The organism is Enterobacter cloacae complex sp. P38RS (assembly GCF_014930775.1).
GTDB classification, from domain to species: Bacteria; Pseudomonadota; Gammaproteobacteria; order Enterobacterales; family Enterobacteriaceae; genus Enterobacter; species Enterobacter bugandensis.
Genome location: NZ_JADBRS010000022.1, coordinates 1 through 57671 on the forward strand (window position 1 = coordinate 1; position 57671 = coordinate 57671).

The following is a 57671-nucleotide window of genomic DNA, read 5'->3' on the forward strand; positions in this document are numbered from 1 at the left end:
GACGTTAAGAATCCATGTCACTTTGAGTGCCCACACAGATTGTCTGATAAATTGTTAAAGAGCAGTGCCGCTTCGTTTTCGCTGCGGCGCGGGGTGTGCATATTACGCTTTCCCGCTTCAGAGTCAAGCATTTATTTCGCTTTTCTCTGCTGACCCGGCGGCGTGTGTGCCGTTGTTCCGTGTCAGTGGAGGCGCATTATAGGGAGTTATTCTGAAGTGACAAGCACAAAATACAAAAAACTTTTCGTTCGCTCACTTTTCAAACTTAACGCTTATTTAAGTCGCGAATCGCCCGCTAAATGGGCAATTTCCCGCGCAAAACTGGCCACCTGCGACCAGTCGGTATAAACCACTTCTTTACGCGTATCGGTTTCGCCACCCGTCATCTTCATTATCAGGCGGATCATGAAGCGGTCATACCAGCGGTAGCGAGGATAGCGCAGCGCACCGGCAAAGACGGCGCACAGGTCTGGCTGCCACGGCGAGCCGAGCAAAAATTTGCGCGTGTAGCTGTTGGTCTGCGGCGTACGCTTCTCAGCTTTACGGGCAACCAGATTGACCGAGTAAAACGCGCCCGGCAATGTGTTGAGTACCGCCGTATGCTTTTTCACAAAGCGATCCAGCGCCGGATGGAAGTGTCCGTAACGAATGGAGGCGCCAATCACCACGCGATCGTACTCCTGCCAGGCAATCTCCTCCGCGCGATTCAGGTTCACCACATCCGAGTAAATGCCCAGCTCTTTTAATTCCGACGCCAGATACGCGGCAATCTCACGCGTTTGTCCGTCTCGCGTAGAGAAAAGAATCAGTGTTTTCATCAACGGCTCCTTATTCGCGCCAGAATGTTGGGGTGAACAGCACCAGCAGCGTAAAGACCTCAAGACGACCAAACAGCATATTGGCAATAAGGATCCATTTCGCAACCGGGTTCATGCTGGCAAAGTTATCCGCCACAACCCCCAGGCCAGGCCCGAGGTTGTTTAGTGTTGCGACGACGGACGCAAAAGCGGAGAAATCATCCACTCCCGTCGCGATGATCGCCAGCATGCTGACGATAAAGACCAGCGCATACGCCGAGAAGAACCCCCACACCGCTTCGAGGATACGTTCCGGCAGCGCGCGGTTCCCCAGCTTAATGCTGTAGACCGCATTCGGGTGGACCAGGCGCTTCAGCTCACGGTTCCCCTGCTTGAACAGCAGCAGAATACGAATCACCTTCAGACCACCGCCCGTCGACCCGGCGCAGCCGCCGATAAACGCGGAGCACAGCAGCAGTACCGGCAGGAACAGCGGCCAGCGCGCGATGCTGTCCGTGGTAAACCCGGCGGTCGTCGCCATCGACACCACCTGGAAAAACGCCTGATTGAGCGTGGTCAGCGCCGAGTTGTAAACATCATGGAACCACAGCACCAGGGTGCAGATGACGACCAGGGTAAGCTGGACGCCAATGAACATGCGAAACTCAGGATCGCGCCAGTACACCTTCAGACTACGTCCGCTCAGTAAAGAGAAGTGCAGGCCGTAGTTACAGCCGGAGATCAGCAGGAAAATCGCAATGATGGTGTTAATCGTTGGGCTGTCGAAGTACCCCACGCTGGCATCGTGAGTGGAGAACCCGCCAATGGCAATCGTCGCGAAGCTGTGCCCGATAGCATCAAACGCAGGCATCCCGGCAAACCACAGCGCCAGCGCGCAGGCTACCGTCAGCAGAACATAAATCAGCCACAGGGTTTTCGCCGTCTCGGCAATACGCGGGCGCATCTTATTATCTTTCAGCGGCCCCGGCATTTCAGCCCTGTACAGCTGCATCCCCCCGACGCCCAGAATCGGCAGGATGGCCACCGCCAGGACGATGATCCCCATCCCCCCGAACCACTGCAGCATCTGACGATAAAAGAGAATAGCGTGGGGTAACGAATCCAGCCCCACCAGCGTCGTCGCACCGGTGGTCGTTAAACCAGAAAACGATTCAAAAAAGGCATCCGTGATGCTGAGGTTAGGCTGCTCAGAGAAGATAAAGGGCAGCGAACCGACGCTTCCCAGCACCGTCCAGAACAGGACCACAATCAGAAAGCCTTCGCGAGATTTCAGCTCACCTTTCTGACGACGGTTCGGCCACCACAGCAGCGAGCCGATCGCCAGCGCGACAAAGAAGGTCTGGGTAAAAGCCCGCCCCGCGCCGTCCCGGTAGATAAGCGCCACCAGTCCAGGGAGAATCATCGTCCCCGAAAAGAGTATGACCAGCAATCCAACGATTCGGGTTATGGCACGAAAATGCATCTCTGCCGCTTCCTTTGGTATTCAAAAAGTGAGGTGGGGATTATTCTTCAATCGGCAGCAATTGCAACGAACCGCGACTGAAATCAGCCAGTTTTGCTGAAAAAGCAGCCAGTTCTGCCTGAGGAAGCGCCACGCGTAATTGCACCATTGCCTGGTAATCACTGTGCGCAATCACGCCGTTAAATTGTTTGAGCAGTGTTTCAATGCCCGATAGCTGAGCGTAATCGCACAATAAAGTATATTCGGTGAGCGGCGTTTTGCGGGTGGTCGTCAGGATATTCAGTGCCTGCTGAACGCCGCCGCCATACGCTTTTACCAGCCCACCCGTACCTAACAGGATGCCGCCGTAGTAGCGCACCACCACGGCGGTAATTTCACCCACGCCGCTGCCCATCAGCTGGGAGAGCATGGGTTTACCGGCTGTGCCCGCCGGTTCACCGTCGTCTGAAAAACCGAGCTGTTGCGAATCGTCCGGCGGCCCTGCCACCCACGCCACGCAGTGGTGACGTGCGTCAGGGTGCTCCGCGCGAACGGACTCGACAAACGCTTTCGCCGCCTCTACGCCGTCGGTGTGCGCAAGCAGCGTAATAAAGCGGCTTTTCTTGATTTCCTCAACAAAGGTGACCGGTTCAGCCGGTATCAGCCAGCTTTCCATCAGGCCAGCTTCAGGTCTCGCGTCATATTCTCGATACCGTTCTCGTGAACCACCACGTTATCTTCGATACGAATGCCGCCAAACGGTTTCAGCGCGTCGATTTTTTCCCAGTTGAAGTGCTTGCTGAACTGCCCTTCACGCCACGGCGCCAGCAGGGATTCAATAAAGTAGATCCCCGGCTCGATGGTCAATACCATGCGCGGCTCAAGAATACGGGTGCAGCGCAGGTAAGGATATTTAGACGGTGCCGCCAGGTGCGTGCCGGTATCATCCTGCATGAAGCCCGCAACGTCGTGAACCTGCAGGCCCAGCGGGTGGCCGATACCGTGCGGCATGAATGGTCCAGTCAGGTCGTTTTCGACCATCGCCTCTTCGCTAATGTCTTTCACAATCTGATGCTTACGCAGCAGTTTGGCAATGCGCTGATGGAACTGGATGTGGTAATCCACGTAGCTGGTTCCGGCCTTCATGGTGCCAATCAGCGCCAGCTGTTCGTCGTTTACGTCCTTAATAAGCTGCGCAAAATCGGTATCCGCATTCGCCGCCCAGGTGCGGGTCAGATCGGCCGCATAGCCGTTGTACTCTGCGCCTGCGTCCAGCAGGAAGCTGCGCATCTCAGACGGAACCTGATGATCCAGTTTGGTGTAGTGGAGAACAGACGCATGCTCATTCAGCGCGACGATGTTGCTGTACGGTACGTCGGTGTCACGATGACCGGTTGCGGTCAGGTAGGCCAGGTTGATGTCGAACTCGCTCATGCCTGACTGGAACGCTTCGTGCGCGGCGCGGTGGCCATTCACCGCCGTTTTTTGCGCTTCACGCATGCAGTAGAGTTCATAGTCGGTTTTATACGCGCGGTAATAGTGCAGGTAATCCAGCACGCCTTTCGGATTGAGTTTGTCTGCCGGAATATCCAGACCGAGCGCACGTTCAGGTACAGGGCCAATGTAGCCGATGTTGCCGCGCGCCGCTGGCAGCTGGTTGCCAATGCCGTCCGCTTTTGGCAGGGCGATCACCTCAATTTCTTCGGTCCAGAAAGAGGTCGGCAGCGGTTCGACGTTGTGCCAGTAATCAACCGGCAGGTAGAACCACAGTTTCGGCTTGTTCACGCCGTCCACCAGCAGCCAGCAATTCGGAACCTGTGTCACCGGCACCCAGGCTTTAAACTGCGGGTTAACCTTAAACGGATAGGCGTGGTCATCAAGAAAAGTATTCATCAGCTCGCCGGAGTGGATCAGAAGGGCATCCAGCTTGAAGCGGGCCAGTACATCGCGGGTACGTTCCTGTAGGGTAACGATATGATTTTTATAAAGCGAAGCCAGTGAGTCCATCATTCTTCCTTTCGTTTTTTTGACCTCAAGTCATCGCATCTTAGCACACCTCACTCCGGCTGCGTGATTTCCACCGACCGTGATCAACGCAGCAATTTCTTAATGAGTAATTTGCATTTTATTAACATAAATTCCACACTCCGTCTCATCTGGTATGACCAGATCCACTTGCTGGATTCAGGAGACTGACATGCTTTACAAAGGCGACACCCTGTACCTCAACTGGCTGGAAGATGGCATTGCCGAACTGGTGTTCGATGCCCCCGGCTCAGTGAATAAGCTTGATACCGCGACGGTGGCCAGTCTTGGCCAGGCGCTGGAAGTACTTGAAAAGCAATCTGAATTAAAAGGGCTGCTGCTGCGTTCGAACAAAGCGGCCTTTATCGTCGGTGCCGATATCACCGAATTCCTTTCGCTGTTCCAGGTTCCGGAAGAACAGCTGAGCCAGTGGCTGCACTTTGCCAACAGCGTCTTTAATCGTCTGGAAGATCTGCCTGTTCCAACGATCTCTGCCGTGAACGGCTACGCGCTGGGCGGCGGCTGCGAGTGCGTGCTGGCGACCGACTACCGTCTGGCGACGCCGGACCTGCGTATCGGCCTGCCGGAAACCAAGCTGGGCATCATGCCGGGCTTTGGCGGTTCCGTGCGTATGCCCCGCATGCTGGGCGCCGACAGCGCCCTGGAAATCATTGCCACTGGTAAAGACGTGGGTGCAGAACAGGCGCAGAAAATCGGTCTGGTCGACGGCGTCGTGAAACCAGAGAAGCTGGTTGAAGGTGCACTCGCCATTCTGCGTCAGGCGATTAACGGCGACCTCGACTGGAAGGCCAAACGTCAGCCGAAGCTGGAGCCGTTAAAGCTCAGCAAGATTGAAGCCACCATGAGCTTCACCATCGCCAAAGGCATGGTGATGCAGACGGCGGGTAAACACTACCCGGCGCCAATCACGGCGGTGAAAACCATTGAAGCGGCAGCCCGCTTTGGCCGCGACGAAGCCCTGAAGCTGGAAAACCAGAGCTTTGTTCCACTGGCGCACACCAATGAAGCCCGCGCGCTGGTTGGCATCTTCCTCAACGATCAGTTCGTGAAGGGCAAAGCCAAACAGCTGACTAAAAACGTTGAGACGCCAAAACACGCGGCGGTACTCGGCGCCGGTATTATGGGCGGCGGCATCGCTTACCAGTCGGCCTGGAAAGGCGTGCCGGTAGTGATGAAAGACATCAACGAGAAATCTCTGACGCTGGGCATGACCGAAGCCGCCAAGCTGCTGAATAAACAGCTTGAGCGCGGAAAAATTGACGGGCTGAAGCTCGCAGGCGTGATCTCAACCATCCAGCCTGTGCTGGAATACAGCGGTTTCGACCGTGTGGACGTGGTGGTTGAAGCGGTCGTTGAGAACCCGAAAGTCAAAAAAGCGGTGCTGGCGGAAACGGAAGACAAGGTTCGCCCAGACGCCGTCCTGGCCTCAAACACCTCCACCATCCCCATCAGCGAACTGGCGAGCGTGCTGAAGCGTCCGGAAAACTTCTGCGGAATGCACTTCTTCAACCCGGTACACCGTATGCCACTGGTCGAAGTGATCCGTGGAGAAAAAACCTCTGACGAAACCATCGCTAAAGTCGTGGCGTGGGCAAGCAAGATGGGTAAAACGCCGATCGTCGTTAATGACTGCCCTGGCTTCTTCGTCAACCGCGTGCTGTTCCCGTACTTCGCCGGCTTCAGCCAGCTGCTGCGCGACGGCGCGGACTTCCGCAAAATCGACAAAGTAATGGAAAAACAGTTCGGCTGGCCGATGGGCCCGGCGTATCTGCTGGACGTCGTCGGCATTGATACCGCCCACCACGCGCAGGCCGTCATGGCGGCGGGCTTCCCGCAGCGCATGCAGAAAGATTATCGCGATGCCATTGACGCCCTCTTTGACGCCAACCGCTTCGGACAGAAAAACGGCCTGGGCTTCTGGCGTTATAAAGAAGACAGCAAAGGCAAACCGAAGAAAGAAGAAGATGCGGCGGTGGATGGCCTGCTGGCCGACGTATGCCAGCCGAAACGCGACTTCACCGACGACGAAATTATTGCCCGCATGATGATTCCGATGATCAACGAAGTGGTCCGTTGCCTGGAAGAAGGCATTATCGCCAGCCCGGCAGAAGCGGATATGGCGTTGGTATATGGCCTGGGCTTCCCTCCGTTCCACGGCGGCGCGTTCCGCTGGCTGGATACGCTCGGCAGCGCCCGCTATCTCGATATGGCGCAGCAGTATCAGCACCTCGGTCCGCTTTATGAAGTGCCGGAAGGGCTACGTAACAAAGCGCGCCATAACGAACCCTACTATCCAGCAGTTGAGCCAGCCCGTCCGGTTGGCGCGCTGAAAACGGCTTAAGGAGTCACAATGGAAAAGGTTGTCATTGTTGATGCGATTCGCACCCCGATGGGCCGTTCAAAAGGCGGTGCGTTCCGTAACGTGCGCGCGGAAGATCTCTCCGCGCACCTGATGCGTAGCCTGCTGGCGCGTAACCCCGCGCTGGACCCAGCAGCGCTCGACGATATCTACTGGGGCTGCGTGCAGCAAACGCTGGAGCAGGGCTTCAACATCGCCCGCAACGCGTCGCTGCTGGCGGAGATCCCGCATTCGGTTCCGGCGGTCACCGTCAACCGCCTGTGCGGTTCGTCGATGCAGGCCCTGCACGACGCGGCGCGCATGATCATGACCGGCGATGCGCAGGCCTGTCTGGTCGGCGGCGTTGAACACATGGGACACGTGCCGATGAGCCACGGGGTCGATTTCCATCCGGGCATGAGCCGCAACGTGGCGAAAGCCGCAGGCATGATGGGCCTGACCGCCGAGATGCTCTCCCGCCTGCACGGCATCAGTCGTGAAATGCAGGATGCTTTTGCCGCGCGCTCTCACGCCCGCGCCTGGGCCGCCACGCAGTCCGGTGCCTTCAAGAATGAGATCATCCCGACCGGGGGCCACGATGCAGACGGCGTACTGAAGCAGTTCAGCCACGACGAAGTCATTCGCCCGGAAACGACGGTCGAAGCGCTTTCTACCCTGCGTCCGGCATTTGATCCGGTCACCGGTACGGTAACGGCAGGGACGTCGTCGGCGCTGTCCGACGGTGCCGCCGCGATGCTGGTAATGAGCGAAAGCCGCGCCCGCGAATTGGGCCTGACGCCACGCGCTCGCGTGCGTTCGATGGCGGTGGTGGGCTGCGATCCTTCAATCATGGGTTACGGCCCGGTTCCGGCCTCGAAGCTGGCGCTGAAAAAAGCGGGCTTAACTGCCAGCGATATCGATCTGTTCGAGATGAACGAAGCGTTTGCCGCGCAGATCCTGCCGTGCATTAAAGATCTGGGGCTGATGGAGCAGATCGACGAGAAGATTAACCTCAACGGCGGCGCGATCGCCCTCGGTCACCCGCTGGGCTGTTCCGGGGCGCGTATCAGCACGACGCTGATTAACCTGATGGAACGCAAAGATGCCCAGTTTGGTCTGGCAACGATGTGTATCGGCCTGGGTCAGGGTATCGCGACGGTGTTTGAGAGAGTGTAAGTAAGGAAAAGTATCTCAAAGCCAATGACGTCAGAACAAGGCGGCAAGCGAGCGAATCCCGATGAGCTTACATTAGTAAGTGATTCGGGTGACCGAGCGCAGCCAACGCAGTTATGGCGTCATTGGCGAAGAGAGACAGTTTAGTTGCCGTTCTTCCCGCCTGTCAGGGGCGGGTTTTTTATTTAAATGAAGGCAAACGCATCGCCAAACAGGCGATCTTCACGCGCATCGCGTTCGTTACAGAACAGGTCGCGGGCAATTTTCGCCATCTCGAAACGGCCTGCAATGTAGATATCATGTCCCGCCAGCGTGCCGTGATCCTGCAGTACCGCCGTCAGCACCGTCCCGCTACGTCCACGCCAGCCCTCTTCCGGCTGCTCGACCACTGGCTCAATGCGCAGGTTAGGATGGTTAACGCTCAGCGCTTCCAGTTCAGACAGGTCGTACAGGTGCTTCTCTTCACGGCCGCCCCAGTAAATGGTGATGTCACGGTCTGGATTACGCGCCAGCGCGGTCAACAGAATAGAGCGCACATAGGAGAAGCCCGTACCGCCCGCGATCAGAATCAGCGGACGGTCTTCGTCATCACGCAACCACGCGTCGCCGTGAGGAATGTCGACCACAATCTCACGCTCTTTCAGGATGCGGTCCATCACGGCCATCGCGTACAGGTTAAGCTCAGACGCACCAATATGCAGCTCAATAAATTCCTGCTCTGCTGGCGTAGAGGCCATAGAGAAAGGACGCTTATCACGCTCATCCATCACCACCATCAGGTACTGGCCGGCACGGAATGAGAATGCCGCTTCAGGAACCAAACGGACGCGATATACGGTGTCGGTAATAGCATCTACCGACGTCACTTTACAGCTTAAGGTTGTCATTCGCTCTCTCTGTCGGGAAGTCTATAGGGCTTAACGGTCAGCTCAGGGTTTACCGTTATTCATTATGGCCAGTTCGTCCCAGATCGCGTCAATTCGCGCGGTCACAGCAGGATCTTTTTTGATCGGGCGACCCCATTCACGGTCGGTTTCGCCAGGCCATTTATTTGTGGCATCCAGTCCCATCTTTGAGCCAAGACCGGAAACCGGCGAGGCAAAATCCAGATAATCTATCGGCGTATTTTCGACTAACACCGTATCACGCGCAGGATCCATTCGCGTGGTTATCGCCCAGATAACGTCGTTCCAGTCACGGGCGTTAACGTCATCATCGCAGACAATAACAAATTTGGTATACATAAACTGGCGCAGGAAAGACCATACGCCCATCATCACGCGTTTAGCATGTCCGGGATACTGCTTCTTCATCGTGACCACCGCCATGCGATACGAGCATCCTTCAGGCGGCAGATAAAAATCAACGATTTCCGGGAACTGCTTTTGCAGGATCGGCACAAATACTTCGTTCAGCGCCACGCCGAGCACCGCCGGTTCATCCGGTGGGCGGCCAGTATAGGTGGAGTGATAAATCGCATCTTCACGTTGAGTAACATGCGTAACGGTAAACACCGGGAAGTTATCCACTTCGTTGTAATAGCCGGTATGGTCGCCGTATGGGCCTTCTGGCGCCATTTCACCCTGCTCAATGTAACCTTCCAGCACAATTTCGGCGCTGGCCGGCACTTCGAGATCGTTGGAGATACACTTCACGACCTCGGTTTTAGTCCCGCGCAGCAGGCCAGCAAACGCATATTCAGAGAGCGTATCCGGTACGGGCGTGACCGCCCCCAGAATGGTGGCCGGATCGGCACCTAACGCGACAGACACCGGGAACCGTTCACCCGGATGTGCAGCACACCACTCCTGGAAATCCAGCGCGCCGCCGCGGTGCGACAGCCAGCGCATGATGAGCTTATTCTTGCCAATCAGCTGCTGGCGATAAATACCGAGGTTTTGCCGCTCTTTATGCGGTCCGCGCGTCACGGTGAGGCCCCAGGTTATCAGCGGCGCAGCATCTTCAGGCCAGCACTGCATGATAGGGATTTTGGTGAGATCCACCGCATCGCCTTCCAGCACTTTCTGCTGACACGGCGCGCCGCGCAGGCGTTTGGTGGGCATGTTCAGCACCTGCTTAAACTGCGGCAGCTTATCGAACAGATCGCGGAAACCTTTCGGTGGCTCAGGCTCTTTCAGAAATGCCAGCAGTTTACCCACTTCACGCAGCGCGGTAACGTCTTCCTGCCCCATTCCCAGCGCGACACGACGCGGGGTGCCAAACAGGTTGCACAGCACCGGCATTGAGTAACCTTTTGGATTTTCAAACAGTAATGCAGGGCCACCGGCACGCAGGGTGCGGTCAGCAATTTCTGTCATTTCCAGATAAGGATCAACAGGAAGTGTAATGCGTTTCAGTTCACCCTGCTTTTCCAGCAGCGTCAGGAAGTCGCGGAGATCGTGGTATTTCATGCAGTTAGTCATGGCCTCTCTGTAAGCGCTTCATTATACGGCGTAAGCCTGCTTGATGCTGTAATTTTGTTAAATTAGCGTGAACTTATCCGCTGTGTTCGAATTTCCCCCATTATAATCAACTTAGCGATCCCTCCAGGGTTTTGATATGCTTGCGCCCCGAACTAAGGGAAAGAGTGATTATGCAGGCCTGGTATTTACTGTATTGCAAACGCGGGCAACTTCAGCGCGCGCAGGAACATCTTGAACGTCAGTCTGTAAATTGTCTGACACCCGTGATCACGCTTGAAAAAATGCAGCGCGGGAAGCGCACAACCGTCAGTGAGCCTTTATTCCCGAACTATCTGTTCGTGGAGTTCGACCCTGAGGTGATCCACACCACTACCATCAGCGCAACGCGCGGCGTCAGCCACTTCGTTCGTTTTGGTGCCCACCCGGCAACCGTTCCGTCGACCGTCATTCATCAGCTGTCTGTTTATCAACAGCCTGAAGGGATCACCGACCCGGAAACCCCTTACGCGGGCGATAGCGTCGTCATTACCGAAGGCGCATTCGAAGGCCTGCAGGCGATTTTCGCCGAGCCGGACGGTGAAGCGCGCTCCATGCTGTTGCTCAATCTGCTGAACAAGCAGGTGCTGCAGAGCGTGAAAAACACCGACTTCCGCAAAGTTTAAACGTTTATCCCGAACAGGCGACGCACGTTGTCATCCGTCTGCGCGGAAAGCCAGTGCGGATCCTCTCCGCGCCAGTGCGCTACGCGCTCAACAATGTGCCCCAGCAAGGCGGGCTCGTTTCGCCGCGATGCCGGTTTGGGCTTCATATCTCGCGGCAGCAGGTATGGCGCATCGGTTTCAAGAAGCAAACGGTCTGCCGGGATTATCGGCAGCAGCTCGCGAAGCTCAAGCCCGCGGCGCTCATCACACACCCAACCGGTGATCCCCAGATACAAACCGCGGTTCAGGCAATCCAGCGCTTCCTGGCGAGACCCGGTGAAGCAGTGGAGCACTGCGCCGGGCAGTTTATCCAGCCACGGGTCCAGCAGTGCGAGAAAACGTTCATGCGCGTCGCGACAGTGCATAAAGACGGGCATTTCAAGCTCTGCCGCCAGCGCAAGCTGGGCAGTGAACGCCTTTTCCTGTTCTTCAGGCGTGGAGAAGTTGCGGTTAAAATCGAGCCCGCACTCGCCAATAGCCACCACCTCTGCCTTTTTTGCCAGCGTGCGCAGGGTTTCTGCGCTCTCCGCCGTCCACTGGCTGCTGTTATGAGGGTGGACGCCGGCGGTTGACCAGCAGTGTTGATAGCGTTGCGCCAGCAGCAGCGCCTGCTCGCTCTCATGCAGGTTGGTCCCGGTCAGGAGCAGCCCTTTTACGCCAGCCTCAAAAGCCCGCGCAACCACCTCGTCACGATCTTTCGCAAACTGCGAGCTGGTCAGGTTGAGTCCGATATCAAACATGCGATTCCCCATAGAACAACCGCCCTGACGGGCGGCTGGTTTTACTCTTCAGTGGTCTTTTCGGACGCATCGTCTTCATCGTCCGACCGGCGTCCTTTTCCCACGTAGAAACGCGAGAAGAATACGCCAACCTCAAACAGGCAGTACATCGGTATTGCCAGCAGCGTTTGTGAGAAGACGTCCGGCGGCGTCAGCAGCATGCCGACTACGAAGGCGCCCACCAGAATATAGGGACGCTTCTTACGCAGGTCATCAGGGGTGGTTACCCCAACCCAGCAGAGCAGCACAATGGCCACCGGCACTTCAAACGCCACACCGAACGCCATAAACAGCGCCATCACAAAGCTGAGGTAGCTGGCGATATCCGTCGATACCTGAACCCCTTCCGGCGCGGTATGCGTCAGGAAGCCAAAGGCCAGCGGGAAGACAACGAAGTAGGCAAACGCCATGCCGATATAGAACAGCAGCGAACTGGAGACCAGCAGCGGGATCACCAGTTTACGTTCGTGCCTGTACAGTGCTGGCGCCACAAATGCCCATACCTGATAAAGGATGACGGGTGCAGACGCAATCAACGACACCCAGAAGGTGAGCTTAATAGGGGTGAAAAACGGTGATGCAACGTCTGTTGCAATCATCGTTGCCCCCAGCGGCATCTGCTTGATCAGCGGCGCAGAAACCACCTGATAAATATCGTTGGCGAAATAGACCAGGCACAGGAATATGAGGAATACCGCAATAATGCAGTTTAACAGGCGCTTACGCAGCTCAATCAGGTGCGCAATAAGCGGTTGAGTATCATCTACTGCCATAGTTACGCTTTATCACTCGACGAGGGGGATGATTCGGAAACGGGCGCGGCGGGTTTCGCTTCAGCCGCTTTTACCACCGGCTCTTCCGGCTGCGCCTGTTTTTTCAGTTCAGTTTCCTGCGGTGTTTGTTCAGGCGCTGCGGCCTGGTGCTCCGCACTCGCTGGCGTCACGCCCTCACGCTGCGCTTCGCTGTCCTTCACCACCGGGTTATGAATAGTGTTCGCTTCATCGCTCGCTTTTTCAGGATCGTTAACGCTGTAAGAGCGCTTCATGGATTCCGCCGCTTCGCGCAGCTCATCCATTGAGGCTTTCAGTTCCGGCGTCAGGTTATCCATGCTCGCCTTCTCAACCTTTTTCAGGCTTTCCTGAAACTCCTGCAGCTTAAGTTCCTGCGCCAGCTCGTTCTGAACGGTCGAAGCCAGCGATCTTAGCGCTCGAACCCAGCCCACGACGGTTTTCACCGCTACCGGCAGACGCTGCGGCCCCAGCACGATCAGACCAATCACAAAGACCAGCAGCAGCTCACTAAAACCAATGTCGAACACGACTTACACCTGCTCTTTATCGTGGCGTTTAGCGTCTTCCTTTTTGGCATCTTCTTGCTTATCGGAGATGGATTTAGCAGTAAAGTCAGCGTCCTGGCTGGTTTTATCCTGCTTGCTCTCATCATCGCTCATCGCTTTCTTGAAGCCTTTGATAGACGCGCCCAGATCGGAACCAATAGAACCGAGCTTTTTGGTGCCAAACAGCAGCACAACGATGACGGCAATAATGACTAATTGCCAGATACTGATACCACCCATACATATTCCTCAGGGATAGATGATTAATTGGTCAGGTCGCATTATACGTATGCGACCTGTCGATGGCGATGCAAACTCAGCGCGTTTTTCTCCATCCTGCAAGCCAGACAACAACCCCGCCAGCCATCAGCCAGGCGGGCATCATCTGCCAGTCAGGACGGTTGATCAGCAGCAACGTACCGCTCAACAGCAGCGTTGCGCCAATGCCAAAGAGGTAGCGTGACTGTCCCTGGCGCACACGGCTGGACTGAAGCTCGCGGGCGATTTTATCCATGCTGTGCTGAAGATTCTTGCTCTGACGCAAACTGTCGTAAACCAGTTCAGGAATTTCAGGCATTTTTTCGATCCAGAACGGGCCTTTCTCTTTCAGCGAACGCACCAGCGCTGGAAGGCCAACCTGATCCTTAATCCAGGATTCCAGGAAAGGTTTAGCCGTCTTCCACAAGTCTAACTGAGGATAGAGTTGTCGACCTACACCCTCAACGTAAAGTAATGTTTTCTGAAGTAAAACTAACTGTGGCTGAACTTCCATATTAAAGCGGCGGGCCGTATTGAACAGGTTTAACAGCACGTGTCCAAAAGAGATCTCTGCCAGCGGTTTTTCAAAAATCGGTTCGCAAACGGTACGGATAGCAAACTCGAACTCTTCGACGTTGGTGTCTGGCGGAACCCAGCCGGAATCCACATGCAGCTCGGCCACCTTACGGTAGTCGCGGTTGAAGAAGGCGATGAAGTTCTCAGCCAGATAACGTTTATCTTCTTTATTCAGCGAGCCCACAATTCCGCAGTCGATACCGATGTATTTCGGATCCTCAGGATGCTCATAGCTCACGAAGATATTACCCGGATGCATGTCCGCATGGAAAAAACTGTCGCGGAATACCTGGGTAAAGAAGACCTGCACGCCACGTTCGGCCAGCAGCTTCATGTTCGTTCCCTGCTTCTCCAGGGCCACCACATCCGAAACCGGAATACCGTAGATGCGCTCCATGACCATCATGTTCTGGCTGCAATAGTCAGAATAGACTTCAGGCACGTAGAGCATCGGGCTGTTTTCAAAATTGCGGCGCAGCTGAATGGCGTTTGCCGATTCACGCAGCAGATTAAGCTCATCAATCAGCGTTTTTTCATATTCCCGCACCACTTCCATCGGGCGCAGTCGACGGCCGTCCGGCAGCAGACGCGGAACCCAGCGCGCCAGACGATAAATTAGCTTCATGTCGGCTTTGATAATCGGCAGGATATCCGGGCGGATCACCTTGATCACCACTTCTTTGCCGTTCTCTTTCAGACGCGCAGTGTGCACCTGAGCGATAGAAGCCGACGCCAGCGGTTCTATTTCGAAATCGTCAAACCAGGTTTCAACGGGAAGGTTACCCATCGCCTCCTCGATCTGTTTCTTCGCTCTCACCCCGTCAAACGGGGCGACACGGTCCTGCAGCATCGCCAGTTCATCGGCAATGTGCGGCGGGAAGAGATCGCGGCGAGTTGAGAGCATCTGTCCGAACTTAATCCATACCGGGCCGAGCTCCTGCAGCGCCAGACGCAGGCGTTCACCCAGCGGCTGACCTTTATGGCGATTTGGCATCCAGAACAGCGTCCGCCGCCAGATCCTGAGCGGCAGCGTGATACGCATTTTGGGGATGAGCTCGTCGAGCCCGTAACTCAAAAAGGTGTGGATGATAAAATAGAGGCGCCGAATTTCACCAGGCGTCATTTGCCCTCCAGTTTTTCCAGCCGTTTGCTTAGGGCATCAACCGCACGTTCAACCGCGGCCGTCTCTTCTGCGAACCACGCAACTTCCAGCGGCCCAGGCGCCATGCGCCACTCTTCGGTCAGCACTTCTGCGGCATAACGCTGTTGGCGTTGCAGATTTTTGCGCAGGAACGCCGTGCCGCCATGAATAACTTTCCCGATCCCTTCAGCGGCGATGTCGCCAATAAAAGGCGCCAGCAGCTCTGCCGGGTCAAACTCAGCCAGATCGCTGAGCGCAACGAAGTTCTGCACGACCTGGATGTCGCCTTCCACTTCCAGCTCACCGCTGCGGATAAGCGCCGTTAATTGCTGGCGATCGCGCAGTTTTGGCAGCACGCTCATATGGGTAATGACCGAGCAATCAGCTTCACCTTCCCACTCACCCAGAACGTCAAGCTGACGTTCGCTGAAAACCAGCACGAGCGGCGTCGAGAACTCTTTTAACACAATGCGCAGTACCTTCCCGTTTAGCCGCTGACGTGCGGCTTTCAGCGCCGGAGCGCGATACAGGAAGGCATTCAGCACATTCTCGATGCCTGCGGTGACTAAGGGTTTAAAGGGCACGGGACACCTCCACTCAGAATTTGTAACCGCGATGCAGCGCGACGACACCCGCCGTCATGTTGAAGTACTCAACGTTCTCAAATTCCGCATCCTGCATCATGGCTTTTAAGGTGTCCTGATCCGGATGCATGCGAATTGATTCCGCCAGATAGCGATAGCTTTCCGCGTCGTTTGCCACCAGTTCGCCAATACGCGGCAGCACGTGGAAGGAATAGGCGTCGTAGGCTTTGCTCAGCGGGTCGATAATCGGTTTAGAGAACTCGAGCACCAGCAGGCGTCCACCCGGCTTCAGCACGCGGTACATGGAGCGCAGCGCTTTTTCTTTATCAGTGACGTTACGCAGACCGAAGGAAATCGTGATGCAGTCAAAAGTATTGTCCGGGAACGGCAGCGCTTCGGCGTTGGCCTGCACGTATTCCACATTACCCACCACGCCGATGTTACGCAGTTTTTCGCGTCCCATTTTAAGCATGGAGTCATTAATATCAGCCAGTACAACGCGACCGGTTTCGCCCACCAGACGGGAGAATTTCGCCGTCAGATCGCCCGTACCGCCAGCCAGATCGAGAACCGTTTGTCCACGACGCACACCGCTGCAGTCGATGGTGAAGCGCTTCCACAAGCGATGAATGCCGAACGACATCAAGTCATTCATCACATCGTACTTCGCCGCCACGGAATGAAATACGTGGGCCACCATGTCAGCTTTCTGCGCTTTGGCTACAGTCTGAAAGCCAAAGTGCGTCGTGTCTTGTGAATCGTCAACCATCTCAGAGCCTGCTAATCAGTCAAATGTTCGTGAAGTGTAACAGATTGGGCGCAATTGCCCTACGATTCAACCACCGCGAAAGAAACGCGCTGGCTGCTCGTCTGGCGATAAATCCGCCGCTAAATCGTTGTCCTGGTTGGGGGTATTTTGTTCATCCCCGCCCTCACGCAGTCGGAACTCTTCGTCCTGGGCTGTCGCCTGTTCGACCAATTCCGGATTAATCTCGCGTTTAACCTCCACTCCCAGGCTGCGGAATGCTTCAGCCTGCGCAAGCAGGTTGCCACGCCCGGAGGAGAGCTTTTTCATCGCCTGGCGGTAGTTATCCTGCGCACGATCCAGACTTTGCCCGACGGAGGACATATCGTCCACGAAGAGGCGCATTTTGTCGTACAGCTTGCTGGCGCGGTCGGCAATCTGCTGCGCGTTACGGCTCTGGTGCTCATAGCGCCACAGGTTCGCAATGGTGCGTAAGGCCACCAGCAGCGTGGTGGGGCTGACCAGCATAATGTTATTTTTCAGCGCTTCGGTGATCAGCTCGGGCTGTCTGTCGAGCGCCAGCAAAAACGCGGGTTCGACCGGGATAAACATCAGCACGTAGTCCAGCGAGCGCAGCCCCGGCAGCTGCTGATAATCTTTTCTGCCCAGCAGGCGAATATGGTTACGCACGGAGGCAATGTGCTCCTGCAGCGCCGATTCGCGCGTATAGTCATCTTCAGCGTTGAAGTAGCGCTCATAGGCCACCAGCGTCATTTTGGCGTCAATGACCACATCTTTGCCCTGCGGCAGACGCACAATCACATCCGGCTGCATTCGCGAGCGGGCATCGTTTTCGATACTCACCTGCGTTTCGTATTCATACCCTTCCCGCAGGCCAGAGGCCTCCAGCACGCGGGTGAGCACCACTTCCCCCCAGTTACCCTGGGTTTTGTTATCGCCTTTCAGCGCCCGCGTCAGGTTGACCGCCTCCTGCGCCATCTGGGCATTCAGCTGTTGAAGATTGCGGATCTCATGCGCCAGCGTGTGGCGTTCGCGGGCTTCCTGACCAAAGCTGTCCTGTACCTGACGGCGAAAGCCGTCCAGCTGTTCGCGCAGCGGCGTCAGCAGGCTGTTCAGGCTCTGGCGATTTTGCTCATCAACGCGGCGGTTGCTGTGCTCGAAAATGCGGTTGGCGAGGTTCTCGAACTGCTCGCTGAGGCGCTGCTCGCTGTTGATCATCTGGCGGATTTTGTCTTCGGCATGCAGCTGGGTGGATTCAAGGCGGGTAGTCACTTCGCGGAGATCGGCCTCCAGCGAGGTGTTGATGTCGCGCAGGTTACGCAGTTCGTTATTGAGCAGTTCACACTCGTCGCGCCAGTGGTCGCTTAGGGCAAGCTGCTGTTTTGCGGCGCTTAAATCGGCGACGATCTCTTCGCGTTCAGCCAACTGCTCGGCCTTCTGCTGTGCATGCTGATAGCTGGATATCAGCCAGCCTATCGCCACGCCAGCCAGCGCAATTACCGCATAAATAAGGATTGAGATATCCACAATGCCCCCTGCATCAACGTATTACCCGCACAAAATAAGATTGTGCTGTATAAACGTCCAGTTTGAAAGGGTTTTCCTGCGAGGCGCTACGCAAAAAATAAAGGCCGAACGCGTCGGCCTTTTATCTCAGAGAGGAGGACTAGATCAGGCGGCGAGCCGCTTCAACCACGATTTTTACCGCGTGACTTTCTGTCTGCTTCATGGTTTCGGCGTTCGGGATCTCCTGCTGGGTGCGGTTGACGATAACGCCCGCCACCATACCGGCACGCAGACCCTGGCTTGCGCACATGGTCAGCAGCGTTGCGGATTCCATCTCGTAGTTCATCACGCCCATGGATTGCCACTCTTCCATTGAGCCTTTGAAGCGGCTCACTACGCGGCCTGAGAAGGTGTCGTAACGCTCCTGGCCCGGATAGAAGGTATCAGAAGAGGCAGTTACGCCCACGTGAGTGGTTGCGCCCACGGATTTCGCCGCTTCAACCAGCGCGGTGGTGCACTCGAAGTCAGCCACTGCCGGGAATTCCATCGGTGCAAAGTGCAGGCTTGCGCCGTCCAGACGCACGGATGCGGTCGTCACCAGCACGTCGCCGACGTTAATGTGCGGCTGAATCGCGCCGGTGGTGCCGATACGCAGGAAAGTACGAATGCCCAGCTGCGCCAGCTCTTCCACGGCAATAGAGGTAGACGGGCCACCGATACCGGTAGAGCACACAATCACCGCTTTGCCATCCAGCTCTGCGCGCCAGGTGGTGAATTCACGATGGGCAGCCAGCTTGACCGGCTTATCCATCAGCGCGGCGATCTTTTCCACACGCTCTGGGTCGCCAGGGACGATAGCGAGCGTAGCCCCTTGTAAATCATTTTTAGTGAGGCCGAGATGAAAAACATCAGACTTAGACATAGGTGACTCCTCTGTGGGTCGGTTAGTCAGAAGAAGTAAAACGGTACTTTACAGAAGCGGTAAGCATAATTTCGTGACACATCTCACCATGAATGAAAATGATTGCATTGAATTTCCATCAAAAGGTGACTCACATCACATTAACAAGTTATATCGTCGGGTGCTGCACAAAAGATAGACCGTTTAAGGCACTGTGAGTTGTTAACCTGGTGTCTATATTTACCTTTGCGCTAACTCATTGGTACGGAGAATGCCATGACTGAAAAAACCGGATTTGCACCTGCTGCGGCTCCGCATGCTTCAACTATCGTCTCAACCTCAGAAGAGGCCATTACGGCAGGCGAGACCTCCATCCCCTCTCAGGGGGAAAATATGCCTGCATATCACGCGCGGCCAAAGTCAGCAGACGGCCCGCTGCCCATCGTGATTGTGGTTCAGGAGATTTTCGGCGTTCACGAACATATTCGCGACCTCTGCCGCCGCCTGGCGCTGGAGGGTTATCTGGCCGTTGCGCCAGAGCTCTACTTCCGTCAGGGCGATCCGAATGACTACAGTGATATCCCGACGCTGTTCAGCAACCTGGTCAGCAAAGTGCCGGACGCGCAGGTGCTGGCAGACCTCGACCACGTCGCCAGCTGGGCGGCGCGCAACGGCGGCGACCCGCACCGCTTAATGGTCACCGGTTTCTGCTGGGGTGGACGCATTAGCTGGCTGTATGCCGCGCATAACCCGCAGCTGAAAGCCGCCATTGCCTGGTACGGCAAACTGGTGGGCGAAAAGACGCTGAACTCACCGAAGCATCCGGTTGATATCGCTACCGATCTCAATGCCCCGGTGTTAGGGCTATATGGTGGCCAGGATACCGGCATTCCGCTTGATACCGTCGAGACGATGCGCCACGCGCTGCGGGCGGCGAACGCGAAGGCCGAAATCGTGGTGTATCCCGATGCCGGACACGCGTTTAATGCCGATTATCGTCCGAGCTATCACGCGGAATCCGCGAAAGATGGCTGGCAGAGAATGCTGGCATGGTTTAGCCAGTACGGTGGGAAGAAAGCATAAAAAAAGCCCGGTGGCGACTGCGCCTTACCGGGCCTGCGCGTCATCAAGCCTGACGTAAGTTCTGCGCCGCCTTCACCATGTTGGCGAGCGCCGCACGCGTCTCCGGCCAGCCGCGGGTTTTCAGGCCGCAGTCCGGGTTTACCCACAGGCGTTCTGCCGGGATACGCTGGGCAGCTTTCCTCAGCAGCGCTTCAATCCACTCCACGCTCGGCACGTTCGGGGAGTGAATGTCATATACGCCCGGCCCAATTTCGTTCGGGTAGTCGAACTCTTCAAACGACTCCAGCAGCTCCATGTCTGAACGCGAGGTCTCGATGGTGATCACGTCTGCATCCAGCGCGGCAATCGAATCCATGATGTCATTAAATTCGCAGTAACACATATGGGTGTGGATCTGGGTGTCGTCCTTCGCCACTGCGGCGTTGATGCGGAACGCTTCCACGCCCCACTGCAGGTAAGCATCCCAGTCGCTGCGGCGCAGCGGCAAACCTTCGCGCAGCGCCGGTTCGTCAATCTGGATGATGCCAATCCCCGCCGCCTCCAGATCCGCCACTTCATCACGCAGCGCCAGCGCGATCTGTTTGGCGATGGTTTCACGGGTCACGTCTTCGCGCGGGAACGACCAGCAGAGAATGGTCACCGGGCCGGTCAGCATGCCTTTTACCGGCTTGTCGGTCAGGGACTGGGCGTACTTCGCCCACTCCACCGTGATCGGTTCCGGGCGGCTGACGTCCCCAATGACCACCGGCGGCTTCACGCAGCGGGAGCCGTAGCTCTGCACCCAGCCATTCTGGGTAAAGACGAAGCCGTCCAGGTGTTCACCGAAGTATTCGACCATGTCGTTACGCTCGGCTTCGCCGTGCACCAGCACGTCCAGCCCGAGGCGTTCCTGCTCGATAATCGCCTGCTTGATGTGTTCCGCAATGCCGGTGCGGTAATGATTCGCGTCCAGATTGCCCTTTTTGAAGTCCAGACGCAGGCCGCGGATCTCGGTAGTTTGCGGGAATGAACCGATGGTCGTGGTCGGCCACGCGGGAAGATTGAAGCGGGCGCGCTGGGCTTCGGCACGTACCTCGTACGGGCTCTGACGCTGGCTGTCCCGGGCGGTGATGGCCGCCAGACGTTTTTCTACCGCCGGGTTGTGCACGCGAGCCGAGTGACGACGCGCCTGAATCGGTGCGCTCCAGTCGGTAATCGCCGCCGTGTCGCCGCTGTTGAGCGCGTCGCGCAGCAGTGCCAGCTCTTCACATTTTTGCAGGGCGAAGGCAAACCAGCTTTTCACTTCAGGGTCGAGACGGGTCTCCACGCTCAGATCGATCGGACTGTGCAGCAGCGAGCAGGATGAAGCCACCCATAGCTCACGTTTGCCGACGATGTCTTTAATTTGGGCGTATTTCTCGGTCAGATCGGCGCGCCAGACGTTACGGCCGTTGACCAGACCGGCGGAGAGCAACCACTCCTCAGGCAGGCGCTTGTGCAGCTCTGCGACATCGTCCTTACCGTGAACCAGGTCAACGTGCAGGCCCTGAACCGGCAGCGCGGTGATAGTGTCGAGGTTCGGCGTCACGCCCTCGAAATAGGTGGTCAGCAGCAGCTTCACCTGGCCGGTGAGCGCGTCATACGCCGGTTTAAAGGCATCGAGCCACTCCTGCGGCAGCTCCAGCACCAGCGCGGGTTCGTCGATTTGCACCCACTGAATGCCGCGCTTGCCCAGCTCAATCAGCACCTGCTTATACACCGGCAGAATATCGTTCAGCAGGCTGAGGCGGTCAAATTGTTCGCCCTTCACTTTACCCAGCCACAGGTAGGTTACCGGCCCCAGCAATACGGGCTTCACCTGGTGGCCCAGCGCCAGCGCTTCATCCACTTCGTCCAGAAGCTGCGTCCAGGTCAGCGTAAACTGCTGACCTTTGACGAACTCCGGCACCATATAGTGATAGTTGGTGTTAAACCACTTGGTCATTTCCGCCGCTGCCGCTGGCTCACCCGTTGGCGCGCGGCCACGGCCGATGCGGAACAGGGTGTCGATATCCACCGATCCATCTTTGTTCTGATGACGAGCCGGCACGTTGCCCAGCAGCAGGCTGGTCGTCAGAACATGGTCGTACCAGGCGAAATCGCCCACCGGCAGCAGGTCAATACCCGCCTGTTTTTGCTGATCCCAGTGACGGGCGCGCAGCTCCCGCCCCACCGCCAGCAGTTCTTCAAGGGAGGCGTTGCCCGCCCAGTAGCTTTCTTGCGCTTTTTTCAGCTCGCGACGCAGGCCAACGCGAGGAAAACCGAGAGTGTGAGTGCGGATTGTCATGGTATGCCCCTTGTGAAATTTGTTATTTAGACGTCCAGATGTTTACACATCTATAATTGGCAGGTACTGTATATTCCTCAAGCGCAAAATGTTCATGGCGGAGTGAAGGACTTTCATGATCGAGATTAAACACCTGAAAACGCTACAAGCGTTGCGGAACTGCGGTTCGCTCGCGGCGGCGGCGGCCACGCTGCACCAGACCCAGTCCGCCCTTTCTCACCAGTTCAGCGATCTGGAACAACGCCTCGGATTTCGTCTATTTGTGCGTAAGAGCCAGCCTTTGCGCTTTACGCCGCAGGGTGAAATTCTTCTTCAACTGGCGAATCAGGTACTGCCGCAGATCGCCAGCGCGCTGCAGGCGTGTAACGAGCCGCAGCAGACCAAACTGCGGATCGCCATTGAGTGCCACAGCTGTATTCAGTGGCTGACCCCTGCGCTTGAGAACTTCCGCCAGAAGTGGCCGCAAGTGGAAATGGACTTTAAATCCGGCGTGACGTTCGACCCGCAGCCCTCGCTCCAGCAGGGCGAGCTGGATCTGGTGATGACGTCCGACATCCTGCCGCGCAGCGGCCTGCACTATTCGCCGATGTTTGATTTTGAGGTGCGTCTGGTGCTGGCGCCGGACCATCCGCTGGCGGCCAAAACGCGCATTACGCCGGAAGATCTGGCGACAGAAACGCTGCTGATTTACCCGGTTCAGCGCAGCCGCCTGGATATCTGGCGTCATTTCCTGCAGCCGGCAGGCATCAGCCCGCAGCTGAAAAGCGTGGATAACACCCTGCTGCTGATCCAGATGGTGGCGGCCAGCATGGGTATCGCGGCGCTGCCGCACTGGGTGGTGGAGAGCTTTGAACGCCAGGGTCTGGTGGTCACCAAAACCCTGGGGGAAGGACTGTGGAGCCGGCTGTACGCCGCCGTGCGCGATGGCGAGCAGCGTCAGCCGGTTACGGAGGCGTTTATTCGCTCAGCGCGGAACCACGCGTGCGACCATCTTCCGTTTGTGCGGAGCGCGGAGCGACCCAGCGGCGATGGACCCACAGTGAAGCCAGGATCACCGCCCCCCCAATAAGGAAGCTCGGCCAGTGCGGCTGTTCCTGCCAGATGGCAAGGTTCACCAGCAGCCCCGCCGGGACGTGCACGTTGTTCATGATCCCCAGCGTACCGGCGTCTACCTGCGTAGCGCCGTAGTTCCACATAAAGTACCCCAGCCCCGATGCCACCACGCCCAGCCAGACCAGAACGCTCCACTGCACGGTGGTGGTCGGCAGCTTTTGCGGGTTGCCGAGCATAAACCACGCCGCCACCGCGACGATCGCCGCGCCCATATAGAACCACGCAAACGCGTTGTGCTGCGGCATCGGGCGGGTTTCCATCAGGCGTTTGTAGCCCACCATACCAATGGCAAAGCTGATGTTGGCAAGCTGGACGAACATCAGCCCTGTCCAGAAGTGATCGCTCACTTTGTCGTAGCGAATGATCGCCGCGCCAATAACCGCCAGCGCGGCGCTTAGCAGATATCCCCAGCGCAGGCGGCGCCTGCTGAGCAGATCGTAAATCAGCGTGATATAGAGCGGCGTCAGCACGGTAAAGAGCAGGAATTCGGAGACGGACAGGTAGACGTAAGCCCGGAAGCTGAACAGATACATGATGCCAAGCTGCATCGCCCCCACCAGCATGTACAGCAGAATGGTTTTCAGCGATTGCCCGCGCGTGCGCAGGAACGGCAGGAACACCAGCGCCGCCAGCCCCACGCGCATCAGCACCGAGAAGTAACTGTCGACCGAACCGGCAAGGTATTCGCCAATCAGGCTAAAGGAGAAGGCCCACAGGATAGTGGTGATAATGAGTAGCGCCACAATGCTTGTCTCTCAGAAAGAAGGACAGGCATTGTAGCGAACTCTTTAGTTGACAACTGAACAATAAACAACCGAATGAAGATTATTCAAGGAACAGTTTGCGCAGGTATTTCGGTACCGCGTTGTCTGCGTTGGTGCCGATGACTTCCAGCTCCGGATGCAGATCCTTCAGACGCTGGTGCGCGTTTTCCATGATGCAGCCTTTGCCCGCCATAGAGAGCATCTCGGCGTCGTTCATGCCGTCGCCAAAGGCGATACAGTCTTTAAGCGCGAAGCCCAGACGTTTCGCAACCGCTTCGAGCGCGTGACCTTTAGAAACGCCGCCCGCCATCACTTCCAGACAGGTCAGGGTAGAGAAGCTCACGTTGACGCGATCGCCCCAGCGGGCGTTGATCGCCTGCTCAAGCGGCAGCAGCTCTTCGTGGCTGTCGCAGGTGAAGAACACCTTGCTGATCCCCTCTGGATCCAGCAGGCCCGGCTCATACAGGGAGTAGTTGAATACCGCTTCCTTGAAGAAACGCATTTCATCCGGGCGGTGGCGGTTCATGAACCATTCGTCGTCACGGTATACGTTGGTGACGATAGCCGGATTGTTATGCACCACGCCGAAGAGATCGGCGGCAATATCGCGATCCAGGTTATGGGTGAAGATCAGGTTGCCGTCGGTATCATGCACGCGCGCACCGTTGGAGGTGATCATGTACGACTTGATCTCCAGATTATCGCGGATCTGCCCCACGTCCACGTGGTGGCGGCCGGTAGCGAACACAAAGTTCACGCCACGGGCGGTCAGAAGCTTTAAGGTCTCTTTCGCATAAGGCGACAGGGTGTGGTCGGGGGAAAGCAGCGTGCCATCTAAATCAGATGCAACAACCTGGTACATAGGAAAATTTAACCTCAATAGAAAATCAGTTATGCCGGTCGAAAAACTCGACGATGGCGTTAAGCGCGACTGAGCGCATAGCGTCCTTTTCAAAAAGGATCTCATGGTACGCGCCGTTGATGACCAGCGGTTTACCCCCTTCACAAGGGTGACCGGCGGCAGCGCGCAGTTCACAATAGCGGTCATGCATGCGGTTATCCACCACACGCTCTTCTTCCGCCTGAATCAGAAGCGTCGGCGTGTCATCATCACCTACGCCTGCCAACACCTGCTCACCGGCCAGAATACCCTCACGCACCCAGTGCCAGGTTGGGCCGCCGACGCGCAAGCGCGGTTCATCGGCATAAAAGCGCAGGTTGCGGCGATAGCGCTGCCGACTGTGGGTTAAGACGTTGATGGCGAACGGCAATGCGCGCCAGCGTCCGGTTCCGATGGCATAGCCTTCACGAATGCGCTGATGGCCCTCAGCCCAGTCGAGAAGATGGCGCACCATCCAGTCGGGAAAACGAATGACAATACCGTACATCGGCGCGGTGAGCGCAATGGCGTCGCACTGGTGCTCATACCGCTGCAAAAACAGCGTCGAAATGGCGCCGCCCATGGAGTGCGCAAGGATGTACCGCTTGCGCCAGGGGCCGGGCTGAACTTCCTGCTGCCAGAACGCGGCAAAATCGTCGACATAATCGCTGAAGTGATCCACATGCCCGCGGTGCGTATCCGGCAGCATGCGCCCGGACAGCCCCTGTCCACGGTGGTCGATGATCAGCACGTCAAACCCCATGTTGACCAGATCGTAGGCCAGTTCGGCATATTTAACGTAGCTTTCGATACGCCCGGGGCAGACCACGATCACCCGGTCATTTTTTTCATTGCGGAAGCGAACGAAGCGCACCGGGATGCCACCGACGCCCGTAAACTCGTCTTCCTCACGCTGCCGCCAGAAATCGGTCAGCGGCCCCATTGAGAAAGCAGCAAACGCGTTTTCTCGTGTTTCCCAGTCCTTTTTCTGCTGAAACATTGGGTTTCCACTCACGTAATCCAGGGAATATCGTTTTTTTTCGTCACTGGTCACAAAATGACTCAACAATAGCGTATTGTGGCATAAAAATAGACGGTTCGGGAGCTTCAAATGACCTTCGAGTGGTGGTTCGCCTACCTGCTGACATCAATCATCCTTAGCCTTTCACCCGGCTCTGGCGCCATTAACACTATGACCACTTCCATCAACCACGGCTATCGCGGTGCGGCGGCGTCCATTGCCGGTTTACAGACCGGGCTCGGCATTCATATTGTGCTGGTGGGGATTGGTCTGGGGACGCTGTTCTCTCGTTCGGTGCTGGCGTTTGAAGTGCTGAAGTGGGCCGGTGCGGCGTATCTGATTTGGCTCGGTATCCAGCAGTGGCGCGCGGCAGGCTCGATTGACCTGAATACGCTCTCCAGGACGCAAACGCGCGGCCATCTGTTTAAGCGCGCGGTGTTCGTGAACCTGACGAACCCGAAAAGCATTGTGTTCCTCGCCGCGCTGTTCCCGCAATTTATCGTGCCACATCAGCCCCAGGTGATGCAGTACGTGGTGCTGGGAGCGACCACCATCATCGTCGATATCATCGTGATGATTGGTTACGCGACGCTGGCGCAGCGGATAGCGGCGTGGATTAAAGGGCCTAAGCAGATGAAGGCCCTGAATAAAGTCTTTGGTTCGCTGTTTATGCTGGTTGGCGCGCTGCTTGCGTCAGCGCGTCATGCTTAGCGAGAAATGATGAGATGAATGCCGAAGCCGGCGAACAGCGCGCCGGCAAAGCCGTCGATCCACTTCGCGATGCGCTGATAGCCGCGGCGCATCGCCGGTAAGGCGAACAGGCTGGCAACAATAGTGAACCAGGCGAACGTCTCAACAACGATCAGCAGGAAGATCCCCCAGCGCGCGCCTGCGCCGACGCTGTCACCCACAAACAGCGAGAACACGGATCCGAAATAGATAATCGCTTTCGGGTTTGCCAGGTTAGTCAGGAGCCCTTTTACAAAGCTGCGGCCGCCCGTTGCCAGCTCTACCTTTGGCTCTTCCGGTTTTTTCTCTTCTTTCTTCAGCGCCCCGCGCAGCATCTGGTAGCCCATCCAGCACAGGTACAGCCCGCCGCCAACCATAATGATGTTATGCAGCCACGCCATCTTCGCCAGGATCAGGTTCAGACCGAGCAGCGCGACCGCCGCCCAGACCATAACGCCCATGGTAATACCGAGCACGCCCATCATCGCTTCTTTGCGGGAGCGGCTGACGGCAGTTTGCGACACGAAGAAAAAGTCTGGTCCAGGGCTCATCAGCGCAACGATGTGCACTAACGCCACGGTGAGAAATAGCATTAACATAATTAGCTCGCGGGGAAATAATTCAGTGAGTCATCATCCTGGCACTTTTTCGCCCGTCTGACTACTCCTCATCATCACCATCGGCGTGAGAGCGGATAAGCGCCATAAACTCTTTACCAAAGCGCTCCAGCTTGCGCGTGCCGACGCCGTTGACGCTGAGCATCTCGCTGGCGCTGAGCGGCATCTGTTCCGCCATCTCAATCAGCGTCGCGTCGTTGAACACCACGTATGGCGGGATGTTCTCTTCGTCAGCGATAGCTTTACGCAGCTTGCGAAGCTTGGCAAACAGCTTGCGGTCATAGTTACCGCCGTAGGATTTCTGCATCACGCGCGGCTTGAGGGCAACCACGCGCGGCACGGCGAGCTTGAGCTCAACATCACCGCGCAGCACCGGACGCGCTGCTTCGGTCAGCTGTAGCGCGGAGTGCTGGGCAATGTTCTGTGTGGCAAAGCCGAGGTGGATCAGCTGACGAATAATGCTGACCCAGTGCTCGTGGCTCTGATCTTTACCGATGCCGTAAACCGGCAGCTTGTCGTGGCCCATGTCGCGGATACGCTGGTTATTGGCACCGCGCAGTACTTCCACCACGTAGCCCATCCCGAAGCGTTGATTCACGCGGTAAATGGTCGAGAGCGCTTTGCGCGCGTCCATCAGGCCATCGTACTGCTTTGGCGGATCGAGGCAGATGTCGCAGTTGCCGCACGGCTCCTGTCGCCCTTCACCAAAGTAGTTGAGCAGCACCAGACGGCGGCAGGTTTGCGCTTCAGCGAAGGCACCCATCGCGTTGAGCTTGTGGCGCTCAATGTCCTGGAGTTGTCCCTGCGGCTTCTCTTCCAGACAGCGGCGCAGCCACGCCATATCGGCCGGATCGTAAAACAGCATCGCTTCCGCAGGCAGGCCGTCACGGCCGGCGCGGCCGGTCTCCTGATAGTAGGATTCGATATTGCGTGGAATGTCGAAATGCACCACAAAGCGCACGTTCGGCTTGTTGATGCCCATCCCGAACGCCACCGTCGCGACCACGATTTGCAGGTCGTCGCGCTGGAATTTCTCCTGCACGTCGGCGCGGATGTGGTTCTCCAGCCCGGCGTGATATGCGGCGGCGCTAAAGCCACGGTTTTGCAGACGCGCGGCGGTGTCTTCCACCTTCGCACGGCTGTTGCAGTAGATGATACCGGACTTGCCGCGCTGCTCCTGAACGTAGCGCAGGAGCTGGTCCAGCGGCTTGAATTTTTCCATCAGCATGTAGCGGATGTTCGGGCGGTCGAAGCTGCTGACCTGAATATACGGGTCGTTCAGCCCCAGCAGGCGAACGATATCCAGGCGCGTGGTGTCATCCGCCGTGGCGGTAAGCGCCATAAACGGCAGTTCAGAGAAGCGCTGACGCAGCTGGCCGAGGGCGGCGTATTCCGGACGGAAATCGTGTCCCCACTGGGAGATACAGTGCGCTTCATCCACCGCCAGCAGGACCGGGTTCCAGTGCGCGAGATGGTCGAGGAAGTTATCCAGCATCAGGCGCTCTGGCGCGATATACAGCAGGCGGATCTGCCCGGTACGGCACCCGGCCATCACCTCTTGCTGCTGCTCCCGGGTTTGGGTCGAGTTAAGACAGGCCGCCGCCACGCCGTTGGCGAGCAGCTGGTCAACCTGGTCTTTCATCAGGGAAATGAGCGGGGATACCACGACCGTCAGGCCGTTCAGCACCAGCGCGGGCACCTGATAACAGAGGGATTTACCGCCGCCGGTCGGCATCACCACCAGGCAGTCTCGGCCTTCCAGCACCGCTTCAATGATGGTTTCCTGGCCAGGGCGGAACTGCTGGTAGCCAAAGGTTTCATGCAAAACCTGTTTAGCCAGCGACTCCTGATTCAATACTTCCGCCTGCGCCACGTTAACCCCATTTGCGAAAAATAAAACAGGCGCTATTTTCAGCGCCTGAGAGAGAAACTTCAACGTTTAACGCAAAAACATTCGAGCAGCTTAGAGAATATCGTTCAGCATTACGCCCACGCCAACGCGAGTCTGATTGAAGTTGTAGTCGATCAGCGACTCGCCGTAGCCGCTATACACCTGGGTATAGAGACGCACGTGCTTCGTCACCGGGTAGCTCAGACCGAGCTCCGCACCGCCGTAGCCGGTGTTCCAGTTGTACTGCCCCTTCGCGCTCAGCACGGCTTCACCTAACTGGTAGCCAACTTTGAGCTGGTAGTAGCCCATATATTTGGTGATATCCGGGTTGTCATCGGTGCTGCCGAGCACATACCACGGCTTCACTTCCACCATCCAGTTACCGTTCTGCGCCATCAGGCGCGTATAGGCGCGGTTCCAGCTACGGGAGGTTGGATCGGAACGTCCGTTAGAATCATGGTTAAAGCCCACTTCGACGTCGCGCAGCGTCCAGCCAGCAAATTCATAATCCGTTGCGAAGCCGAGGAAAAGCTGCGGCTCATAGTTGGTTTCACGGAACGGTGAAGATTCGCCGCTGTTGGAGAGCTGCCACCAGGATTTCTGCGTATAAGACGCGCCGAGCACCGAGTTTGGCCCCAGAATACCGCGCCAGAACGGGAACGCGAGGCTAAGCTGGAACTTCACCTCATCCTTACGCGCATTATCAGACCAGTTATAGGAGCTTATCGCTTCTTTGTTGAGATCGCTGGTTTGGGTATAAATCACGTAGTTCGTGTCATACGGGTAGAGCGTGAACGGATTGTCATGCTCCTGCAGCATATTGGCGATAATGCTGCCCTTAACGGCAGGTTTATCATGGACTTCTTTAATCGTCGCTTCCTGCGCATATGCTGTGAGGGGCAGCGCAACCGCCGCCAGTAACCAGGCCAGATACGTCCGCATCGGTGGTGTTCTCCTGCAAAGAGTAAAATTACCTGAATAGTTATGAGGCGAACATTCTACAGACTTCTGCGATAACTGCTGCATCCTCGTTTCTGAAAGTGGAATTCCTTATTGCTGAAGCATAAAATCAACATTTCATTAACAATAAGGATGTAATGCCTCATGTCAGCCATGCTTACCGCCGAAGAAGTGTTAAAACTCGTGGGCGAGATTTTTGTTTACCACATGCCGTTTAACCGTGCACTGGGTCTTGAGCTGGAGCGTTATGAGAAAGAGTTTGCCCAGCTGAGTTTCAACAACCAGCCGATGATGGTGGGTAACTGGGCGCAAAGTATTCTGCACGGCGGGGTGATTGCCTCCGCGCTGGACGTGGCGGCAGGCCTGGTCTGCGTGGGCAGTACGCTGACGCGCCATGACACCATCAACGAAGATGAACTCCGCCAGCGTCTGGCGCGCATGGGCACCATTGATTTACGCGTCGACTATCTTCGCCCGGGGCGCGGAAACCGCTTTACCTGCACCAGCAGCCTGCTGCGTGCCGGGAACAAAGTTGCCGTTGCCCGCGTTGAGCTGCATAACGAGGAGCAGGTTTATATTGCCAGCGCAACCGCCACTTATATGGTGGGTTGAGGCGGCAAATTCGGGTAAAATTGATTCACTTTTTTGTCACGGATTTTCCCGATGGATGCTAAACAGACGCGGCAGGGCGTTTTACTCGCCCTTGCCGCTTATTTTATTTGGGGTATCGCCCCGGCGTACTTCAAATTTATCGCCTATGTTCCGGCCGACGAGATCCTCACTCACCGCGTCATCTGGTCGTTCTTCTTCATGATCGCGCTGATGAGCATCAGCCGTCAGTGGTCCGGCGTTAAAACGCTGCTGCAAACCCCTAAAAAGGTCTTCCTGCTGGCGCTTTCTGCGGTGCTGATTGGCGGCAACTGGCTGCTGTTTATCTGGGCGGTGAATAACCACCACATGCTCGAAGCGAGCCTGGGGTACTTCATTAACCCGCTGGTGAATATCGTGCTGGGGATGATTTTCCTCGGCGAACGCTTCCGCCGGATGCAGTGGGTGGCGGTGATTCTGGCCTTCTGCGGCGTACTGGTGCAGCTGTGGACGTTTGGCTCGCTGCCGGTTATCGCCCTCGGTCTGGCGTTCAGCTTTGCTTTTTACGGCCTGGTACGTAAGAAAATCGCGGTGGAAGCGCAAACCGGGATGCTGTTTGAAACCCTGTGGCTGCTGCCGGTGGCGGCGATCTATCTGTTCGGTATCGCCGACAGCGCCACAAGCCATATGGGCAGCAACCCGTGGTCGCTGAACCTGATGCTGATGGCGGCGGGCGTAGTGACCACCATTCCGCTGCTGTGCTTCACCGGTGCGGCAACGCGCCTGCGCCTCTCCACGCTGGGCTTCTTCCAGTACATTGGCCCGACGCTGATGTTCCTGCTGGCGGTGGTGTTTTACGGCGAAGTGCCGGGTGCGGATAAGATGGTGACCTTTGCCTTTATCTGGGTGGCGCTGGCGATTTTCGTCGCCGATGCGATTTATACCCAGCGCAGAACCCGCAGAGGAATGTAGGTGTTTTGTAGGGCGGGTAAGCGCAGCGCCACCCGCCAGATTTTACAGCCAGTTCCGACGCTTAAAGTACAGATATGGTGCCAGCCCGGCGAGGATCATAAAGATAATCGCCCCCGGGTAGCCAAAGCTCCACTTCAGCTCCGGCATAAACTCAAAGTTCATCCCGTAGCTGGACGCCACCAGCGTCGGCGGCAGGAACACCACGGACACTACCGAGAAGATCTTGATGATGCGGTTCTGCTCGATGTTGATAAAGCCCATCGCCGCCTGCATCAGGAAGTTCACCTTCTGGAACAGGGATTCGTTGTGCGGCAGCAGGGATTCGATATCGCGTAAGATCTCACGCGCCTGCTCCAGCTGACCGCCCGGCAGACGCGCCTTGCGCACCAAAAAGTTCAGCGCGCGCTGGGTATCCATCAGACACAAACGCACCTTCCAGCCGATATCTTCCAGCTCTGCCAGCGTCGAAAGCGCTTCGTCGTACTCATCCCCCTGATGGCCTTCCATGATCACGCGGCTCAGCTTTTCCAGATCGCTGTAGATGTTTTCAATTTCGTCCGCCAGCTGTTCAATTTTAGTTTCGAACAGATCGAGCAGCAGCTCGTAAGCGTTGCCGTCCACCATCGCCTGGCTGCGGGCGCGCATGCGGTAGAGACGAAACGCCGGCAGTTCGCGTTCACGCAGAGTAAACAGACGACCGTCGCGAATGGTAAACGCCACGGTGGAGTTGCCCGCGTGATCTTCCGCATCTTCAAAGAAGAAGAAGGAGTGAATGTGCAGGCCGTCTTCATCTTCAAAGAAACGCGCGGAGGCTTCGATGTCTTCCAGTTCCGGGCGGGTTGCCAGGCTTTGCCCCAGCTCAGATTGTACGCGAAGGCGTTCATCGTCGTCCGGCTCGACCAGATCCACCCATACGGCATCAATGAGGGGCTGTGACTCTTCGGCTTCAAGCCGAGTCAGTCGGTTATTTTCGAGTTGAAATGCGCTCAACATGACCGGGACTCCCAATGCAAAAAATATCGGACAGTTCGGTGGGCACACAGAAACAAATTGGGTTTCAGACCATTAAACAGCCTGACTCAGCGCGACGGGAATAATGCAGTCGCTGACAACCACTAAGGCCATCAGCATGAGGAGATAGCCTTAGGAGTTGTTCCTGGATGACAGGGAATTGAGCCAGTATCTACTGGGTGTGTCCAAGGCGAATGTCCTCTTAGCGTAATCGTGCGCGCATGTTACGCCAGCAATAACTGTGGCGTCAACACGCAACGGAACGCTGAAGGGCATTAATTGACCTTCACTGTATAAGGCTAGCAGATTATTGCAAAATAATGATATTTTTCTGAATGTTAGACTGTTTCCAGCTTCGCGTAGGCCGCCACCAGCCATTTGATCCCCTGCCCCTGGAACGCGACCTGCAGGCGGCTGTGCTCGCCGCTGCCTTCCAGATTCACAATGGTACCTTCGCCAAACTTCGAATGGCGCACGCGCTGGCCCAGCTTGTAGCCGGTGTCGGTTTCAGAGATCGGCGAGCCCATGCGCGGATGGCTAACCGGACGGCTGATGCTGGCGCGCAGACGTACCTCTTCCACGCACTCTTCCGGCAGTTCGCCGATGAAGCGCGACGGTCGGTGATAGACCTCTTTGCCGTACAGACGGCGGGTTTCGGCGTAGGTTAGCGTCAGCTTCTGCATCGCTCGCGTCACGCCCACGTAAGCCAGACGACGTTCTTCTTCCAGACGCCCGCCTTCATCCAACGACATCTGGCTTGGGAACATGCCCTCTTCCATGCCGACGATAAACACCTGCGGGAACTCCAGACCTTTGGCGGAGTGCAGGGTCATCAGCTGAACCGCGTCCTGCCAGGTGTCCGCCTGCCCTTCACCCGCCTCCAGCGCGGCGTGAGAGAGGAACGCCTGCAGCGGCATCAGGTCTTCGTCTTCTTCGTTGTAGCTGAACTGGCGCGTTGCCGTGACCAGTTCCTCTAAGTTCTCTATACGGGTCTGCCCCTTTTCGCCTTTTTCCTGCTCGTACATGGTACGCAGCCCGGAGTCTTTAATCACCCGGTCGGTCTGCACGTGCAGCGGCATGTCGGCGGTTTCCTGCGCCAGGGCATCAATTAATTCCAGGAAGCGCTGGAGCGCGCTGGCCGCACGTCCGGCGAGGGCTTTTTCCTGCAGCAGCTCGCGGCACGCCTGCCACAGCGTCAGCTGGCGATCGCGCGAGGCCTGGCGCACCACGTCCAGCGTACGGTCGCCAATCCCGCGGGTCGGCGTGTTCACCACGCGCTCAAACGCCGCGTCGTCGTTGCGGTTGGCGATCAGGCGCAGATACGAAAGCGCATCTTTGATCTCCTGACGTTCGAAGAATCGCATGCCGCCGTAAATGCGGTACGGCATGCTCACCTGCAGCAGCGCCTCTTCCAGCACGCGCGACTGGGCGTTGCTGCGGTAGAGAATGGCGCACTGCTCCAGCGCGCCGCCGTTGTCCTGCCAGGTTTTGATGCGGTTCACCACGAAGCGCGCTTCGTCGAGCTCGTTGAAGGCGCAGTAAATCGAGATCGGTTCGCCGTCGACGCCGTCGGTCCACAGCTTTTTGCCCAGACGCCCGTTGTTGTTCTCAATCAGGGCGTTGGCCGCGCTCAGGATGTTGCTGGTTGAGCGATAGTTCTGCTCCAGACGGATGGTTTCCGCGCCGGGAAAATCGTTGAGGAAGCGCTGGATGTTCTCCACCTGCGCGCCGCGCCAGCCGTAGATCGACTGGTCGTCATCGCCCACGATCATCACCTTGCCGGTATCTCCGGCCAGCAGGCGGATCCACGCGTACTGGATGTTGTTGGTATCCTGGAATTCGTCCACCAGGATGTTGGTGAAGCGTTCGCGGTAGTGCTGCAGGATATGCGGTTTGTTGAGCCACAGCTCGTGGGCGCGCAGCAGCAGCTCGGCAAAATCCACCAGGCCGGCGCGGTCGCACGCTTCCTGATAGGCCTTATAGACGTTCTGCCAGGTCTGCTCGACCGGGTTACCGAAGCTCTGAATGTGGTGCGGGCGCAGACCTTCGTCTTTCTGACCGTTGATGTACCACATCGCCTGACGCGGCGGCCACTGCTTCTCGTCGAGGTTCATCGCCTTGATCAGGCGCTTCAGCAGGCGGAGCTGATCTTCGCTGTCGAGGATCTGGAAATCCTGCGGCAGGTTAGCGTCCATATGGTGCGCGCGCAGCAGACGGTGCGCCAGGCCGTGGAAGGTGCCAACCCACATGCCGCCCTGGCTGGTGCCCATCAGCTGGGCGATACGGTGACGCATCTCCGCCGCCGCCTTGTTGGTAAACGTCACGGCCATAATCGAGTACGGTGAGCAGTTTTCCACGCTCTGCAGCCAGGCGATACGGTGAACCAGCACGCGTGTCTTACCACTCCCCGCCCCAGCCAGAACCAGCAGGTTGGTGCGCGAGGCGGCAACCGCGTCACGCTGTTTGTCATTAAGGCTGTCGAGCAGGTAAGAAACGTCCATTGGCACCGTCACGTCATGTCGGGCAGGCAAATGTTTCCACTCGCCAAAACCCTGTTAATTTATACAGAACAATTGATGATTATATCAGCGTCGTGAGGGATGCCAACCGCGAAATTTCCACGTGCGGCAGAAGACGGCTGTCTGTTGCGGTCATCAGCTCCGCATTTTCTGGCTTGATCCAGCAGGCCTGCATGCCACAGCGGATGGCACCCGCCACGTCGGTGGTCAGGTCATCGCCCACGTGCAGGATCTCACCCAGCGGCAGGTTAAGCTTCTCCGCTGCCAGATGGTACATGTCGCTGAACGGCTTCGCGCGCCCGTGCGGACCCGCGCGCAGCACGAATTCAAAATAATCGCTGAGGCCAAACAGCTCCGGCTGGGCATTGCCGTTGGTGATGGCCACCAGCGGCCACTTTTCGGCAAGCTTCGCCAGCGTGTAGTGGGTTTCCTGCGGCACGTCGATGCGGCTACGCCATTTGGCGAAGTTTTCCATTGCCGCTTCGGCACCGACGGCGGCATCCTGTGCGCTCAGACCCGCGTTCAGCATCGCCTGCTCAACCGCGCGACGACGCCATTCGGTCACGTCGTGGTAAATGTCCGGCTCGGTCTCTCGCAGGGACTGGCGCAGCTTCTGGAAGTCCTTGTTCTGCATCGCCTTCAGCGCGGGATGGTAGTTCTGCACAAACGCCAGCGACTCCTGCTCGGTACGCAGGATCACCTCGCGGTTGTCATAAAGGGTGTCATCAAGGTCAAACGTCAGGGCTGAGATCTGACCGAGTGGGCGGTAAAAACGCATTATTTCCCCCGTTTGGCGCGTGGATGCGCCGCGTCATACACCGAGGCAAGGTGTTGGAAGTCTAAGTGGGTATAGATTTGAGTGGTCGACAGATTCGCGTGGCCAAGCAGTTCCTGTACGCCACGCAGATCGCCGCTCGATTCCAGCATGTGTGTCGCAAAGGAGTGGCGCAGCTTGTGGGGATGCACGTGGCTGTTCAGCCCCTGCTTGATGCCCCACTCCGCAAAGCGCTTCTGCACGTTACGCGCGGAGATCCGCTTGCCGAGCTTTGATAAAAACAGCGCATCCTCTTCCGCGCCAAACAGGCCGCGCAGATCCAGCCAGTGTTCAATCCAGGAGACGGCGTTGCGGCCAATCGGCAGGCGGCGCTCTTTGCTGCCCTTACCCATCACCCACACTTCGCCGGATTCCAGATCGAGATGCTTTAAGTCGAGGTTCACCAGTTCGGAGAGACGCAGGCCCGCGCCGTACATTACCTCCAGCATCGCGCGGTCGCGCACGGCGAGCGGATCGTTTAGATCGATATCCAGCAGGCGGTTTACGTCGTCGACGTCGATATTTTTCGGCAGATGGCGCGGGGCTTTTGGCGTGGCGATCCCTTTTGCCGGGTTAGCTTTCAGGCCGCCCTGGCTGACCAGCCAGTCGAAGAAGCTGCGCAGGGCAGAGAGCCGGAGCGCAAGGCTCGCCGGGCTAAGATTTTTTTTACGGCTACGCACGACGAACCCGCGTACCGTGGCGGCGTCACATTGTTGCCAGCTTTTCAGGCCGATTTCTTCGGCAATCTGCATGATGGCATCAAGCTGACGCTGATAGTTAAGCAGCGTAATGGGGCTGAGCTGACGTTCCACGCCGAGATAGCGCAGAAACCGCGAGACGTCAGTGGCGAGCAGTCCGTCCGTCATACGCGTTCAATCCAGCGCTCCAGCAGCTCGGGCAGCATCAGGGCGATCTCCTGCAGCAGGTGCGTGGCTTGCCCCTGCTCATAGTGGTGCGCGTCGCGGCTGGTAAATAATATTACCCCCAGGTCGCCATCGCGCCCCATCAGCGACATCGCTACCGAGCCAATCGCTTTGGCTTCCGGCAGCACTACCAGCAGCTCAGGTCCGTTCAGCGGCCCCAGATAGTGATGCTCATGGCCCAGGCGCTGAATGCGCAGCGGCTCAAACGCCTGACGGCTGAGCGCCAGATGGGTGAACCCCGACGGTGCGCCAATGCGCCAGCGGTCAGGGAACAGACGAATCGTTGCGCCTGCCAGCCCCAGCTCGCGCGCCCAGCGGTGGAAGCGGCTGAGAAACTCTTCAAGGCTGTGCGCCGAGGCCAGACGCGCCTGCAGGTGCAGAAGGCGATAGAACAGGCTTTCGTTGGTGCTGGCCTGCTCCATCAGCAGCGTCATGTTCTCTTCAAGCTGGTTGATGTGGTTACGCGCGCGCGCCATGTGCCATTCAACCAGCGACACGGTCCCGCGAACCGGATGCGGCACGCGCATTCGTTCGACGACGCGTGCATTGCGAATAAAAAACTCAGGATTGTTCAGCAGATAATCAACAACAGCGCTGTCGTCCAGTTCCGTCACTGTTTCCTGCAGTTCTTCCCCTGGTTGTTTCATAGATGGATAAACCCGTCATAAACATGTGTCGCCGGGCCAGTCATGTACAGTGGATGACCCGCTCCTTTCCAGGCGATATCAAGACGCCCGCCCGGTAATTCCACGCGAACCTCTTCTGCCAGTAACCCCTGGGAGATACCGACGGCCACCGCCGCACAGGCGCCGCTTCCGCAGGCCTGGGTTTCGCCCGCGCCGCGCTCGTAAACCCGCAGACGGATGTGTTCACGCTTCACCACCTGCATAAAGCCGATGTTCGCCCGCTCCGGGAACCGCTCGTGGCTCTCCAGAACCGGACCGAGCGTTTCGACCGCCGCGGTTTCCACGTCATCCACCTGAATCACGCAGTGCGGGTTACCCATCGAGACAACGCCGCACAATACTGTCTGCTCGGCCGCCCGCATAATATAGGTCTTTTCCGCTTTGTTTGCGCGAAACGGCACGGCGGAAGGCTCGAAGTTAGGCTCGCCCATATTGACGCGCACCAGTTCATCGTCGGTAACGCTGAGCACCATACGACCGTTGGCGGTACTGACGCGGATATCGCGCTTATTGGTGAGCCCTTTCAGGCGGACAAAGCGGGCGAAACAGCGCGCGCCATTGCCGCACTGGTTAACCTCACTGCCGTCAGCGTTGAAAATACGGTAGTGGAAATCGAGGTCAGGATCGTAGGGCGGCTCAACCACCAGCAGCTGATCGAACCCCACGCCCACGTGCCGATCCGCCAGGCGGCGGATCAGTTCCGGGGAGAAAAACACATTCTGCGTTACCGCGTCGACGACCATAAAATCGTTGCCAAGGCCATGCATTTTAGAGAACTGCATCATTTGCTCCATTGCGCGGGTACAGAACGTTGTCGTCAGAGGTTAACCTGAGTCGGACCGCCGTTATCGCCACGATCGTTAGTCTTTGGCGTGGAAGACTCGATGCCGCTGTTAACCGGTTTTGTCGGCGGCGGCGCGGTTTTATCCGCAGGCGGGAAGTAGAGTGGTCCCTTCAGTCCGCAGCCGGTCAGGCTAAACAGCGTGATGAGAACGGCAAGCGTTCGGAAAGCGTTTTTCATTATAAAGTTGCCCGTAAGTTCAAATCTGTTTCTATCATCGCAGGAGAAGACACAAAAGCAAGAGTTTGCCGCTTTCCTGCAACGGGAATTATTTAGCGTTATACTGCCGCCATCACGAAAAACAGGAACAAAACCATGAACGACAGTGAATTCCATCGCCTTGCCGACACCCTGTGGATGACCATCGAAGAACGTATCGACGACTGGGACGGCGACAGCGATATCGATTGTGAAATCAACGGCGGCATTCTGACCCTGAGCTTCGAAAACGGCAGCAAAATTATTATTAACCGTCAGGAGCCGCTTCACCAGGTGTGGCTGGCGGCCAAACAGGGCGGCTATCACTTTGATTTGAAGGGTGACGAGTGGGTTTGCGATCGCAGCGGCGAAACGTTCTGGGATCTGCTGGAACAGGCGGCGACCGCGCAGGCGGGCGAGGACGTGAGTTTCAGGTAGTTTTGTTGCCCGGTGGCGGCTGCGCCTTACCGGGCGAAAAGCCTCAGGAGAAATACTGCTGCAACAGCGGTGCGGTATCCTGATTCGCAGGCGCCGCAGGGGTAATCGCCTGCGTACGGAACGGGATCACCTGCGCTCGCCCATCCACGTTCACAATCTGGTAGAACTGCGGCAGGTTGAAGTTGATAAAGCTGGAACCGTAGGTGAAACGGTCATGCGAGGAAGAGTAGAAGCGGCTGACGTCGCGCACCAGCTCCTCTTTGCTGCCTTCACAGTGGTGATACACCTCGGCGCGGTTGGTCTCATCCAGAATGTAGATGTTGAACCCGGCATCGTCGCCCGACTCTTCAAAGAAGAACTGAATAATCCCTTCACTGGCAAAGCCATCCACCACCTGCGGCAGCTTGACGTGGTTGGTTTCCACCTGAACCGACAGGCCGTGCAGCTTGTTATGCGAAATCGCGCCGTAGAACTCGATGGCGTTTTCCAGCTTCTGCACCGACACGTTCAGACGCTCGAAGAACAGGCCCCACGTCTGCCCGGAGACGCGCAGCGCTTTAAAGCGCCCGGTTTCCTGACGGGTGCTGGAGAGGCGCAGTTCGATGCATTCAGAGACCAGCTGCTGCACGCGGGTACGAATCAACCCACGCAGATGCTGGCTGTAGCAGAACACTTCCACGCTGTCCGGCGGCGCGGCATCCTGGTGCATCTTGCCGAGAATGGTTTTCAGCGCTTCAATCATCGCCTGCTCGCCGTTGAAGTGCAGGGTACGCACTTCGTTCCACGAGTTGCGGTACAGCAGGTCTACGCTGCCCACCAGGCAGTTTTGCTGCTCGCCAAAGCTGAAGACGTCCAGCTTGCGGAAGTCAAAATGGACTACCTGATTGCGGAAGGCCGCCGTCGGGTCGTACTCCAGGTTAACGATGATTGCCAGGTGACGGATCTCGCACGGGCTGTAGAGCGCTTTTGGCGTCGGCGCAGGCAGACGCAGCGGGAAGTGGTGCGAGACATCCGCCACCATCTCCTGCAGCTTGGCTAAATCGACAACCTCATTGCCTTTGATAAACAGGCGCGTGCGCGAGGTCAGCAGGCCGTTAAACCAGGCCCACGCCACCAGCTTGTTCAGATAGCGGTTATATTCCAGCGGCTGATGGCTGATAATCGAATCCATGCTTGGCGCACGGTTGTACAGATACCACCCGGTCCGGTTCGCGCGGCCCGGCGGCACATAGATAAAGGTCAGGTTTGGTTCAGACAGGTCAGGCGAAATCTGCGGGTTAACCAGGGTCACTTTGCCCGGCAGCGCTTCAAACGCGGCGTACAGCTTACGGGTTAACACCCCGATATCCTGCGGGCTGGCGGAGACGCTAAGATTATTGCGGCGCGCAAAGCGGATCAGGTTACGGTAGCTTTGCATCATCGCGTCGAGCAGTTCGTTGTGCGCTTCACGCACCTGATCGATTTTCCAGTTGGCCCGGTTGTCGAGCATGGACAGACGCGCTTCGTCCCATCCCCACTCTTTTACTAACTGACTGACCACTTCACGACGCCAGCCCACGCAGGCGCGCTCGCGGCTCAACTTCTCACAGACTTTGAGATAGAAACATCGACGCACCAGGTCAAGACGCGTGGTGTCATCAATGGCTTTCAGGTATTCGGTAACGCGCTCCAGCATCATGCAGTAGGCGTCGAGCCCGTAGGAGACAATCTCGCCATCGTGCAGGCGCTGCTTGATATCTTTCGCCAGCAGGCGCGGCGTAGGGTATTCCCACGAGTAGGCTTCAAGCAGCAGGGTTTTCAGCACCGCTTTGTACGGTGAATCAATGCTCTTGTAGAGCTGCCAGAGGCTTGCGCCAAAGTACTCTTCGGCGGACAGGGAGCTGAGGCCGCCCAGATCCAGCCATTCGTTTGGCGTCAGTACGCCCTGCGCGTAAAGCGACATGACGTAGTCGTCGTAATGCTCTTCTTCTTCGCACGGGACCATATTCCACAGAATACGCTTCCCGGCCAGACGAACGGCAGTACGGTAAAATTCATCCAGCAACAGGATGTGCTGAGTCGAGCCGCAGTCCTCACCACCCAGACTGCCGCTTTCATTATGGCGGAAACGGTTTTCATCAATCAGGAAGAAGCTCACTTCCACGCCAAGCGAGGCCGCCCAGCTTTCCAGCAGGCTGCATTTACGCTGCAGCAGCTGGCGCTCTTCGTTATCGAGCCAGGATTGATGGCAGACCCAGATATCCAGATCCGAAGAACAGCTCTGCCCTACCGATGAGGTGCTCCCCATCGAGTAAACGCCGGTAATCGGCAGTTCACCTTTCGGAGAAACCTGAGGCGGCATGCCGCGGTAGAGTTCCAGCTCGTTCAAATAATGCTGTTGGGTTTCATCAGGCGTGAAGAGGCAAATGCCCTGGGGAACGTTACCATCAAGGTAGCCAGGCATCAGCGGGTGGTGATAGTGCAATAATGTCGGCAGCAGACTGTATACCTGCTGGAAAGCAGGGCCCATGGCAGCAAGCGCGCGATCCACACGCAGTTGATTTATGGCATCCAGTCTCTGTTTCAGAGTCTCAATATAGAGGTACAAGACGTATCGCCTGATGTTTCCGGGTGTCGTAAGCTATTCAAAACACGAATAACAGCGAGCCCGCAGTATTTCAAAAAGATAACCGTTACCCTTTTTTCGCCCTTGTCATTATGGTGGTACCGACGAAAAAATGGTCTAAAACGTGATCAATTTAACACCTTGCCGGTTGACCGTAAAGAAAGATGCGCTACATACAAGTGTAGCACCGTTCTGTACGTGTAAATTCCTGAATACGGCTATGGCTGACGAATACGCCGCCTTGTCCCTCTCACGCTTCATCAACCGTAAAACTGCCATCCCAGAGTCAACAATGTTAGGATGGTTAGCGATTGATAATGACGGTAACAAGCATGTTAGACAATGTTTTGAGAATTGCCACACGCCAAAGCCCTCTCGCGCTCTGGCAGGCACATTATGTTAAGCAGCGCCTTGAAGCCTGCCACAGTGGATTGCGCGTCGAGCTGGTGCCGATGGTCACGCGCGGTGACGTGATTCTGGATACGCCGCTGGCGAAAGTGGGCGGCAAGGGCCTGTTTGTCAAAGAGCTGGAACTGGCATTGCTTGAGAACCGCGCCGATATCGCCGTACATTCGATGAAAGACGTGCCCGTCGAGTTCCCGGAAGGGCTGGGGCTGGTGACCATCTGCGAGCGCGAAGATCCGCGTGACGCGTTTGTCTCGAATCACTATGACTCGCTCGACGCGCTGCCGGCGGGTAGCGTGGTTGGCACGTCCAGTTTACGCCGTCAGTGTCAGCTGGCGGAGCGTCGTCCTGACCTTATCATCCGCTCGCTGCGCGGTAACGTTGGCACGCGTCTGGGCAAGCTGGATAACGGCGATTACGATGCCATTATTCTTGCGGTTGCAGGCCTGAAGCGCCTGGGGCTGGAGGAACGCATTCGCGTGGCGTTGCCGCCAGAGCTGTCGCTGCCGGCCGTCGGCCAGGGCGCCGTCGGTATTGAGTGCCGTCTGGACGATGCGCGTACCCGCGAGCTGCTCGCTCCGCTGAACCATGACGAGACCGCAACCCGCGTAAAAGCCGAGCGGGCGATGAATACTCGCCTCGAAGGCGGGTGTCAGGTGCCGATTGGCAGCTATGCTGAATTAACAGACGGTGAACTGTGGCTGCGTGCGCTGGTGGGCGCGCCGGACGGTTCACAGATGGTGCGCGGCGAACGTCGCGGCAAGCCGCAGGATGCCGAAGCGCTTGGCGTGTCGCTGGCGGAAGAGCTGCTGAATAACGGCGCGCGTGAAATTCTGGCCGAGGTCTATAACGGAGAACCCCCTGCATGAGTATTCTTGTCACCCGCCCTTCTCCCGCAGGAGAGCAGTTAGTGAGCCGTCTGCGCGCACTGGGGCAGGTGGCCTGGAGTTTTCCGCTCATTGAATTCTCCCCCGGTCGGGAGCTCTCTGCGCTCGCCGACCAGATGAATACCCTGCAGGAAGGCGACCTGCTGTTTGCGCTATCGCAGCATGCCGTGGAATTTGCCCATGCGCAGCTGCAACAGGCGGGGACACGCTGGCCGACCGCTCCGCGCTATTTCGCTATCGGCAGAACCACCGCGCTGGCCTTACATACCGTGAGTGGAACAGACGTTCGCTACCCGTTGGATCGGGAAATCAGCGAAGTCTTGCTACAATTACCTGAATTACAAACTATTGCCGGAAAGCGCGCGCTCATTTTGCGCGGCAACGGTGGCCGCGAACTGCTGGGTGAAACGCTGCGGGAACGCGGGGCTGACGTGACGTTTGTTGAGTGCTACCAGCGCTGTGCGAAACACTACGACGGTGCAGAAGAGGCGATGCGCTGGCACGCGCGCGGTATTAATACGCTGGTGGTCACCAGCGGTGAAATGTTACAACAGCTTTGGTCGCTGATACCGAGTTGGTATCGCGAAAACTGGTTACTCCGCTGTCGGCTTCTGGTCGTCAGTGAGCGTCTGGCGAACCTCGCCCGGGAACTGGGCTGGCAGGATATTCGGATCGCTGATAACGCCGACAACGATGCGCTGCTGCGCGCATTACAATAACTCTCAAATGGGAAGCCATAATGACGGAACACGAAAAATCCTCCGCCGTGGTTGAAGAGACCAGGGAGACTGTGGAGACAACGCCACAGCCAGAGACGACTGAGAAAACCGCTGAGAAGAAAAACGGCAGCAATAAAACCAGCCTCGCGCTGAGCGCGATTGCCATCGCCATTGCGCTGGCAGCAGGCGTCGGCCTGTATGGTCTGGTAAAGCAACAGAGTGCTAACCAGACGGCCACCAGCGATACGCTGGTCAATCAGCTTACCTCCCTGCAAAAAGCGCAGGAAACGCAGAAAACCGAGCTGGAAGCGGTGATTAAGCAGCAGGCCGCCGCGCTTGCCGAGGCGAACAGCAAACAGGAAGAGCTGACCAAACAGCTGGGCGAAGTACAGCAGAAAGTCGCCACGATCTCCGGCACCGATGCCAAAACCTGGCTGCTCTCGCAGGCCGATTTCCTCGTCAAACTCGCCGGGCGTAAGCTGTGGAGCGATCAGGACGTGACCACCGCCGCCGCGCTGCTGAAAAGCGCCGATGCGAGCCTGGCCGACATGAACGATCCGAGCCTCATTACCGCGCGCCGTGCGATTACCGAAGATATCGCCAGCCTCTCCGCCGTTTCACAGGTGGATTACGACGGCATTATCCTCAAGGTGAACCAGCTTTCGAATCAAATAGATAATCTGCAGCTGGCGGATAACAATGACGACGACTCCCCGATGGACTCTGACGGTACCGAGCTGTCCAGCTCCCTGAGCGAATGGCGCATAAACCTGCAGAAAAGCTGGCAGAACTTTATGGACAGCTTCATCACCATCCGCCGTCGCGATGAAACCGCCGTACCGCTGTTAGCGCCGAATCAGGATATCTATCTGCGCGAAAACATCCGTTCCCGCCTGCTGGTCGCGGCGCAGGCCGTGCCGCGCCATCAGGAAGAAACGTACAAACAGGCGCTGGATAACGTCTCGACGTGGGTACGCGCCTACTACAACACCGATGATGCAACGACCACCGCCTTCCTCGAAGATATCGACAAGCTGAGCCAGCAGAACATCACCATGAACGTGCCGGATAAACTGGCCAGCCAGCCGATTCTGGAGAAGCTGATGCAGACGCGCGTGCGTAACCTGCTGGCGCAGCCGGGCGTTCCGGCCGGGCAGACCGGCACAGCGCCGGCAGCGGCGGCAGCGGCGGCACCAGCGCCAGAAAGCGCGCCACAGGGAGAGTAATGATGCTAAAAGTCCTTTTACTCTTCATCCTGCTGATCGCCGGGATCGTCCTGGGCCCGATGCTTGCGGGTCATCAGGGATACGTCCTGATCCAGACCGATAACTACAACATTGAAACCAGCGTAACGGGTCTGGCGATCGTTCTGATCCTCGGCGTCGTGGTCCTGCTTGCCGTTGAATGGATCCTGCGCCGTATTTTCCGCACCGGTGCCCATACCCGCGGCTGGTTCGTTGGCCGTAAGCGTCGCCGCGCCCGTAAGCAAACGGAACAGGCACTGCTAAAGCTGGCCGAAGGCGATTACCAGCAAGTTGAAAAGCTGATGTCGAAAAACGCCGATCACGCGGAACAGCCGGTGGTGAACTATCTTCTGGCCGCCGAAGCGGCGCAGCAGCGCGGTGATGAAGCCCGCGCTAACCAGCATCTGGAACGCGCGTCAGAACTGGCGTCTGGCGACCCGATTCCAGTGGAAATTACCCGCGTCCGCCTGCAGCTCGCGCGCAATGAGAACCACGCGGCGCGCCACGGCATTGACCGTCTGCTGGAAATCGCACCGCGTCATCCGGAAGTCCTGCGCCTTGCGGAGCAGGCCTATATTCGTACCGGAGCGTGGGGCTCGTTGCTGGACATCATCCCGTCGATGGCGAAGGCCGAGGTGGGTGATGATGAACATCGTGATGAACTTCAACGTCTGGCATGGATTGGCCTGATGGATCAGGCGCGCGCCGACCTGGGCAGCGAAGGCCTGAAAACCTGGTGGAAGAATCAGAGCCGGAAAACGCGCCAGCAGGTCCCCCTGCAGGTGGCCATGGCGGAACATCTTATTGAATGTGACGATCATGACACTGCCCAGGAGATCCTTCTCGACGGCCTGAAGCGCCAGTACGATGATCGCCTGGTCATGGTGATCCCGCGCCTGAAAACCAATAACCCTGAGCAGGTCGAAAAAGTGCTGCGCCAGCAGATCAAAACCGTCGGTGACCGTCCGCTACTGTGGAGTACCCTGGGCCAGTCGCTGATGAAGCACGGCGAATGGCAAGAGGCGAGCCTGGCCTTCCGTGCGGCACTGAAACAGCGTCCGGACGCGTTTGACTACGCGTGGCTTGCCGATACGCTGGACAAACAGCATAAGCCAGAAGAGGCGGCCGCCATGCGGCGCGATGGGCTGTTGCTGACGCTGCAAAATAACGGTAACCCGCAATAAATAAAAAAGGAGGCCAGACGGCCTCCTTTTTTTATCGCCTTTCTCCTGCTACATTCTTTACACCCACATCTGCAAACGAACCCGCCAATGTAACGATGTCTTTTCATTAACCTTTTTTCACACACGCGCACTTTCTGCAGCGTGGATTAAATCGTTTTTGAAAGGAAATCTTCATGAACTCGCTTTTGTATGCGCTTATTGAAGCGCTGCGCTGCCACCGCTGGCTGCGCCTGCTTGCCTGTGCTTTTATCTTTTCTTCGCTGGGAAATGGTTTAACCCAGGTCGTGGTCTTTGGTTTACTGTTAGCGTGGTCGGCCCCGCCCGCCCTGCTCACCCTCGCTTTTCTTTTCGCAACGGTTCCGGGATTCATCGGCAGCGCGATCGGCGAAAAGCTGTGCTCGCGCTATTCTCCAGTATTCCTGCTGATAGTGACCGAGGGGCTGGGATTGCTCGCCCTGCTCTTCCCCCTGCTCGGTGCGGGTTATCACAGCATTGCCTCGCTACTCGCCGTGCAATCCACCGAAGCGCTGCTCAGCGGGATGAGCTGGCCCGCGCTGACATTGCTCTTTAAACGCGGACTTAGCGAAACAGAGCTGCCTGCTGCGACCTGTCTGGAAAATGTGATTTTTGCTTCTCAGGTGTTATTAGGTACTGGACTCGGCGTGGTGCTATTCAAGCAGACCTCCGTGTTTACCTTGCTGGCTATTGATGCCGCCAGTTTTCTCGGGTCGCTGCTGCTGCTGTGGCTGGCTGGGCGGCGGTTTTCTGCGCCATTGCTACCTCTCCCCGGTGAAGAGGCAGCCCACGCGCCACTGCGCTGGCGGACGTTGACCGTTCGGCAAAAGCGCAGCCTGCTCATTTTGCCGGCGCTGGCGGCCGTCGGCTCACCGGCTATGGCGCTACTTCCGGCCCTGGCGCAGCAGCTCCATCCTCAGGATGCGGCGGGCCTTGCTCTGCCTCTGCTTTTCGCAAGGAGCATGGGGCAACTTTGCGGCCCCATGCTGCTAAAAAAAGAGAGCCTGACGCGCTTTGCCGTCCACACGCCGCGAATCATCGTTTGTCTCGGTATTTTTCTTGCCGCTTATGGAATGCTGCCGTTGTTTTCCGGGTGGATGGCATGTGCGCTGGGGATGATCTTTATCGCGCATCTGGCCTCAAACGTTCTCTTCGCAGCCGGCACGTTTGGCGTACTCAGCAGTTTTCATATCACGCAAACCGCGTCAGCCAGCGGTAAAGCCTGGCGCTGGCAAACGCTCAGCGCCTCGCTTTTCACCGGCATTACAGCGATAGTGGCTGTTGGTCTTGGCTCAGTGCTGGCGCTCTATACGGTCTCGTCAGCCGCCCTGCTGTTGGTCGCCCTGATCATGCGTGGGTATCGGGAATAAGACATAAAAAAACGCCTGCTATAAAAGCAGGCGTTAAAACAGGTCTGTAAGACAACATATTTGGTGCTTCACTCAACGTTATGTCCATGGTGTCTGATGAGGCCGAAGCGACATCTGTCAGTGGACGATAAGCACCGTAAATGGCTCTGCGTCATTCCTGAGTTTATGAGACACTAAGGCGAACATAAGAGATGGAATGAGCATCTACGCGTATATTATTGCACGTAACGTGCCAGATTTACACGCAGAACTTTTACATGGCGCAACATTTTAAGATAAAAGGAAATTATGCTGTTAAGTAGCCTCTGAAGCTTCATAGCGTATCGGCAAAAGCAGAAATATGTCGCCAGGAAGAGACAGTAAATCCCACAAATAATTATTTATCTTATTTTCAATGGTTTGCATGTCACTGAATCGCGACAATGATAAAGGGTACTTTCTGGAGATAACGACAGGGGAGAAAACTTACAGAAAACAAAAAACCCCGCCGAAGCGGGGTTCAAAATTGGTCGGCGAGAGAGGATTCGAACCTCCGACCCACTGGTCCCAAACCAGTTGCGCTACCAAGCTGCGCTACTCGCCGATGTACTGCTTTTTTGAATTTTTAGTTCAATTCATTTAAAAAGTCGTGGTGCGAGGGGGGGGACTCGAACCCCCACATCCTAAGGACACTAACACCTGAAGCTAGCGCGTCTACCAATTCCGCCACCTTCGCAATTCACAACTCTTTCAATAATGGGGTGGCTAATGGGATTCGAACCCACGACAACTGGAATCACAATCCAGGGCTCTACCAACTGAGCTATAGCCACCACTGTATTCTTTCACGCGGTACTGACTACTTCTCAGACCACCGCAGCTCTAGCGCCGGGAACTAAAATGGCGCGCCCGACAGGATTCGAACCTGAGACCTCTGCCTCCGGAGGGCAGCGCTCTATCCAGCTGAGCTACGGGCGCTTAGCGCCGTTGCGGGGCTGGATATTACGTACCTCCGTCCCCGCTGTCTAGTGCTTTTTTGAAAAAAATGCGCGTTTGGTTATGGTTTGCACATTTTGCCGCTTATTCCTCCACTTTCTGCGTGGTGGCACGGCGACCCAGGCCAAAAAGCTTATACGCGGCCGTCACTGCCGCCAGGAAGATCAGCCCGACAAACAGCGACATGCGGGTATCTTCATTAAAGTACATTCCAATTAATACGCAAATCAGGAACGCCATCGTCAAATAGTTCGCATACGGGAAAAGGATCGAGCGGAACGGATGGCTGGCGATCGCTTTTTTATGCGCATGGCGAAAACGCAGCTGGCTAATGAGGATAACAAACCACGGCACCATGCCCGGCAGCACGCTGGCGCTGTAGACATAAACAAACACGCGCTGCGGATTAGGGATGATGTAATTCAGGCAGGAGCCAATCAGCAGGATGACAATGGAGACCGCGACGCCCGCTACCGGCACGCCAGCACGTGAGACTTTACTCATTGCCGCAGGCAGCTGGTTATTTTTCGAGAGCGCGTAGAGCATACGGCCACAGCTGTACATCCCGCTGTTACAGCCTGAAAGCGCTGCCGTCAGGACCACAAAGTTGATGATACCCGCTGCTGCTGTAATCCCAATCTTCGCAAAGGTTAATACGAACGGGCTCCCCGTCGTGCCGATTTCGTTCCACGGGAAGATGGTCACAATAACGAAGATTGCGCCCACGTAGAAAATCAGGATGCGCCACAGCACTTTGCCCACCGCGCTACGCAGCGTAACCTGCGGGTTTTTCGCTTCCCCGGCGGTAATCCCGATCAGTTCCACGCCCTGATACGAGGCCACAACAATACACAGCGCCGTCAGGAAGCCCTTCCAGCCGCCGGCGAAGAAACCGCCGTGTTCAGTCAGGTTGCCAAAGCCGATGGCGTGTCCGCCGTTGCCAAAGCCATAGAAAATCACGCCCAGGCCAATAACAATCATCACGATGATGGTGGTTACTTTGATCATCGCAAACCAGAACTCGATTTCACCGTAAAGGCGCACGGCGGCCAGGTTTGCCAGCGCCACCAGCCCCACGGCAATGAGTGCCGGTATCCACTGGACCATGTCCGGGAACCAGAACTGGACGTAAACCCCTATGGCGGTGATTTCAGAGATGCCCACCGCCATCCACATAAACCAGTATGACCAGGCCGTCAGGTAGCCGAAGAACGGGCTCATATAACGGTGTGCGTAAACGGCGAAGGAACCGGTCACCGGCTCCAGAAAGAGCATTTCGCCCATTGAGCGCATGATGAAGAAAACAAACAGCCCGGCGATGATATACGCCAGTAATACGGAAGGGCCTGCCCATTTGAGGGTGCTTGCGGAGCCCATAAACAGGCCAACGCCGATAGTGCCCCCCAGCGCTATCAGTTCGATATGACGAGCTTCCAGCCCACGCTGTAGCTCCGGTTGTTTCTCTGCCATAGATCCTCGATTGTGTTTGCTGTTTCCCGGCTTAATACCGGTTATTGTTTTTTAGGGGTACTAAAATACGGTGCGAATGGTTTCTTAAAATCGGCCAAATGGCAAACGATGCATTAAAAAAATGAATGCATTGCACAAATTATCAGCAGTTTTGCAGGTGAGTTGCAGCGCGAACAGCATATCGCGCTACATTTTGATTACATTTTACCGGTATAGTGCCAGGTGAGGTAGCGAAGCAGTCGAATCTGTCGTTTAATGCGGGTGGGTTGGGAGAGCAGGCGGTAGAGCCACTCCAGCCCCATATTTTGCCAAATCTTCGGCGCGCGCTTCACGTGGCCGGTAAAGACATCGTAGGTGCCGCCGACGCCCATATAAAGCGCATCCGGGCAGACCAGACGGCAGTCGCGCATCAGGATCTCCTGGCGCGGGGACCCCATCGCCACGGTGACGATTTTTGCCCCGCTGTCGCGCACGCGGGCAAACAAAGCCTGCTGGTCTTCAGGCTTGAAGTAACCATTCTGGCTGCCAACGATATTAACATTCCATTGACGACGCAGTTTCTCTTCGGTCTCGGCCAGCACCTCAGGCTTACCGCCAATCAGGAACACCGGCGTACCCTCCGCGCCAGCGCGGGCCATAAGCTGCTCCCAGAGATCGGCACCCGCCACGCGAGATACATTAGCGTCAGGATATTTTTTACGGATAGAGCGGACCACGCTGATACCGTCCGCGTATTTAAATTCAGCCGCTTCTATCAGGCTTTTGACTTCGGCGTTATCTTCCACCGCCAGCATCTTTTCCGCATTGATAGCGACCAGCGTACCGGATTTCATCTGCCCGTCGGCGAACAGAAAATCCAGCGCGTGCTGCATGTCGCGCCAGCCAATCAGCTGCAAACCACGAAGCGCATAGCGCGGTGCAGAAGTTTTATCAGTCATTACTTTCCCTACTCAGACTTGCGACAGCGTTGTGCTGCCCTGTGGCTCACGCTTGTGCACAAGCCCTGCGCTGTCGAACAGCCAGTACAACAGTTTGGCCAGTAACAGGCAGATGCCAAAAACGACCATGAAGAACACCACGCGCGAAACGAACGAGTCCAGCCCCTCGCGCGCCAGAACGATCATATTGAAAATGGCACCAAAGCAGAAACTGTGCAAAATGGCCGCTTTATAGCGGTTGGTCTCTTCGTTACCGCGCACGTAAAGCCAGTCAAACCACTTAATAATCAACCCTACGACAAACGCGCCCGGCAGGATAAACCAGCCTCCCCCCATAACCACCAGGGAACCAATCAAGGTTGGCGAGATCGCCAGGCCCGAATGGTTGTTCAGCACTTCCCAGGTAAAATAGTTCGCGGTATTGAGTACTACGCCAGGGCGGTCCGGCCACAGCCAGCTCGGGATAAAGACGTAGAAATCGCGCACAATCGGCGCCAGCCCCTGGAAATCAATTTTGTCGTAGTTTTGCAGCAACAATGCCAGGTTTTCCCACGGCGAGAAGGTGTCGCGCGTCAGGTAGAGGAACGTGTAAAACGCCTCGTCGCCCGCCACGTTCATCCCGTAGCGCTTCAGCGCCAGCCAGAACATCCCCACAATGCCAAATACCCCTGCCGCAACCAGCATCCACAGCGAGATCCAGCCGCGGATGATGCCGATGAAGAGGAAGATAGCGAAAGCGATGATAATGTTGGCACGCGTACCGCCCACGATCATGTAGGTCAGGATACCGAACGCAACCGTACTGACCAGGAAGAACAGCCATGCCTTGCTGTCCTGGCGAAGGAAGAAGATCACCAGCATCGCCGGGATGAAGAAATAGAAGAATCGCTTAAGCGCCACGCCTGAGACTTCAGCCGAAAAAATCTGGCTGTAGGAGTGGAGCTTAAACAGCAGGAAGCCGTTATGCATGAAGAAGATGCCGACGCTAACCAGGGCGATGGTCATGAGCATCACCCACGTCAGATGGGTCTCCACCCGGTTCATGGTAAAGAGCGCCCGACGCGGGGCAGCGGCCTGCGCTGGTCGCAGACGCGTTTTATAGGTGACGTAGTAAACACCATAGAAGCAGGTCGCCGCCAGCAGGGCCTGGAGAAGAATTTCCGGCGGCGCGACGCTCACGTCAAAACGGAAGACCAGAATGCTGGTCAGCGGGAAGCCGAAAAAGAAGGTCAGCAAAAACAGTAACGAGAAGAACACGTTAAAGTTGAAGCGCACCCGGCGGAACTCAAACCAGGTGAGCGTGGCGATAAATAGCGTGCTCAGAAGCCAGACAACCAGTAAGCCGCTAAACTGCAACTGACTCATGCGTTGTCTCCTGAAGCGATACGCAGCGCGCGGTGCCACGGCGTGAGGTAATTCGGGCTGAAAAAGTCGATGCTATTTTTATCCACCAGCGTGAGCTGGCGTTGTGCTTCACGTACCACTTCGACATTCAGCGCGTCTGAGGTGAACAACACCGGAATATGCTGCTCGGCCATGTCCTGCCAGAACGGGTTTTCACGATTAAGCACGCACGGTACACCCGCCTGAATCAGCAGGCACAGCGTACCAATCCCCTGCTGGCGAGCAAAGATGAAATAGCCCAGATCGCATTTTCGCAGCAGCGCAAGATAGTCATCAAACTCCAGCTTTTCGCTGAGAATGTGCAGATTTTCTTCGCTGAATAACGCAAGCCCCTGCTGGCGAACCTCATCAATGTAGGCGTCGTTGTTGGCCGGATAACCCATCGGCACCACCACGTTCACCGTGTCGCCAAACTGCTGGTGTACCGCCCGGAGCGCGGCGACATGTTCGTTACTGCGGTCGCCGGAATTCCCCACCAGCACCGTCAGCTTGCCTTCGCGAACCGCGTCATTCGCCATGGTGTTCAGCGCCGGATCCATACGGGTTGGGAAATAGAGTAGCTCACCGCGCACGTTAGGGTGCTGCTTCGCAAAATAATTCAGATCGCCACGGGTGGCAAAAACGCGGCCCACCCTTCCCTGCGCCATGCGACGCAGCGGATAGAAAAGACGGAATTTCCAGCCGCGCGAGACTTCGTAGAGATCGGCTCCCCAGATATGCCAGCTGCACTGGGAGGGTTTAATTCCCCCGCTGAGCAGAGCCAGCCACAGGCCGGTATTGAACTGCCCGTGGAAAAAGAAACGTTGCTCACGATCCGCTTTGGCTTTGGTAATAACCGCCTTCGCCAGGCTAGCTTTATCCGGCCAGAAGGTGATTGTCAGCGCCGGAAACGCCGCGCTCAGGCCATTATCCTGACCTGCAACCATAAACTCGCGCGCATCAGGATTGCCCGATGCCAGCTCGTCGTTGAAGAACCGCAAAACGGTCTGGTTATGGTGTGGGATATCCGATCCCAGGATGTGAATCAGTGCAGTCATGCGCGTTTACGCCACAATAAAAATACGCCGCAGCAGGCAGCGAAATAAACGATATAGGTTGCCATATAGGCCTGAGCCGCCCCCAGCGCACCGTGCGCGGGTATCAGCCAGTGCGAAAATGCTGTCAGCAATGCAAACTGGCTAACCTCCGCGAGGATATACAGCCGCAGCGAGGCTTTCGCAATCACCAGATAGCCGAAAACGTAAGCACCCACTTTCAGCACATCACCCACCAGTTGCCAGGCAAAAAGATCGCGCATGGCGGTAAACTTCGCCGAGAACAGCAGCCAGATGGCGACATCACGCAATAACCAGACGGTCAAACTGGCCGCCGCCACTGCGGGTAATACAAAAAGCAGGGAGCGGAAAATTTCGCGGGTAATATCCTGCCTGGACGTCAGACGCGATAAGGTTGGCAGCAAATAAACGCTAAAGGAAGCCGTTATAAACTGGAGGTAAGCATCGGAAATACTGCTTACGCCCTGCCAGATCCCCACCTCATCCCAGCTGTAATGCGCCGCCAGCAGGTTTCGCATCATCACGTAGGCCACCGGCAGCGTGACGGAAGTAATGAGCGCCATCAGGGTAAACTTACCCAGCTGGCTGGCAAGCACCTTGTCCCATTGCGGTTTCAGGTAGCTCAGAGGAATAACGCCCTGGCGCATCAGCATGAACGCCGCAGGCACAACAACCAGTGCCGGAACCAGCGCCAGCCCAAGCAGTGCGCCTTCATAGCCGCCCAGGCGGTAGCAGAAATAATAGGCAATCACGCCGATGACGCTACCCAGGATGAGCGCAAGCGCGTTCCCGGCAGCATCGCGAAAACCTTTCATCAGCGCCAGCAGCAGGTTGGCCCAGGCAATGCCCATCTGGACCAGCGCGACCAGACGCACCAGCCCCTGATAATGGGTGTGCCCGAACAATCCCTGGCTAATGGGCGCCGCGGCCAGCAGAAACACAATCGCCAGCAGGGTCGAAAAGCCCGTGACCATTGCCGACGCGGTGCCCACTACCCTGCGAAGCTGGGCCGCATCATCATGATACTGAGCAACGTATTTGGTCACGCCGTTGAAGATCCCGGCACCGGCCAGCACCCCAAGGACGGTAACAAGCTGGCGGAAGTTGCCCGCCAGCCCGACGCCTGAAGGGCCGAATGAGACGGCCAGCAGCTTGACGACCAGCAGTCCGGCACCAATTTTTACAAGCGTGGACGCGGCGGTCCACACCGATGCTTTTGCCAGAGACATATCAGCCGAAATAGCTCAGAAGGGTATTGATCACCGTACGCTGGTTAACTGGCGCGAGGTTGAAGAACAGTGGCAGGCGAAGCAAACGCTCACTTTCTTTCGTGGTGTAACGGTCTTCACCTGCGAACATTCCAAACGCTTCGCCCGCTGGGCTGGAGTGCAGCGGAATATAGTGGAAGACCGCCATAATTTCGGCCTCTTTCAGCCAGGCGATGAGCTGGCTGCGATCGTCGTTATCGCGCAGCTTGATGTAAAACATGTGGGCGTTGTGGACGCAATCGGCCGGAATGGTTGGCAGCTCAATACGTCCGGCTTTTGCCAGCGGCTCAAGCGCATCGTAATAGGTTTGCCACAGGGACAGGCGCTGGAGATTAATTCGCTCTGCCGCTTCCAGCTGTGCCCACAGGTACGCTGCCTGCAGGTCGGCCATCAGATAGCTTGAGCCGATATCGCGCCAGGTGTACTTATCAACCTGACCGCGGAAGAATTGGCTGCGGTTGGTGCCTTTTTCACGGATCACTTCCGCACGCTCAACCAGGGCACGATCGTTAATCAGCGTCGCACCGCCCTCACCGCCGGCAGTGTAGTTTTTCGTTTCGTGGAAGCTGAAGCAGCCGATGTGGCCGATGGTGCCCAGCGCGCGCCCCTTGTAGGTGGACATCACGCCCTGCGCGGCATCTTCTACCACAAACAGGTTGTGCTTTTTGGCGATTGCCATGATGGTGTCCATTTCACAGGCCACGCCCGCGTAGTGAACCGGCACAATCGCACGCGTTTTGTCGGTGATCGCCGCTTCAATCAGCGTCTCATCAATGTTCATGGTGTCCGGGCGGATATCCACAAAGACGATTTTCGCTCCGCGCAGGACAAATGCATTCGCGGTAGAGACGAAGGTATAGCTCGGCATGATCACTTCATCACCGGGCTGGATATCCAGCAGCAGGGCCGCCATTTCCAGCGATGCCGTGCAGGACGGGGTCAGCAGCACTTTAGCACTGCGAAAACGCTGCTCCATCCACTGCTGACAGCGACGGGTAAAACCGCCGTCACCGCAGAGTTTGCCGCTGCCCATGGCAGACTGCATATAGTCGAGCTCGGTTCCCACGACGGGTGGTGCGTTAAATGGAATCATCTTGTCACCTGTATAACCAGTAGGCGGTGGCGTCGATGTTGGCACCACTCGCAATATAACGTTTAAGCGCGGCGGTGTTGCCCACCTGGGTCGCCACCCGCAGCGTCTCAACCTGCTGCAGCTGCGCCCAGTGCAGCGCCGCCTGCATGAGTTTCTCCCCCATGCCGCGCCCGGCTAATAAGCCAATACGCGCCTCGCGCTCGTTAAGCTTGCGCAGCGAGACAAATCCCTGGATCTGGCCGTTCGCTGCACGGAAAATCAGGCAGACGTGGTCAAAGGTACCTTTGACCGCATTCTCTACCCACTGGGCATAGAAACGTCCGCTATCGTCAGGCGCATACCAGGGCGTGCGAAAGCGGCTCTGCGCAAACGCCCGGCCCGCCATCTGGCGCAGCACAGGAATGTCCTGTTCCGTTGCAATTTCCGCGCCGGACGCATCGTGCCGGGTGAGGGTGATGGAAAGGTCTACCTCGCCTTCAACCAGCTGAAAACCGTGTTGCTGGAGCGCGTCAAGCAGGTCGGCACGGTCCGCCGGGATCTTAGCCTGCACGCGCTGCCAGGCGCTGAAGTCAGCGTCCTGCAAAGCTGGCGCATTCTCACGCCAGCGGACTATCGCCGAGGGGCGGGCAAAAAATGCGCTTTCCCACTCAAGGAATTCCAGCACGCCGTGGAGTGCACTCAACGCCATACGCCTTTCGTATCAACCACATACTGCTGACGCACTGCATCACCGGACGTCGCTTTAAACTCTTTATGGTCCACCAGCAGCACCAGCACGTCCGCCGTAGCCAGCGCGTCATTGAGCGCCGTCAGCGTGCAGTGCCCCGCCAGTTTTGCCGGCAGTTCATGAATATTTGGCTCGACCACCAGCGTTTCGCCCTTATGCCATTCGGCAATCATCTCAGCAATTTCCATCGCCGGGCTTTCGCGCAGATCGTCAATATTGGGTTTAAATGCCAGACCAAAGCAGGCAATTTTCAGCTCGCTGGCGCGTTTGCCGCTCTCTGCCAGACAATCCGCTACCGTCGCTTTAACCTGGTTGAGCACCCAGTGAGGTTTGCTATCGTTCACTTCACGCGCGGTGCGAATCAGGCGCGCCTGCGCCGGGTTCTGCGCCACGATAAACCACGGATCGACGGCGATACAGTGACCGCCCACCCCTGGGCCAGGCTGGAGAATGTTGACGCGCGGATGGCGATTCGCCAGGCGGATTAACTCCCAGACGTTAATCCCCTGATCGGCACAGATCAGCGACAGTTCGTTTGCGAAGGCGATGTTAACGTCACGGAAGCTGTTTTCCGTCAGCTTGCACATCTCGGCGGTGCGGGAGTTGGTTACCACGCATTCGCCTTCCAGGAAAATCTTGTACAGCGCGCTGGCGCGTTCAGAACAGACCGGCGTCATGCCGCCTATCACCCGGTCGTTTTTAATCAGTTCGACCATCACCTGCCCCGGCAGCACGCGCTCCGGGCAGTAGGCGATGTTGATATCCGCCTGCTCACCGGCCTGCTGCGGGAAGCGTAAATCAGGACGCGCATCGGCCAGCCACTGCGCCATCTGCTCGGTAGCGCCGACGGGAGAAGTCGACTCCAGAATTACCAGCGCCCCTTTCTTCAGCACGGGGGCAATAGATTTTGCCGCCGCCTCGACGTAGACCATATCGGGCTCGTGGTCGCCTTTAAAGGGCGTTGGAACGGCAATCAGGTAGGCATCCGCTTCCACTGGCGTCGTGCTGGCGCGCAGGAAGCCGCCATCAACCGCCTCTTTCACCACGCGGTCAAGATCGGGCTCCACAATATGAATTTCGCCACGATTAATGGTTTCTACCGCACGTGCGTTGATATCCACACCAACAACCTGCTTTTGACGGGAGGCGAATGCCGCCGCAGTAGGCAGGCC

53 protein-coding genes and 4 tRNA genes (1 of these 57 running past the window's edge) are annotated in these 57671 nt (G+C 56.9%); 14 read left to right on the top strand and 43 right to left on the bottom strand.

The annotated features are described in order from the left end of the window. Window positions 1-272 precede the first annotated feature (272 nt). The 4 genes from hemG to pepQ are packed head-to-tail and all read right to left on the bottom strand — an operon-like array spanning window position 273 to window position 4266. Window positions 273-818 (bottom strand): menaquinone-dependent protoporphyrinogen IX dehydrogenase, encoded by a 546-nt coding sequence (gene hemG / locus IM303_RS20680; protein WP_028014767.1) that lies wholly within the window; start codon window positions 816-818, stop codon window positions 273-275. 10 nt (window positions 819-828) lie between these two features. Further along, a complete protein-coding gene (gene trkH / locus IM303_RS20685) occupies window positions 829-2280 on the bottom strand; it encodes a Trk system potassium transporter TrkH (protein WP_013099227.1) in 1452 nt (483 codons plus the stop codon). Window positions 2281-2320: 40 nt separating this feature from the next. Then, entirely contained in the window at window positions 2321-2935 is a 615-nt protein-coding gene (locus tag IM303_RS20690; RefSeq protein WP_041911843.1) for an IMPACT family protein, read from the bottom strand. Then, a complete protein-coding gene (gene pepQ / locus IM303_RS20695; protein ID WP_193360230.1) occupies window positions 2935-4266 on the bottom strand; it encodes a Xaa-Pro dipeptidase in 1332 nt (443 codons plus the stop codon). Before pepQ ends, IM303_RS20690 begins: the two co-directional genes overlap by 1 nt. Before the next feature lie 190 nt (window positions 4267-4456). Between pepQ and fadB the strand changes: the two genes are divergently transcribed. Further along, entirely contained in the window at window positions 4457-6646 is a 2190-nt protein-coding gene (fadB, locus tag IM303_RS20700; RefSeq protein ID WP_193360221.1) for a fatty acid oxidation complex subunit alpha FadB, read from the top strand. A gap of 9 nt (window positions 6647-6655) precedes the next feature. After that, window positions 6656-7819 (top strand): acetyl-CoA C-acyltransferase FadA, encoded by a 1164-nt coding sequence (gene fadA, locus IM303_RS20705; protein ID WP_069719852.1) that lies wholly within the window; start codon window positions 6656-6658, stop codon window positions 7817-7819. Between the two features lie 182 nt (window positions 7820-8001). Here the strand turns inward: fadA and fre are convergent, their stop codons facing one another. Beyond that, window positions 8002-8703: an NAD(P)H-flavin reductase gene (fre, locus tag IM303_RS20710; RefSeq protein ID WP_028014772.1), complete on the bottom strand. Its 702-nt coding sequence runs from the start codon at window positions 8701-8703 to the stop codon at window positions 8002-8004. 42 nt (window positions 8704-8745) lie between these two features. Then, a complete protein-coding gene (ubiD, locus tag IM303_RS20715) occupies window positions 8746-10239 on the bottom strand; it encodes a 4-hydroxy-3-polyprenylbenzoate decarboxylase (RefSeq protein ID WP_028014773.1) in 1494 nt (497 codons plus the stop codon). A 170-nt stretch (window positions 10240-10409) separates the two neighbouring features. Here ubiD and rfaH point away from each other — a divergent pair, with 170 nt between their 5' ends. Beyond that, entirely contained in the window at window positions 10410-10901 is a 492-nt protein-coding gene (gene rfaH / locus IM303_RS20720) for a transcription/translation regulatory transformer protein RfaH (protein ID WP_020882871.1), read from the top strand. Here the strand turns inward: rfaH and tatD are convergent. From tatD to udp, 9 genes are all read right to left on the bottom strand, one after another. After that, on the bottom strand, window positions 10898-11680 hold the full coding sequence (gene tatD / locus IM303_RS20725; protein ID WP_193360222.1) for a 3'-5' ssDNA/RNA exonuclease TatD: 783 nt from the start codon (window positions 11678-11680) through the stop codon (window positions 10898-10900). The two genes, rfaH and tatD, sit on opposite strands and share 4 nt — an antisense overlap. 41 nt (window positions 11681-11721) lie before the next feature. Further along, window positions 11722-12492: a Sec-independent protein translocase subunit TatC gene (gene tatC, locus IM303_RS20730; protein ID WP_126818783.1), complete on the bottom strand. Its 771-nt coding sequence runs from the start codon at window positions 12490-12492 to the stop codon at window positions 11722-11724. A gap of 2 nt (window positions 12493-12494) precedes the next feature. After that, entirely contained in the window at window positions 12495-13037 is a 543-nt protein-coding gene (gene tatB / locus IM303_RS20735) for a Sec-independent protein translocase protein TatB (RefSeq protein WP_028014776.1), read from the bottom strand. 3 nt (window positions 13038-13040) lie between these two features. Continuing rightward, window positions 13041-13295, bottom strand: a complete 255-nt coding sequence (gene tatA, locus IM303_RS20740; protein WP_013099238.1) for a Sec-independent protein translocase subunit TatA — start codon at window positions 13293-13295, stop codon at window positions 13041-13043. Between the two features lie 76 nt (window positions 13296-13371). Then, window positions 13372-15012, bottom strand: a complete 1641-nt coding sequence (gene ubiB / locus IM303_RS20745) for a ubiquinone biosynthesis regulatory protein kinase UbiB (protein ID WP_028014777.1) — start codon at window positions 15010-15012, stop codon at window positions 13372-13374. Next, window positions 15009-15614 carry a ubiquinone biosynthesis protein UbiJ gene (ubiJ, locus tag IM303_RS20750; protein WP_028014778.1) on the bottom strand — a complete coding sequence of 202 codons (606 nt, stop codon included), beginning with the start codon at window positions 15612-15614 and terminating at the stop codon, window positions 15009-15011. The genes ubiB and ubiJ overlap by 4 nt, the downstream gene beginning before the upstream one ends. A gap of 13 nt (window positions 15615-15627) precedes the next feature. After that, the gene (gene ubiE / locus IM303_RS20755) at window positions 15628-16383 is read right to left on the bottom strand and encodes a bifunctional demethylmenaquinone methyltransferase/2-methoxy-6-polyprenyl-1,4-benzoquinol methylase UbiE (protein ID WP_028014779.1); all 756 of its coding nucleotides are present in this window, start codon (window positions 16381-16383) and stop codon (window positions 15628-15630) included. Window positions 16384-16449: 66 nt separating this feature from the next. Then, entirely contained in the window at window positions 16450-17907 is a 1458-nt protein-coding gene (gene rmuC / locus IM303_RS20760) for a DNA recombination protein RmuC (RefSeq protein WP_048959730.1), read from the bottom strand. 139 nt (window positions 17908-18046) lie between these two features. Next, entirely contained in the window at window positions 18047-18808 is a 762-nt protein-coding gene (gene udp, locus IM303_RS20765) for a uridine phosphorylase (RefSeq protein WP_003860792.1), read from the bottom strand. 255 nt (window positions 18809-19063) lie between these two features. On the opposite strand from udp, the gene IM303_RS20770 reads away from it, so the two are divergent. Beyond that, window positions 19064-19870 (top strand): dienelactone hydrolase family protein, encoded by an 807-nt coding sequence (locus IM303_RS20770; protein ID WP_193360223.1) that lies wholly within the window; start codon window positions 19064-19066, stop codon window positions 19868-19870. 43 nt (window positions 19871-19913) lie between these two features. On the opposite strand, the gene metE is transcribed toward IM303_RS20770, so the two are convergent. After that, complete coding sequence (metE, locus tag IM303_RS20775) at window positions 19914-22175, bottom strand: 5-methyltetrahydropteroyltriglutamate--homocysteine S-methyltransferase (RefSeq protein WP_193360224.1); 2262 nt, start codon at window positions 22173-22175, stop codon at window positions 19914-19916. Between the two features lie 115 nt (window positions 22176-22290). Here metE and metR point away from each other — a divergent pair, with 115 nt between their 5' ends. Then, complete coding sequence (gene metR, locus IM303_RS20780; protein ID WP_028014783.1) at window positions 22291-23244, top strand: HTH-type transcriptional regulator MetR; 954 nt, start codon at window positions 22291-22293, stop codon at window positions 23242-23244. On the opposite strand, the gene IM303_RS20785 is transcribed toward metR, so the two are convergent. From IM303_RS20785 to pldB, 3 genes are all read right to left on the bottom strand, one after another. Then, window positions 23132-24031: a carboxylate/amino acid/amine transporter gene (locus IM303_RS20785; RefSeq protein ID WP_032644934.1), complete on the bottom strand. Its 900-nt coding sequence runs from the start codon at window positions 24029-24031 to the stop codon at window positions 23132-23134. The genes metR and IM303_RS20785 overlap by 113 nt on opposite strands. Window positions 24032-24113: 82 nt before the next feature. Further along, a complete protein-coding gene (yigL, locus tag IM303_RS20790; protein WP_028014784.1) occupies window positions 24114-24914 on the bottom strand; it encodes a sugar/pyridoxal phosphate phosphatase YigL in 801 nt (266 codons plus the stop codon). A 25-nt stretch (window positions 24915-24939) separates the two neighbouring features. Next, a complete protein-coding gene (pldB, locus tag IM303_RS20795; RefSeq protein WP_041911835.1) occupies window positions 24940-25932 on the bottom strand; it encodes a lysophospholipase L2 in 993 nt (330 codons plus the stop codon). A 111-nt stretch (window positions 25933-26043) separates the two neighbouring features. On the opposite strand from pldB, the gene rhtB reads away from it, so the two are divergent. Continuing rightward, entirely contained in the window at window positions 26044-26664 is a 621-nt protein-coding gene (rhtB, locus tag IM303_RS20800) for a homoserine/homoserine lactone efflux protein (protein ID WP_028014786.1), read from the top strand. On the opposite strand, the gene rhtC is transcribed toward rhtB, so the two are convergent. From rhtC to pldA, 3 genes are all read right to left on the bottom strand, one after another. Further along, the gene (gene rhtC, locus IM303_RS20805) at window positions 26661-27281 is read right to left on the bottom strand and encodes a threonine export protein RhtC (RefSeq protein ID WP_010426287.1); all 621 of its coding nucleotides are present in this window, start codon (window positions 27279-27281) and stop codon (window positions 26661-26663) included. The genes rhtB and rhtC overlap by 4 nt on opposite strands. Before the next feature lie 61 nt (window positions 27282-27342). After that, window positions 27343-29172 (bottom strand): ATP-dependent DNA helicase RecQ, encoded by a 1830-nt coding sequence (gene recQ, locus IM303_RS20810; RefSeq protein WP_193360225.1) that lies wholly within the window; start codon window positions 29170-29172, stop codon window positions 27343-27345. Between the two features lie 90 nt (window positions 29173-29262). Continuing rightward, window positions 29263-30132 (bottom strand): phospholipase A, encoded by an 870-nt coding sequence (gene pldA, locus IM303_RS20815; RefSeq protein ID WP_047362648.1) that lies wholly within the window; start codon window positions 30130-30132, stop codon window positions 29263-29265. 162 nt (window positions 30133-30294) lie between these two features. Between pldA and yigI the strand changes: the two genes are divergently transcribed. Continuing rightward, window positions 30295-30762, top strand: coding sequence for an acyl-CoA thioesterase YigI (gene yigI / locus IM303_RS20820; RefSeq protein ID WP_028014789.1), 468 nt, complete (start codon window positions 30295-30297; stop codon window positions 30760-30762). 51 nt (window positions 30763-30813) lie between these two features. Continuing rightward, on the top strand, window positions 30814-31710 hold the full coding sequence (gene rarD, locus IM303_RS20825) for an EamA family transporter RarD (RefSeq protein WP_048959726.1): 897 nt from the start codon (window positions 30814-30816) through the stop codon (window positions 31708-31710). 42 nt (window positions 31711-31752) lie between these two features. Here rarD and corA read toward each other — a convergent pair whose 3' ends face one another. The 8 genes from corA to IM303_RS20860 form a co-directional block, all read right to left on the bottom strand. Further along, window positions 31753-32703 carry a magnesium/cobalt transporter CorA gene (corA, locus tag IM303_RS20830; protein ID WP_008501540.1) on the bottom strand — a complete coding sequence of 317 codons (951 nt, stop codon included), beginning with the start codon at window positions 32701-32703 and terminating at the stop codon, window positions 31753-31755. A gap of 150 nt (window positions 32704-32853) precedes the next feature. Further along, the gene (gene ysgD, locus IM303_RS22310; RefSeq protein ID WP_212743980.1) at window positions 32854-32910 is read right to left on the bottom strand and encodes a YsgD/CorL family protein; all 57 of its coding nucleotides are present in this window, start codon (window positions 32908-32910) and stop codon (window positions 32854-32856) included. A 149-nt stretch (window positions 32911-33059) separates the two neighbouring features. Then, entirely contained in the window at window positions 33060-35222 is a 2163-nt protein-coding gene (gene uvrD, locus IM303_RS20835; protein ID WP_045631335.1) for a DNA helicase II, read from the bottom strand. A gap of 79 nt (window positions 35223-35301) precedes the next feature. Beyond that, window positions 35302-36018, bottom strand: coding sequence for a 5-amino-6-(5-phospho-D-ribitylamino)uracil phosphatase YigB (gene yigB / locus IM303_RS20840; RefSeq protein ID WP_193360226.1), 717 nt, complete (start codon window positions 36016-36018; stop codon window positions 35302-35304). After that, window positions 36018-36920: a tyrosine recombinase XerC gene (gene xerC, locus IM303_RS20845; protein ID WP_032644794.1), complete on the bottom strand. Its 903-nt coding sequence runs from the start codon at window positions 36918-36920 to the stop codon at window positions 36018-36020. Before xerC ends, yigB begins: the two co-directional genes overlap by 1 nt. Next, the gene (locus tag IM303_RS20850) at window positions 36917-37624 is read right to left on the bottom strand and encodes a DUF484 domain-containing protein (RefSeq protein ID WP_045260992.1); all 708 of its coding nucleotides are present in this window, start codon (window positions 37622-37624) and stop codon (window positions 36917-36919) included. Before IM303_RS20850 ends, xerC begins: the two co-directional genes overlap by 4 nt. Then, window positions 37621-38445 (bottom strand): diaminopimelate epimerase, encoded by an 825-nt coding sequence (dapF, locus tag IM303_RS20855; RefSeq protein WP_041911831.1) that lies wholly within the window; start codon window positions 38443-38445, stop codon window positions 37621-37623. Before dapF ends, IM303_RS20850 begins: the two co-directional genes overlap by 4 nt. A 35-nt stretch (window positions 38446-38480) precedes the next feature. Next, window positions 38481-38684: a lipoprotein gene (locus IM303_RS20860; protein WP_041911830.1), complete on the bottom strand. Its 204-nt coding sequence runs from the start codon at window positions 38682-38684 to the stop codon at window positions 38481-38483. 135 nt (window positions 38685-38819) lie between these two features. Between IM303_RS20860 and cyaY the strand changes: the two genes are divergently transcribed. Next, complete coding sequence (gene cyaY / locus IM303_RS20865) at window positions 38820-39140, top strand: iron donor protein CyaY (RefSeq protein ID WP_003860816.1); 321 nt, start codon at window positions 38820-38822, stop codon at window positions 39138-39140. 43 nt (window positions 39141-39183) lie between these two features. Here cyaY and cyaA read toward each other — a convergent pair whose 3' ends face one another. Beyond that, entirely contained in the window at window positions 39184-41727 is a 2544-nt protein-coding gene (cyaA, locus tag IM303_RS20870) for a class I adenylate cyclase (protein WP_028014798.1), read from the bottom strand. Between the two features lie 350 nt (window positions 41728-42077). Here cyaA and hemC point away from each other — a divergent pair, with 350 nt between their 5' ends. From hemC to IM303_RS20895, 5 genes are all read left to right on the top strand, one after another. Then, window positions 42078-43019, top strand: a complete 942-nt coding sequence (gene hemC, locus IM303_RS20875) for a hydroxymethylbilane synthase (RefSeq protein ID WP_032644935.1) — start codon at window positions 42078-42080, stop codon at window positions 43017-43019. After that, window positions 43016-43756: a uroporphyrinogen-III synthase gene (gene hemD / locus IM303_RS20880; protein WP_063155592.1), complete on the top strand. Its 741-nt coding sequence runs from the start codon at window positions 43016-43018 to the stop codon at window positions 43754-43756. The genes hemC and hemD overlap by 4 nt, the downstream gene beginning before the upstream one ends. 20 nt (window positions 43757-43776) lie before the next feature. Then, window positions 43777-44982 carry a uroporphyrinogen-III C-methyltransferase gene (gene hemX, locus IM303_RS20885; RefSeq protein ID WP_193360227.1) on the top strand — a complete coding sequence of 402 codons (1206 nt, stop codon included), beginning with the start codon at window positions 43777-43779 and terminating at the stop codon, window positions 44980-44982. Between the two features lie 2 nt (window positions 44983-44984). Beyond that, the gene (gene hemY, locus IM303_RS20890) at window positions 44985-46184 is read left to right on the top strand and encodes a protoheme IX biogenesis protein HemY (RefSeq protein ID WP_028014802.1); all 1200 of its coding nucleotides are present in this window, start codon (window positions 44985-44987) and stop codon (window positions 46182-46184) included. Between the two features lie 173 nt (window positions 46185-46357). Beyond that, window positions 46358-47569, top strand: coding sequence for an MFS transporter (locus IM303_RS20895; protein WP_126346138.1), 1212 nt, complete (start codon window positions 46358-46360; stop codon window positions 47567-47569). A 506-nt stretch (window positions 47570-48075) separates the two neighbouring features. Here the strand turns inward: IM303_RS20895 and IM303_RS20900 are convergent. The 12 genes from IM303_RS20900 to wecC all read right to left on the bottom strand — a co-directional run. Next, window positions 48076-48152: transfer RNA gene (locus IM303_RS20900), tRNA-Pro, on the bottom strand. 46 nt (window positions 48153-48198) lie between these two features. Further along, window positions 48199-48284: transfer RNA gene (locus IM303_RS20905), tRNA-Leu, on the bottom strand. Window positions 48285-48305: 21 nt separating this feature from the next. Then, window positions 48306-48381: transfer RNA gene (locus IM303_RS20910), tRNA-His, on the bottom strand. 68 nt (window positions 48382-48449) lie between these two features. Next, window positions 48450-48526, bottom strand: a tRNA-Arg gene (locus tag IM303_RS20915). Window positions 48527-48628: 102 nt separating this feature from the next. After that, the gene (locus IM303_RS20920) at window positions 48629-50014 is read right to left on the bottom strand and encodes an amino acid permease (protein ID WP_041911824.1); all 1386 of its coding nucleotides are present in this window, start codon (window positions 50012-50014) and stop codon (window positions 48629-48631) included. Window positions 50015-50211: 197 nt separating this feature from the next. Then, window positions 50212-50952, bottom strand: coding sequence for a lipopolysaccharide N-acetylmannosaminouronosyltransferase (gene wecG, locus IM303_RS20925; RefSeq protein WP_045631338.1), 741 nt, complete (start codon window positions 50950-50952; stop codon window positions 50212-50214). A gap of 12 nt (window positions 50953-50964) precedes the next feature. Then, on the bottom strand, window positions 50965-52317 hold the full coding sequence (gene wzyE / locus IM303_RS20930; RefSeq protein WP_028014806.1) for an ECA oligosaccharide polymerase: 1353 nt from the start codon (window positions 52315-52317) through the stop codon (window positions 50965-50967). Further along, entirely contained in the window at window positions 52314-53393 is a 1080-nt protein-coding gene (locus tag IM303_RS20935; RefSeq protein WP_136344181.1) for a TDP-N-acetylfucosamine:lipid II N-acetylfucosaminyltransferase, read from the bottom strand. The genes wzyE and IM303_RS20935 overlap by 4 nt, the downstream gene beginning before the upstream one ends. Further along, window positions 53390-54640 (bottom strand): lipid III flippase WzxE, encoded by a 1251-nt coding sequence (wzxE, locus tag IM303_RS20940; protein ID WP_192972114.1) that lies wholly within the window; start codon window positions 54638-54640, stop codon window positions 53390-53392. Before wzxE ends, IM303_RS20935 begins: the two co-directional genes overlap by 4 nt. A gap of 1 nt (window position 54641) precedes the next feature. Next, window positions 54642-55772: a dTDP-4-amino-4,6-dideoxygalactose transaminase gene (rffA, locus tag IM303_RS20945; RefSeq protein ID WP_041911819.1), complete on the bottom strand. Its 1131-nt coding sequence runs from the start codon at window positions 55770-55772 to the stop codon at window positions 54642-54644. A gap of 4 nt (window positions 55773-55776) precedes the next feature. Continuing rightward, window positions 55777-56454, bottom strand: a complete 678-nt coding sequence (gene rffC / locus IM303_RS20950; protein ID WP_049001423.1) for a dTDP-4-amino-4,6-dideoxy-D-galactose acyltransferase — start codon at window positions 56452-56454, stop codon at window positions 55777-55779. Continuing rightward, window positions 56451-57671 carry the 3' portion of a UDP-N-acetyl-D-mannosamine dehydrogenase gene (gene wecC, locus IM303_RS20955; protein ID WP_049001415.1) on the bottom strand. 42 nt of this gene lie beyond the right edge of the window, so the window shows 1221 of its 1263 coding nt (coding positions 43-1263); the start codon falls outside the window, past its right edge; it ends in the stop codon at window positions 56451-56453. The genes rffC and wecC overlap by 4 nt, the downstream gene beginning before the upstream one ends.

Bases quoted from the DNA above. Each gene is read 5' to 3' on its own strand.
- hemG (WP_028014767.1), bottom strand. From the start codon at position 818: ATGAAAACACTGATTCTTTTCTCTACGCGAGACGGACAAACGCGTGAG.
- trkH (WP_013099227.1), bottom strand. From the start codon at position 2,280: ATGCATTTTCGTGCCATAACCCGAATCGTTGGATTGCTGGTCATACTC.
- IM303_RS20690 (WP_041911843.1), bottom strand. From the start codon at position 2,935: ATGGAAAGCTGGCTGATACCGGCTGAACCGGTCACCTTTGTTGAGGAA.
- pepQ (WP_193360230.1), bottom strand. From the start codon at position 4,266: ATGGACTCACTGGCTTCGCTTTATAAAAATCATATCGTTACCCTACAG.
- fadB (WP_193360221.1), top strand. From the start codon at position 4,457: ATGCTTTACAAAGGCGACACCCTGTACCTCAACTGGCTGGAAGATGGC.
- fadA (WP_069719852.1), top strand. From the start codon at position 6,656: ATGGAAAAGGTTGTCATTGTTGATGCGATTCGCACCCCGATGGGCCGT.
- fre (WP_028014772.1), bottom strand. From the start codon at position 8,703: ATGACAACCTTAAGCTGTAAAGTGACGTCGGTAGATGCTATTACCGAC.
- ubiD (WP_028014773.1), bottom strand. From the start codon at position 10,239: ATGACTAACTGCATGAAATACCACGATCTCCGCGACTTCCTGACGCTG.
- rfaH (WP_020882871.1), top strand. From the start codon at position 10,410: ATGCAGGCCTGGTATTTACTGTATTGCAAACGCGGGCAACTTCAGCGC.
- tatD (WP_193360222.1), bottom strand. From the start codon at position 11,680: ATGTTTGATATCGGACTCAACCTGACCAGCTCGCAGTTTGCGAAAGAT.
- tatC (WP_126818783.1), bottom strand. From the start codon at position 12,492: ATGGCAGTAGATGATACTCAACCGCTTATTGCGCACCTGATTGAGCTG.
- tatA (WP_013099238.1), bottom strand. From the start codon at position 13,295: ATGGGTGGTATCAGTATCTGGCAATTAGTCATTATTGCCGTCATCGTT.
- ubiB (WP_028014777.1), bottom strand. From the start codon at position 15,012: ATGACGCCTGGTGAAATTCGGCGCCTCTATTTTATCATCCACACCTTT.
- ubiE (WP_028014779.1), bottom strand. From the start codon at position 16,383: ATGGTTGACGATTCACAAGACACGACGCACTTTGGCTTTCAGACTGTA.
- udp (WP_003860792.1), bottom strand. From the start codon at position 18,808: ATGTCTAAGTCTGATGTTTTTCATCTCGGCCTCACTAAAAATGATTTA.
- IM303_RS20770 (WP_193360223.1), top strand. From the start codon at position 19,064: ATGACTGAAAAAACCGGATTTGCACCTGCTGCGGCTCCGCATGCTTCA.
- metE (WP_193360224.1), bottom strand. From the start codon at position 22,175: ATGACAATCCGCACTCACACTCTCGGTTTTCCTCGCGTTGGCCTGCGT.
- metR (WP_028014783.1), top strand. From the start codon at position 22,291: ATGATCGAGATTAAACACCTGAAAACGCTACAAGCGTTGCGGAACTGC.
- yigL (WP_028014784.1), bottom strand. From the start codon at position 24,914: ATGTACCAGGTTGTTGCATCTGATTTAGATGGCACGCTGCTTTCCCCC.
- pldB (WP_041911835.1), bottom strand. From the start codon at position 25,932: ATGTTTCAGCAGAAAAAGGACTGGGAAACACGAGAAAACGCGTTTGCT.
- rhtB (WP_028014786.1), top strand. From the start codon at position 26,044: ATGACCTTCGAGTGGTGGTTCGCCTACCTGCTGACATCAATCATCCTT.
- rhtC (WP_010426287.1), bottom strand. From the start codon at position 27,281: ATGTTAATGCTATTTCTCACCGTGGCGTTAGTGCACATCGTTGCGCTG.
- pldA (WP_047362648.1), bottom strand. From the start codon at position 30,132: ATGCGGACGTATCTGGCCTGGTTACTGGCGGCGGTTGCGCTGCCCCTC.
- yigI (WP_028014789.1), top strand. From the start codon at position 30,295: ATGTCAGCCATGCTTACCGCCGAAGAAGTGTTAAAACTCGTGGGCGAG.
- rarD (WP_048959726.1), top strand. From the start codon at position 30,814: ATGGATGCTAAACAGACGCGGCAGGGCGTTTTACTCGCCCTTGCCGCT.
- corA (WP_008501540.1), bottom strand. From the start codon at position 32,703: ATGTTGAGCGCATTTCAACTCGAAAATAACCGACTGACTCGGCTTGAA.
- uvrD (WP_045631335.1), bottom strand. From the start codon at position 35,222: ATGGACGTTTCTTACCTGCTCGACAGCCTTAATGACAAACAGCGTGAC.
- yigB (WP_193360226.1), bottom strand. From the start codon at position 36,018: ATGCGTTTTTACCGCCCACTCGGTCAGATCTCAGCCCTGACGTTTGAC.
- xerC (WP_032644794.1), bottom strand. From the start codon at position 36,920: ATGACGGACGGACTGCTCGCCACTGACGTCTCGCGGTTTCTGCGCTAT.
- IM303_RS20850 (WP_045260992.1), bottom strand. From the start codon at position 37,624: ATGAAACAACCAGGGGAAGAACTGCAGGAAACAGTGACGGAACTGGAC.
- dapF (WP_041911831.1), bottom strand. From the start codon at position 38,445: ATGCAGTTCTCTAAAATGCATGGCCTTGGCAACGATTTTATGGTCGTC.
- IM303_RS20860 (WP_041911830.1), bottom strand. From the start codon at position 38,684: ATGAAAAACGCTTTCCGAACGCTTGCCGTTCTCATCACGCTGTTTAGC.
- cyaY (WP_003860816.1), top strand. From the start codon at position 38,820: ATGAACGACAGTGAATTCCATCGCCTTGCCGACACCCTGTGGATGACC.
- hemC (WP_032644935.1), top strand. From the start codon at position 42,078: ATGTTAGACAATGTTTTGAGAATTGCCACACGCCAAAGCCCTCTCGCG.
- hemD (WP_063155592.1), top strand. From the start codon at position 43,016: ATGAGTATTCTTGTCACCCGCCCTTCTCCCGCAGGAGAGCAGTTAGTG.
- hemX (WP_193360227.1), top strand. From the start codon at position 43,777: ATGACGGAACACGAAAAATCCTCCGCCGTGGTTGAAGAGACCAGGGAG.
- hemY (WP_028014802.1), top strand. From the start codon at position 44,985: ATGCTAAAAGTCCTTTTACTCTTCATCCTGCTGATCGCCGGGATCGTC.
- IM303_RS20895 (WP_126346138.1), top strand. From the start codon at position 46,358: ATGAACTCGCTTTTGTATGCGCTTATTGAAGCGCTGCGCTGCCACCGC.
- IM303_RS20920 (WP_041911824.1), bottom strand. From the start codon at position 50,014: ATGGCAGAGAAACAACCGGAGCTACAGCGTGGGCTGGAAGCTCGTCAT.
- wecG (WP_045631338.1), bottom strand. From the start codon at position 50,952: ATGACTGATAAAACTTCTGCACCGCGCTATGCGCTTCGTGGTTTGCAG.
- wzyE (WP_028014806.1), bottom strand. From the start codon at position 52,317: ATGAGTCAGTTGCAGTTTAGCGGCTTACTGGTTGTCTGGCTTCTGAGC.
- IM303_RS20935 (WP_136344181.1), bottom strand. From the start codon at position 53,393: ATGACTGCACTGATTCACATCCTGGGATCGGATATCCCACACCATAAC.
- wzxE (WP_192972114.1), bottom strand. From the start codon at position 54,640: ATGTCTCTGGCAAAAGCATCGGTGTGGACCGCCGCGTCCACGCTTGTA.
- rffA (WP_041911819.1), bottom strand. From the start codon at position 55,772: ATGATTCCATTTAACGCACCACCCGTCGTGGGAACCGAGCTCGACTAT.